This is a genomic window from Nitrosomonas sp. Nm58 (assembly GCF_900107335.1).
In the GTDB taxonomy this organism is placed as follows: Bacteria; Pseudomonadota; Gammaproteobacteria; order Burkholderiales; family Nitrosomonadaceae; genus Nitrosomonas.
In genome coordinates, this window is sequence record NZ_FNPQ01000017.1 from 1 (window position 1) to 57671 (window position 57671).

The 57671-nt window shown below is 46.9% G+C and carries 57 protein-coding genes and 4 pseudogenes (1 of these 61 running past the window's edge); 27 read left to right on the forward strand and 34 right to left on the reverse strand.

What is annotated here, in order from left to right; all coding sequences use genetic code 11:
• From BLW34_RS08055 to cpaB, 13 genes and pseudogenes are all read right to left on the reverse strand, one after another.
• Positions 1-216: pseudogene (locus BLW34_RS08055) on the reverse strand (IS110 family transposase); the annotation flags it as partial.
• Positions 217-653: 437 nt separating this feature from the next.
• Positions 654-1742 (reverse strand): LytR C-terminal domain-containing protein, encoded by a 1089-nt coding sequence (locus tag BLW34_RS08060; protein ID WP_090578027.1) that lies wholly within the window; start codon positions 1740-1742, stop codon positions 654-656.
• Positions 1743-1745: 3 nt separating this feature from the next.
• On the reverse strand, positions 1746-2246 hold the full coding sequence (locus tag BLW34_RS08065) for a tetratricopeptide repeat protein (RefSeq protein WP_090578031.1): 501 nt from the start codon (positions 2244-2246) through the stop codon (positions 1746-1748).
• 13 nt (positions 2247-2259) lie between these two features.
• Complete coding sequence (locus BLW34_RS08070) at positions 2260-3210, reverse strand: type II secretion system F family protein (RefSeq protein ID WP_090578034.1); 951 nt, start codon at positions 3208-3210, stop codon at positions 2260-2262.
• A gap of 93 nt (positions 3211-3303) precedes the next feature.
• Positions 3304-4278, reverse strand: coding sequence for a type II secretion system F family protein (locus BLW34_RS08075; protein ID WP_090578037.1), 975 nt, complete (start codon positions 4276-4278; stop codon positions 3304-3306).
• Positions 4279-4287: 9 nt separating this feature from the next.
• A complete protein-coding gene (locus BLW34_RS08080) occupies positions 4288-5664 on the reverse strand; it encodes a TadA family conjugal transfer-associated ATPase (protein WP_090578041.1) in 1377 nt (458 codons plus the stop codon).
• Between the two features lie 57 nt (positions 5665-5721).
• Complete coding sequence (locus BLW34_RS08085; RefSeq protein ID WP_090578044.1) at positions 5722-6888, reverse strand: CpaE/TadZ family protein; 1167 nt, start codon at positions 6886-6888, stop codon at positions 5722-5724.
• 31 nt (positions 6889-6919) lie between these two features.
• A complete protein-coding gene (locus BLW34_RS08090) occupies positions 6920-7399 on the reverse strand; it encodes a TadE/TadG family type IV pilus assembly protein (RefSeq protein WP_090578047.1) in 480 nt (159 codons plus the stop codon).
• Positions 7396-7881, reverse strand: coding sequence for a TadE/TadG family type IV pilus assembly protein (locus tag BLW34_RS08095; RefSeq protein WP_256203684.1), 486 nt, complete (start codon positions 7879-7881; stop codon positions 7396-7398). The genes BLW34_RS08090 and BLW34_RS08095 overlap by 4 nt, the downstream gene beginning before the upstream one ends.
• Before the next feature lie 5 nt (positions 7882-7886).
• Positions 7887-9302: a pilus assembly protein TadG-related protein gene (locus BLW34_RS08100; RefSeq protein WP_256203685.1), complete on the reverse strand. Its 1416-nt coding sequence runs from the start codon at positions 9300-9302 to the stop codon at positions 7887-7889.
• Positions 9238-9582: a tRNA dimethylallyltransferase gene (locus BLW34_RS08105; protein WP_090578057.1), complete on the reverse strand. Its 345-nt coding sequence runs from the start codon at positions 9580-9582 to the stop codon at positions 9238-9240. Before BLW34_RS08105 ends, BLW34_RS08100 begins: the two co-directional genes overlap by 65 nt.
• Positions 9583-9595: 13 nt before the next feature.
• Positions 9596-11191, reverse strand: coding sequence for a type II and III secretion system protein family protein (locus BLW34_RS08110; RefSeq protein WP_090578060.1), 1596 nt, complete (start codon positions 11189-11191; stop codon positions 9596-9598).
• 17 nt (positions 11192-11208) lie between these two features.
• Entirely contained in the window at positions 11209-11988 is a 780-nt protein-coding gene (gene cpaB, locus BLW34_RS08115; RefSeq protein WP_256203687.1) for a Flp pilus assembly protein CpaB, read from the reverse strand.
• Between the two features lie 126 nt (positions 11989-12114).
• On the opposite strand from cpaB, the gene BLW34_RS16095 reads away from it, so the two are divergent.
• On the forward strand, positions 12115-12276 hold the full coding sequence (locus tag BLW34_RS16095; protein WP_177165987.1) for a hypothetical protein: 162 nt from the start codon (positions 12115-12117) through the stop codon (positions 12274-12276).
• Between the two features lie 251 nt (positions 12277-12527).
• Here BLW34_RS16095 and BLW34_RS08120 read toward each other — a convergent pair whose 3' ends face one another.
• Both BLW34_RS08120 and BLW34_RS08125 read right to left on the reverse strand, forming a co-directional pair.
• Positions 12528-13058, reverse strand: coding sequence for an A24 family peptidase (locus BLW34_RS08120; protein ID WP_090578066.1), 531 nt, complete (start codon positions 13056-13058; stop codon positions 12528-12530).
• 82 nt (positions 13059-13140) lie between these two features.
• Positions 13141-13323 carry a Flp family type IVb pilin gene (locus BLW34_RS08125; RefSeq protein WP_090578069.1) on the reverse strand — a complete coding sequence of 61 codons (183 nt, stop codon included), beginning with the start codon at positions 13321-13323 and terminating at the stop codon, positions 13141-13143.
• 747 nt (positions 13324-14070) lie between these two features.
• Between BLW34_RS08125 and BLW34_RS08130 the strand changes: the two genes are divergently transcribed.
• The 4 genes from BLW34_RS08130 (at position 14071) to brnA (ending at position 15705) form a co-directional block, all read left to right on the forward strand.
• Positions 14071-14691: a methyltransferase family protein gene (locus BLW34_RS08130; protein WP_090578199.1), complete on the forward strand. Its 621-nt coding sequence runs from the start codon at positions 14071-14073 to the stop codon at positions 14689-14691.
• A gap of 231 nt (positions 14692-14922) precedes the next feature.
• A complete protein-coding gene (locus BLW34_RS08135) occupies positions 14923-15213 on the forward strand; it encodes a type II toxin-antitoxin system RelE/ParE family toxin (protein WP_090578072.1) in 291 nt (96 codons plus the stop codon).
• A 15-nt stretch (positions 15214-15228) separates the two neighbouring features.
• Positions 15229-15522: an addiction module antidote protein gene (locus BLW34_RS08140; protein ID WP_256203688.1), complete on the forward strand. Its 294-nt coding sequence runs from the start codon at positions 15229-15231 to the stop codon at positions 15520-15522.
• Positions 15523-15537: 15 nt separating this feature from the next.
• On the forward strand, positions 15538-15705 hold the full coding sequence (gene brnA / locus BLW34_RS08145) for a type II toxin-antitoxin system BrnA family antitoxin (protein WP_256203689.1): 168 nt from the start codon (positions 15538-15540) through the stop codon (positions 15703-15705).
• Positions 15706-16402: 697 nt separating this feature from the next.
• Here the strand turns inward: brnA and BLW34_RS16890 are convergent.
• From BLW34_RS16890 to leuS, 6 genes are all read right to left on the reverse strand, one after another.
• Complete coding sequence (locus BLW34_RS16890; protein WP_090541679.1) at positions 16403-17095, reverse strand: LuxR C-terminal-related transcriptional regulator; 693 nt, start codon at positions 17093-17095, stop codon at positions 16403-16405.
• Positions 17096-17309: 214 nt separating this feature from the next.
• Entirely contained in the window at positions 17310-18785 is a 1476-nt protein-coding gene (locus BLW34_RS08155; RefSeq protein ID WP_143037889.1) for a VCBS domain-containing protein, read from the reverse strand.
• Between the two features lie 334 nt (positions 18786-19119).
• Positions 19120-19536 carry an OsmC family protein gene (locus BLW34_RS08160; RefSeq protein ID WP_090578082.1) on the reverse strand — a complete coding sequence of 139 codons (417 nt, stop codon included), beginning with the start codon at positions 19534-19536 and terminating at the stop codon, positions 19120-19122.
• A 254-nt stretch (positions 19537-19790) separates the two neighbouring features.
• Positions 19791-20810 carry a DNA polymerase III subunit delta gene (gene holA / locus BLW34_RS08165; protein WP_090578085.1) on the reverse strand — a complete coding sequence of 340 codons (1020 nt, stop codon included), beginning with the start codon at positions 20808-20810 and terminating at the stop codon, positions 19791-19793.
• 40 nt (positions 20811-20850) lie between these two features.
• Entirely contained in the window at positions 20851-21423 is a 573-nt protein-coding gene (gene lptE / locus BLW34_RS08170; protein WP_256203690.1) for an LPS-assembly lipoprotein LptE, read from the reverse strand.
• 119 nt (positions 21424-21542) lie between these two features.
• Positions 21543-24143 carry a leucine--tRNA ligase gene (leuS, locus tag BLW34_RS08175; protein WP_090578088.1) on the reverse strand — a complete coding sequence of 867 codons (2601 nt, stop codon included), beginning with the start codon at positions 24141-24143 and terminating at the stop codon, positions 21543-21545.
• A 117-nt stretch (positions 24144-24260) separates the two neighbouring features.
• Between leuS and BLW34_RS08180 the strand changes: the two genes are divergently transcribed.
• The 3 genes from BLW34_RS08180 to BLW34_RS08195 all read left to right on the forward strand — a co-directional run bounded on the left by BLW34_RS08180 (position 24261) and on the right by BLW34_RS08195 (position 28974).
• Positions 24261-25058 (forward strand): M48 family metallopeptidase, encoded by a 798-nt coding sequence (locus BLW34_RS08180; protein ID WP_090578205.1) that lies wholly within the window; start codon positions 24261-24263, stop codon positions 25056-25058.
• 700 nt (positions 25059-25758) lie between these two features.
• Positions 25759-26628 carry a phosphoribulokinase gene (locus BLW34_RS08190; RefSeq protein ID WP_090578095.1) on the forward strand — a complete coding sequence of 290 codons (870 nt, stop codon included), beginning with the start codon at positions 25759-25761 and terminating at the stop codon, positions 26626-26628.
• 105 nt (positions 26629-26733) lie between these two features.
• Positions 26734-28974 (forward strand): UvrD-helicase domain-containing protein, encoded by a 2241-nt coding sequence (locus tag BLW34_RS08195; RefSeq protein WP_090578098.1) that lies wholly within the window; start codon positions 26734-26736, stop codon positions 28972-28974.
• A 3-nt stretch (positions 28975-28977) separates the two neighbouring features.
• Here the strand turns inward: BLW34_RS08195 and BLW34_RS08200 are convergent, their stop codons facing one another.
• The 4 genes from BLW34_RS08200 to BLW34_RS08215 form a co-directional block, all read right to left on the reverse strand.
• Positions 28978-29775: a BPSS1780 family membrane protein gene (locus BLW34_RS08200; RefSeq protein WP_090578101.1), complete on the reverse strand. Its 798-nt coding sequence runs from the start codon at positions 29773-29775 to the stop codon at positions 28978-28980.
• Between the two features lie 206 nt (positions 29776-29981).
• A complete protein-coding gene (locus BLW34_RS08205; RefSeq protein WP_090578104.1) occupies positions 29982-30935 on the reverse strand; it encodes a homoserine kinase in 954 nt (317 codons plus the stop codon).
• Positions 30936-31017: 82 nt separating this feature from the next.
• Positions 31018-31392 (reverse strand): DUF2782 domain-containing protein, encoded by a 375-nt coding sequence (locus BLW34_RS08210; RefSeq protein ID WP_090578107.1) that lies wholly within the window; start codon positions 31390-31392, stop codon positions 31018-31020.
• Positions 31393-31444: 52 nt separating this feature from the next.
• Positions 31445-32164 (reverse strand): LOG family protein, encoded by a 720-nt coding sequence (locus BLW34_RS08215; protein WP_090541660.1) that lies wholly within the window; start codon positions 32162-32164, stop codon positions 31445-31447.
• A gap of 16 nt (positions 32165-32180) precedes the next feature.
• Between BLW34_RS08215 and polA the strand changes: the two genes are divergently transcribed.
• The 3 genes from polA to BLW34_RS08230 all read left to right on the forward strand — a co-directional run bounded on the left by polA (position 32181) and on the right by BLW34_RS08230 (position 36624).
• A complete protein-coding gene (gene polA / locus BLW34_RS08220) occupies positions 32181-34916 on the forward strand; it encodes a DNA polymerase I (RefSeq protein WP_090578110.1) in 2736 nt (911 codons plus the stop codon).
• Positions 34917-34981: 65 nt separating this feature from the next.
• The gene (gene pepP, locus BLW34_RS08225; protein ID WP_090578113.1) at positions 34982-36289 is read left to right on the forward strand and encodes a Xaa-Pro aminopeptidase; all 1308 of its coding nucleotides are present in this window, start codon (positions 34982-34984) and stop codon (positions 36287-36289) included.
• The gene (locus BLW34_RS08230) at positions 36286-36624 is read left to right on the forward strand and encodes a hypothetical protein (protein ID WP_090578116.1); all 339 of its coding nucleotides are present in this window, start codon (positions 36286-36288) and stop codon (positions 36622-36624) included. The genes pepP and BLW34_RS08230 overlap by 4 nt, the downstream gene beginning before the upstream one ends.
• Before the next feature lie 238 nt (positions 36625-36862).
• Here BLW34_RS08230 and BLW34_RS08235 read toward each other — a convergent pair whose 3' ends face one another.
• The 6 genes and pseudogenes from BLW34_RS08235 to BLW34_RS16100 all read right to left on the reverse strand — a co-directional run bounded on the left by BLW34_RS08235 (position 36863) and on the right by BLW34_RS16100 (position 43266).
• Positions 36863-38374 carry a dynamin family protein gene (locus BLW34_RS08235; RefSeq protein ID WP_090578119.1) on the reverse strand — a complete coding sequence of 504 codons (1512 nt, stop codon included), beginning with the start codon at positions 38372-38374 and terminating at the stop codon, positions 36863-36865.
• A 135-nt stretch (positions 38375-38509) separates the two neighbouring features.
• Entirely contained in the window at positions 38510-39421 is a 912-nt protein-coding gene (locus tag BLW34_RS08240) for a fructosamine kinase family protein (protein ID WP_090578122.1), read from the reverse strand.
• Between the two features lie 3 nt (positions 39422-39424).
• Entirely contained in the window at positions 39425-40831 is a 1407-nt protein-coding gene (argH, locus tag BLW34_RS08245) for an argininosuccinate lyase (protein ID WP_090578125.1), read from the reverse strand.
• A gap of 351 nt (positions 40832-41182) precedes the next feature.
• Complete coding sequence (locus BLW34_RS08250; protein WP_143037890.1) at positions 41183-41533, reverse strand: hypothetical protein; 351 nt, start codon at positions 41531-41533, stop codon at positions 41183-41185.
• 340 nt (positions 41534-41873) lie between these two features.
• Positions 41874-42608, reverse strand: a pseudogene (locus BLW34_RS08255) (IS5 family transposase).
• A 493-nt stretch (positions 42609-43101) separates the two neighbouring features.
• Complete coding sequence (locus BLW34_RS16100; RefSeq protein WP_177165988.1) at positions 43102-43266, reverse strand: hypothetical protein; 165 nt, start codon at positions 43264-43266, stop codon at positions 43102-43104.
• Positions 43267-43437: 171 nt separating this feature from the next.
• On the opposite strand from BLW34_RS16100, the gene BLW34_RS16105 reads away from it, so the two are divergent.
• The 4 genes and pseudogenes from BLW34_RS16105 to BLW34_RS08270 form a co-directional block, all read left to right on the forward strand.
• Positions 43438-43578, forward strand: a complete 141-nt coding sequence (locus BLW34_RS16105) for a hypothetical protein (RefSeq protein ID WP_177165989.1) — start codon at positions 43438-43440, stop codon at positions 43576-43578.
• A 5-nt stretch (positions 43579-43583) separates the two neighbouring features.
• Positions 43584-43895 carry a transposase gene (locus BLW34_RS08260; RefSeq protein ID WP_090578131.1) on the forward strand — a complete coding sequence of 104 codons (312 nt, stop codon included), beginning with the start codon at positions 43584-43586 and terminating at the stop codon, positions 43893-43895.
• Positions 43896-44007: 112 nt separating this feature from the next.
• Positions 44008-44446: pseudogene (tnpA, locus tag BLW34_RS08265) on the forward strand (IS200/IS605 family transposase).
• Between the two features lie 328 nt (positions 44447-44774).
• Positions 44775-44933 (forward strand): annotated as a pseudogene (locus BLW34_RS08270) (IS5/IS1182 family transposase); the annotation flags it as partial.
• Between the two features lie 160 nt (positions 44934-45093).
• Here BLW34_RS08270 and BLW34_RS08275 read toward each other — a convergent pair.
• The 3 genes from BLW34_RS08275 to BLW34_RS08285 all read right to left on the reverse strand — a co-directional run bounded on the left by BLW34_RS08275 (position 45094) and on the right by BLW34_RS08285 (position 46172).
• Complete coding sequence (locus BLW34_RS08275; RefSeq protein ID WP_090578137.1) at positions 45094-45549, reverse strand: hypothetical protein; 456 nt, start codon at positions 45547-45549, stop codon at positions 45094-45096.
• Positions 45550-45672: 123 nt separating this feature from the next.
• The gene (locus BLW34_RS08280; RefSeq protein WP_090578140.1) at positions 45673-45909 is read right to left on the reverse strand and encodes a hypothetical protein; all 237 of its coding nucleotides are present in this window, start codon (positions 45907-45909) and stop codon (positions 45673-45675) included.
• Positions 45906-46172 (reverse strand): helix-turn-helix domain-containing protein, encoded by a 267-nt coding sequence (locus BLW34_RS08285; RefSeq protein ID WP_090578144.1) that lies wholly within the window; start codon positions 46170-46172, stop codon positions 45906-45908. Before BLW34_RS08285 ends, BLW34_RS08280 begins: the two co-directional genes overlap by 4 nt.
• Positions 46173-46749: 577 nt before the next feature.
• On the opposite strand from BLW34_RS08285, the gene BLW34_RS08295 reads away from it, so the two are divergent.
• The 12 genes from BLW34_RS08295 to BLW34_RS08350 all read left to right on the forward strand — a co-directional run.
• Positions 46750-47286 (forward strand): transposase, encoded by a 537-nt coding sequence (locus tag BLW34_RS08295; protein ID WP_090578147.1) that lies wholly within the window; start codon positions 46750-46752, stop codon positions 47284-47286.
• Positions 47287-47679: 393 nt separating this feature from the next.
• Positions 47680-48111, forward strand: a complete 432-nt coding sequence (gene rimP / locus BLW34_RS08300; protein WP_090541638.1) for a ribosome maturation factor RimP — start codon at positions 47680-47682, stop codon at positions 48109-48111.
• 31 nt (positions 48112-48142) lie between these two features.
• Positions 48143-49615: a transcription termination factor NusA gene (nusA, locus tag BLW34_RS08305; protein ID WP_090578149.1), complete on the forward strand. Its 1473-nt coding sequence runs from the start codon at positions 48143-48145 to the stop codon at positions 49613-49615.
• A gap of 123 nt (positions 49616-49738) precedes the next feature.
• On the forward strand, positions 49739-52357 hold the full coding sequence (infB, locus tag BLW34_RS08310) for a translation initiation factor IF-2 (protein ID WP_090578152.1): 2619 nt from the start codon (positions 49739-49741) through the stop codon (positions 52355-52357).
• Positions 52358-52374: 17 nt separating this feature from the next.
• The gene (gene rbfA, locus BLW34_RS08315; protein ID WP_090578155.1) at positions 52375-52731 is read left to right on the forward strand and encodes a 30S ribosome-binding factor RbfA; all 357 of its coding nucleotides are present in this window, start codon (positions 52375-52377) and stop codon (positions 52729-52731) included.
• Positions 52732-52873: 142 nt separating this feature from the next.
• The gene (truB, locus tag BLW34_RS08320) at positions 52874-53857 is read left to right on the forward strand and encodes a tRNA pseudouridine(55) synthase TruB (RefSeq protein WP_090578158.1); all 984 of its coding nucleotides are present in this window, start codon (positions 52874-52876) and stop codon (positions 53855-53857) included.
• A gap of 151 nt (positions 53858-54008) precedes the next feature.
• Positions 54009-54623 (forward strand): cytochrome c biogenesis heme-transporting ATPase CcmA, encoded by a 615-nt coding sequence (ccmA, locus tag BLW34_RS08325; RefSeq protein ID WP_090541626.1) that lies wholly within the window; start codon positions 54009-54011, stop codon positions 54621-54623.
• 1 nt (position 54624) lies between these two features.
• Complete coding sequence (gene ccmB, locus BLW34_RS08330) at positions 54625-55284, forward strand: heme exporter protein CcmB (RefSeq protein ID WP_090541624.1); 660 nt, start codon at positions 54625-54627, stop codon at positions 55282-55284.
• Between the two features lie 33 nt (positions 55285-55317).
• The gene (gene ccmC / locus BLW34_RS08335) at positions 55318-56058 is read left to right on the forward strand and encodes a heme ABC transporter permease CcmC (RefSeq protein ID WP_090578161.1); all 741 of its coding nucleotides are present in this window, start codon (positions 55318-55320) and stop codon (positions 56056-56058) included.
• Between the two features lie 29 nt (positions 56059-56087).
• Entirely contained in the window at positions 56088-56237 is a 150-nt protein-coding gene (ccmD, locus tag BLW34_RS08340; RefSeq protein ID WP_256203697.1) for a heme exporter protein CcmD, read from the forward strand.
• Positions 56234-56683 (forward strand): cytochrome c maturation protein CcmE, encoded by a 450-nt coding sequence (gene ccmE / locus BLW34_RS08345; RefSeq protein ID WP_090578163.1) that lies wholly within the window; start codon positions 56234-56236, stop codon positions 56681-56683. The genes ccmD and ccmE overlap by 4 nt, the downstream gene beginning before the upstream one ends.
• Positions 56684-56762: 79 nt before the next feature.
• Positions 56763-57671, forward strand: the beginning of a protein-coding gene (locus BLW34_RS08350) for a heme lyase CcmF/NrfE family subunit (RefSeq protein WP_090578168.1). 1134 nt of this gene lie beyond the right edge of the window; only the first 909 of its 2043 coding nucleotides appear in the window; its start codon is at positions 56763-56765; the stop codon falls past the right edge of the window.

Consider the following 57671-nt stretch of genomic DNA (forward strand, 5'->3'; position numbering starts at 1 on the left):
TCCAGCACGACTTAATGCAACCGCCAAATCAAAGTGGTGCACACCCGTCGCTTCCATGCAAACGATGCTTTCGCCAGGCAGTTTCTGAATCAGAGTAATCAGCCTGTTATGATCTTCCGGCGTATTTTCAAATAATTGGGCTTTCCGGTGTTTGCCATTGACACTCATTACCACACACAATTCTTTACTTGAAACATCAATTCCGATGTGATTCATGGCTATTTCCCTTAATATCATTTTTGTTATCATGCTTTCTGGTTCCCTGACCCTGGCACTTCATCTATCTTCCTTGCAAATTCAGGTTCAGAAGCAAAGCTTACAGACCTTGGATACTCCTCGATATGGATGACGAGGGCGGGGAGCCTATCTTCTTACAAGCTCAAGGCTTAAGGTCGGACCGGCTTCCCCAGAAATCAGCGCAAGTTTAAAACAATTTAGTCGTTGGTTTTAATATACAAGGTTGGATGAGGGATTATGAAAACCGAGTTTTGAGGTGCGATGACTATAGAATCAGCAAAGTTTCACAGGGATAGACTCTATCAGGTTGTTGAGAACTCTCTGTGTTGCCATATTTAGCAGGAAACGGCCACTCCTTTGCGAGGAGATGACTGTAAACAACGTCCTATTGAACCTTGATCAGGCCGTCTTGATTTTTATAAACGCTGATTCTGGGCAAGGAGCATATTCGCCTCCTGGGTGAAATAAGCAACCTCACTCGCAATATCTTTACCCAGCAGTATTTTCAGGTGAATCCCTTCGGCGAGCTTATTGTTTTCTACTATTTTGATCTGTGCTGGCATGATCTGGCTGATTTGCTCAGCGAGCATAGAGGCACTTGAGTGGTAATGTATTTCAGTTTGCGCTTGCTGGAATGTTGGGTGATTGGTCAGGCGCGCATTGTCAATCCCGAATCGTTTCAAAAAGAGGGCGATATTTTTGGCCATACCGGTTACGCCATTACCATTGGAGACTTCGATACGTTTATTTTGTACTACGGATACTGATTTTTCAGAGACCGGTTCTTCTGAATGATGGTGCGCGATAGGAGCCGGATGAATAGTCGGTGCAGTAAGGGGTGCCGCCGCTTTGGGTTGCTCCTGGTCGCTTTTGAATTCATAAATGTTAGATGCAACCTGCACGAGCTGCTGCTGATTGGCGCTGGGTTGTACCGGTTGTATTTGCGGGATGCTGGAGAGGTTTTCTTCGGGTTTCTTCGCCTCAGGTGAAGAAATCGCGACTGGCTCGTTCAATCCCATGCGTTTATGTGCGGCAGCCAGATTCCGGCGTGCTTTATGATTACGGGGATCAAAGTGAAGCGCTTCCTGGAATGCAGCCGCTGCCTCGCTGTTTTGTCCCTGCAGCAGATGGGCATAGCCGAGGTTGTTATGCAGATAGGTTGCCGTGGGAGTGAGTTCGATGGCTTTCTGGAAATGCTCCAAGGCTAATGGGTATTGTCCTTGCGAGGAATAGATCACGCCCAGGCCATTGTGGGCTTCTACATAAGCGGGATTGGCTGCCAGCGCTTTTTGATAAGCTGCGATGGCGTCTGCATAGCTGGCTTTCCTATGATGATACCGTCCGAGGTGATACAGATTTTGCGCGCGGGTGTCGGCATGCTGGACATGCATTACCGGCTTGATCTGCAGCGCAGCGTATTCCTTGCTGGAATAAAGGGATGAGCAGCCTGCCAAAACCGATAAGCAACCGATTGTCCAGGCGAGCTTTTGTTTGTTAGCGCGCATAATCTATTCTCCTGTGGTATTGGTCTTATTACGGATAGCGGCTAGATTGGCGCGTGCCTTGAAATTCTCAGGGTCCAGCCGTAATGCTTGCTCAAACGCCTTGATGGCTTCGGGCTCCTGCCCCAGCAGTAAGTAGGTATAGCCCAGATTATTATGTAAGTGAGACGCCAGCGGCGCCAATGCCACTGCTTTCTGGAGATGCTGCAGCGCGGGTTCGAATTTCCCCTGGATGGAATAAATGACGCCGAGTCCATTGTGGGCTTCAGCATAATTGGGGTCGATAGCCAGGATGTTCTCATAAGCCGTGATGGCTTCCGGGAATTGAGCCTCATCCTGATAGCTGCGGCCTAATTGATACATTTTTTCGAGATCACGGGCGATCTGCTGGCTATCCTTACCGGTATTGTCTGCCGATCCCAGCTTGTTTTTGCCGGGTTGAGCGGCGCATGCTGCTAACAGCAACAGGCAAGCCAGGATCCATAACGGTTGTTTGATATTGAACATGATATTCCTTCCTTTATTGAGCCGTACCTGCAAATGTAGGTAGCAAAATGCGATAGATGTTGATAAAAGCAGGCCCCATGAGCACCACCAGTAGCGAAGGAAAGATGAAGAAGATAAGCGGAAAAAGCAGTTTCAATGCGATTTTTGCGGCTGCTTCTTCTGCGCGCAGGCGGCGCTTGGTGCGCAGCGTATCGGAGTACACGCGCAAGGAGGCCGCAGTGCTGGTTCCAAAGCGGTCGGCCTGAACCAGCATGGCGACCAGCGCCTCGATTTCCTCGACGCCGGTTCGCAAGGCAAGATTACGCAGCGCTTTTTCCCTGGACGCGCCCGCGCGTAATTCCAGTCCGACCAGATAAATTTCTTCCGCCAGAATCTTGCTGCTCAGTTGGATTTCTTCGCCTACCTTGGCCAGCGCCGCATCCAAACCCAGTCCTGCCTCGACGCACACGGTCATCAGATCGATCGCATCGGGAAAACTCTCGAAGAGTTCAAGCTGGCGCGATGCAACCCTGCGTGCCAGAAATACATTGGGCAAATAATAGCCGATTGCTGCCAGGACCAGGAGCACCATGGCGGCTGCATTGGTACTTAACTCCAGTCGGCCAATACCGGCATACAGCAGGAAGATGCCCGGCAAGGCTAAGGCCAGCAATGTTTTGATGGCAAAATAAATCGTCGGCGCCGAGCTGGATCGATAGCCAGCATGCATGAAGCGGGCCCGTAGCGCGGATTTCTCCCAGTCCTCGTCGGGTAAGGCAAGTTTCGCCAATGGCTGCGATAGCTTGATAACCGCCTCTTTCCACTCTTCATCTACCCGGTGTCCATCCAGCATGCCATCCTTCGCGGCAATCTGTTTCAGGCGCGCTTTGGTCGCGCGCGGGGCAAATACGAGCATCACTGCATAAGCAATGCCGGCGACTGCCAGAAAAATCATGATCAAAAAAGCAGTTTGTGCAGAAATCATAATTTAGTTGCCTTTAGAACGAATCGAAATAGAAGGGTAACGGGTTCATAGCAGGTTCTTTTTAGTCGGTTTTATTGAGCGACACAACGCAATTTACACGCGAATCTTGATGATACGCGACATGACATAAATACCGACGATCATCATGGCCATAGCGGCGCCAACGAGCTTCAGACCTGCTGGATCCGTCCATAATATCTCCAGGAAACCGGGGTTAACGATATTAATGACCAGCGCCACTGCAAAGGGCAAACAGGAAAGGATCCAGGCGGATAGCCGTCCTTCCGCTGACAGCACGCGAATTTTGCCTAACAGCGTAAGCCTGGCGCGGATCAATCCGCTGATTTTGTCGAGCAATTCCGCCAGGTTGCCGCCGCTTTCGCGCTGAATCAGCACCGCAATGACAAAGTAGCGCAAATCGGTAATGGGCACCCGCGTTGCAAGATTCATCAGCGCATGCTGCATGGGAACGCCAAAATTGACTTCATCGAATACCAGGCGAAATTCACTGGCGGAAGGTTCAACGCCTTCAGTCGCCGCCATTTGTAATGCACCCGGGAAGGCATGTCCTGCTTTCAAGGCGCGCGACATCAGATCAATGGTTTCCGGCAATTGCTGCTCGATTGTTTTCAGACGCTCATTTTTTGCCCGGACTACAAAGAAATAGGGAATCAGGGCGCCTCCTGCCGCGCACAGCAACATGATCAGGAATGGCCAGCCCAGCAGCGCAGCCATTGCCATGGCGCCTATGCCGGTCATGGCGCTGTAGCTCAGGAATTGCGTGACCATCAGCGGCATGCCGGATTGCAGCAATAACTGGTCGAGACTGTGCATGCGCGGGAATTTCAGCAGCAGTTTTTGCAGGGGAGGGGAGTCGCTCAAGAGGCGTTGCTTGAGCAGGGGGGCATTGGCTGCATCCTTCCAGGCCACAGAAACCTGCTGCAGCCGTTTTTTGATGCGCTTTGCCCCCGCTCCGTGGCTGGAGCGCCAGGTCAGGTAACCTCCTTCCAGCAATAGCACGACCGCAAGAAAGGCAAACGCGATGAATAAATAATAAAGGTAATCCATGACTATTCCTTATTCATATCGCCGGGAAGGATCAAACAAATCTTCCCGGACAGGAACACCAAATATCCGTAAGCGTTCGGCAAACTTGGGACGGATACCCGTTGCGCGGAAATGCCCCTGTACGGATCCATCCGCCGCCACGCCCGTTTGCTCGAAGGTATAAATTTCCTGCATGGTGATGACATCGCCTTCCATGCCGGTAATTTCCTGAATGCTTAGAATCTTGCGTTTTCCATCGGGCAGACGCGAGACCTGAACGACGGCAACAATCGCCGAGCTGATCTGCTGGCGGATTGCCTTGGGTGGCAGATTGAGTCCCGCCATGCCGACCATGTTCTCGATCCGGCTCAGCGCATCGCGCGGGGTATTGGCATGGACCGTGGCCATGGAGCCTTCATGACCGGTATTCATGGCTTGCAGCATATCGACGGCTTCCGCGCCGCGCACCTCGCCGATGATGACCCGGTCAGGGCGCATCCGCAGGCTGTTGCGCACCAGCGAGCGCTGAGAGACTTCGCCTTTGCCTTCCACGTTGGGCGGGCGTGTTTCCAGACGGACCACATGCGGTTGCTGTAATTGCAGCTCGGCGGCATCTTCGATGGTGATGATCCGTTCGGAGGAGGGGATGAAGCTGGACATGATATTGAGCAAGGTCGTTTTACCGCTCCCCGTACCCCCTGAAATCAATATGCTGCATTTTGCCTTGACCAGTCCACTGATGATTTCGGCCACTTCCGGCGTCATCGATTTGTAGCGTATCAGATCCTCCACCCTGAGCGGGACCACGGCAAAACGCCGGATCGAAACCAGCGAGCCATCGAGGGCCAGCGGTGGAATAATCGCGTTGACACGCGAGCCATCGGGCAACCGCGCATCGACCATCGGGCTCGACTCATCCACGCGGCGCCCGACCCGCGAAACAATGCGGTCGATGATTTTTCTCAAGTGGCCTTCGTTAGCGAAATGAATATCGGTGATTTCCAGTTTTCCGCGCCGCTCGACATATACCTGACGATGGGTGTTGACCAGAATATCCGAAATCGTGGGATCAGCCAGCAACGGTTCGAGCGGGCCGAGCCCGAGTACTTCGTGCTGAATATCCTGAATGATGCGCTGGCGTTCAGTGTCATTGATCGGGGTGCGTTCCTCGATCAATAGCCGCTCCACCAGGCTCTTGATTTCCGACAACAGCCGTTCTTGCGGCAGGCTTTCCATGACGGCCAGATCCATCCGGTTGAGCAGCCCTTCGTGGATGCGAGACTTCAATTCATGATAGACCGCGTTATTCTGCAAAGCCGCATGGTTAGGTGCTGGTATAGCGGATGCGGATTGAGTGGCGGCAGCATTGGCCGCTCCTATACCCTGAAGGCGATCTCGTATTGACATGATGAGGATTCCATAAAAATAAATAAGTGATTTTTCATGGGATGCGTTGTTTCTGCGTTAAAAAGGAAACAGTTTTTTGAGCAGCCCGCCATGTGCATTATTACGCGTCAGCTCTTGCGTGATTTCCTGTAATGATTTGGCTATTGCACTGCGCCGCGCCAGCTTGGTGACCGGTATGCCCTGATTGACCGACTCGGCGACGATGCTATAGTCGTTAGGGATCGCCTTGAACACTTCCAGTTGCAAGGTGCTGGTCACGTCGTTCAGGGTAATGTCGTCTTTTTTGCCAAAGCGGTTTACGATCAAGCGGATTTTGTCAGCGGAATAGCCTAACGAGTCAAACGTGTTGATGACACGCTTCGCATCGCGGATGAAGGGCAAGGTCTGCTGTAATACCGGGAAGATCAAGTCAGCCTGATCCAGACACTGAATTGAAATGGCATCGAATGAGCGTCCGATATCCAGAATGACATAATCGTAATGTTTTTTGGCGACCTGGATCAACGACTTGATATGCTCCGGTTTTATTTCTGCCGCCTTATCGGGCTCATCCGGAGCGGGTAGCACATCGAAATTAGGCAGCACATGGATCGAACTGGAAGAGAGAAACGAGCCATCCAGCCGCTGAATCTGCCGGGTGACATCCGCAATGGAAGTGGTCGATACCCCTTCGTGAACGAACAGAGAGGCATCGCCAAACTGCAAATTGAAATCGAACAGGATCACCCGTTTGCTTTCCAGTGACGCCAGGGTATAGGCGATGTTGCTCGCCAGAAAGGTTGCGCCACTGCCACCCTTGCAGGGAATAAATGCCAGTATTTTGCCCTCCTGCATCGGCGTTCTGGCCATCGTCATTCTTTGCTGGAAACGCCCGACTGCATCGATCAGCCCATGCTGGCTGACAGGGGTCGGGACGATTTCGCGCACTCCCACGCGCATCGCCTCGAGCAGAAATTCCTGCGGTTGAGGCGGGCACAGCATAATGACTCCTAAATCAGGGAAACGCGAAGTCACCCGGCTGAGAATTTGCTGCTCCCCCGGGTTAAGTTGCACGCCCTCCAGCAACAGCAGATCCGGGTGTACCTGTTCGACCACCGCCGGGATTTGTTGCGCGCCGCCTGTTATGGCTACCGGCGGATGCGATGTCTGGGTATGCGCAAGGAACTTTTGAATATCATCCAGACATTGTTGATCTTGTGCAATCGTTGCGATTTTCAATTTCATACTCCTCTGTTTGCTGGCACAGCTATTTTGTTCATACTATTTCAAGCGCACAATCCGGATTGGCGCTATTCATGCTCTCGCGCGGTAGCGTCGTGGTAAAGGGCGGCATGGTGATGTTCAGCGGCACCAACGGAATCACGGTGGAAACCGTTAATCCAGTGATGCTCACGGTAACCGATCTGCAAGTGTCAATACCGCAACCACTGGGTAAATAATCGACAGTGATATTGCCATCTTTCAGCACGCCAAGCATTGCCTCCATTTTGCTCTTAATCGTAGTGACAGCATTCTGATCGCACACGACGGCTAACCGCGCGCCTAGCCGGGTCGCTTCCGTGGCCGTGTTCCAGTAGAACAGCACCCGGCTCATTTCCATGACGCCAAGCAGCAGTGTGAACAGCAGCGAAGCAATCAACGCGAATTCAACAGCCGCTACCCCACGTTGCTTTGCACGCTGACTGAAACGCTGAGCCGATGCGGGTTTTGGATTAAATTGTCGGGGAACTTTCATGATTGCCTCATCGTTGCGCGAATATCACCAAATGTGAGCGAACTCTCGCCGCCGCCCAGGAACGCACGCGGATCGAGTATAAAATTGAAGGTGTAACCGGTAATGCCTACCTCGACCAGGTTAATTGGCGGGCCAGGCACTAAACTTGTGCCAGTCGCAACATTTGCGTAATGCTTAATAGAAACTAAGCCGGTAGTTAGCCCCGGCGCGAGGGGCTGTCCGGTGCATCCGGTATTGCCGTGTACCGCGAGGCATTGGGCTTCGGTTTGTGCTTGGGAATAACCCGTTTCAGTTGGATTCCTTTGCGAAAGATGCCGTACCGCATCTCGCGTGGCCTTGACGAGTGTGTTGTACTGATATAGCGCACGGCCAAATTCGGCTGCACCGAGCGCAAGCATCAGCATGGGAATCAGCAGCAGCGCGAATTCCACCGCGACTGCGCCGCGCATTGATTTCGGTAATTTGTAGTGTTGTGGACGCATGATCATTACCTCACGAGAGCGGGCACCATCGGGCCTGCGGCAGTGGGGCCTGCTGGCACGCCATTGGTGGCGCAAGGGCTGTTAGCTTGATTCGACCGCCCCAGGTATTCCAGATACATTCGGTCTGAGCCAGTTCCGCTGCCTCCCTGGGAATTATTAATCGGATGCAGCATCAGCACGCAAGCCCACGCTTCCACAGCGGATGTAGTATTACCACCTGTTAGGCCGTTGCAATCCACTATAGCAGCAGTCGCTAAGCGGCGATCCGCACCATGTTCCTTGAGGTAAGTGGAATCTTTAATAGATCCCTTTATTTTTAATCCGGTACTATCATCTCCTTGATAGAATGCATTTTCTGCTCTTCTAGCTTGAAAATTTGCGAATGCATTGAATTTCGAGGGCCAACTTGTTACAGCATCAGTGTAGGCGTAACCACTGTAATCAGGCACCGGATCGGGTTTATTGTTGTTACTATTGTCGCTACCAGGTGGGTAAATACCAAAACGGCTGTTCCAATCATCGGCCAGCGAGGATTTGACTCCTGCTTCTCCTACTTTAGTACCCAATGCAGGAAGGTTGCACACGCCAGGGCCAGTCAGATGTCCAGCCAGTTCAGTTTTACCGCCGCCGGGCGGGGTGTAATCCACCCACATAAAATTTCCAGTCAGATTGCCCTCATCAGTTGTACTTCCTTGGGGTCCCAACACACTTCTCAACCATGTTCCGACCGGCGTGCTAGGTGGAACATCTTTACTACAGACCGCTACCGGAATCGCACAAGAGGTAATCTGCGAGGGCGCAAGGGTAGCTACTGCACTCGCAGCAACGGTCTGATCGCCAATGGCTGTGCCAGGCAGGAGATTCAGCACCTGGATGAACCAGTTGGCGATCCCGGCTTTGCTGGCTTCACAACGGGCAAAGCGCTTCTTGGTTGCTTCCAATCCGGTAAAAGCGGCAGCAGTATCATAACCTCCTGCCAGCGTTTCACTGAAGGTCACGCTGCTAATAACAATTTGTTCATCCTGGAACAGCACATCGTGGCGCTCGCCAGTAGCTTTTCCGGCTGCCTCAGCCAGCTCTAGCTGGTTGGTATTAGCACCGGTCAGTTCACGCGCCGCAGCCAATGCGCAGGCATCCGCACTATTTTGCAGCTCGGTTTTGGCGACAAAGAGCTTGCCCAGATCGAGTGCCAGACCGACAAAACCCACCAGCGCGACCAGCGACAGTGCGACAATGATGGCAACAGCGCCTGTTTCCTTCTGAACAGAATGAAAGTTTCGGCGAGCGGATAATCCAACCGGGGGGGGGGTCATAGGCGGTTCTCCTGTAACGGATATTTTGGAGTGATCATGGTGTTTAGTTCCCACCGCCACCGCCACCGCCACCGCCACCACCACCGCTGCTACCGCTCTTTCCAACATTGAGCACCCCTCCCGACATGGGCCGGGGCGGGTTTCTGAATGAATCTCGGTAATTATCAAAGATGGCATCGCCGGCCTGACCATTGATGCCTTTGACGGGTTCCGTATTGAGTGAGGCTTCAGGACTGATGGTTTGCTGGGCTTTGGCAATGCCGACGGCTTCACCAAATCGCGCATCCAGGCGCGGGGTGACCGGCGCGCATCCTGCTGCCAGGCTGGCTATGGCCAGCAGCAGGCATGAGAATGAGCCTGAGATATTTCCGGGGGGGGGTGTTTTCATGTCAATTTTCTCCTTATTTCATTTGAAAACCGCCGTGCTCACTCTGCGGTATCTCCGCCCTGGCAGGCCGTGTTGGTTCGGATGCGCTTTCCATTCTGCCCTGAAGCAGGAATTCACCGCGATCAGGCGTGACGAAGGCATCGGTCGGTAGGGGGTAGTCTGTCTGGAGCGGTTTTATCAGGCGGGGCGTGACCACGATCATGAGCTCCGTTTTATCCATTTGAAAGTCGCTGCTGCGAAACAGCGCGCCTAATACAGGCACTTCCCCAAGCATCGGGAAACGTTTGACCGCTTCCTTGAAGTTATCCTGCAATAGTCCCCCAATCGCCAGAGATTGACCATCGCTGAGCTGTACCGTGGTCGAAACGCGCCGGGTCTTGAAAGTAGGGACGGGTTGGGTCACGCCCAGCGTTCCAGACAAATTGTTATTGATGGAGACCAACTCTGAGACTTCCGGGCTGACTCGCAGGTGAATGCGGCCTTCTTCGAGGACAGTCGGGGTAAAGCGCACGCCTATGCCGAATTCTTTGGAATTGAGTGTCACCTGGCCTATGCCGCTTTGCACGGGAATTAAAATTTCACCGCCCACCAGAAAGCTCGCATCCTGCCCACTGATCGCCACGATGTTGGGTTCCGCCAGAATTTTGACCAGCTCGTCTCTTTTCTGGGCGTCCATGAGGAAAGAGGTACCCTCATCCATGGTGGCATTGTTGACTCGGGGCAAACCCAGCTCGACATCCGCCGTTAAATTCTTTCCTGTCAGAAAATTTGCGGCGCCTCCGCCAATCATTCCCGCCATGACCTGTGTCCAGGCGCTGCCGGCCTTTCTGGCGGCCCGGGCGAAGTCAAAGCCAAGTTTCTCGGCGATGGTGCGGTTGACCTCGGCGACCTTGACCTCCAGCATCACCTGCTGGTTGTCACGCACGCGCAGCAGATTGACGATCTTGGTGCTGCCCAGCCCTGCGCCCGCACCGGGTGAGTCCTCGTCGCTTTGCATGCCTTGCCGTAGCATCTGCGTTCCTTGACTTCCCTGTCCACCTTGTCCGCCACCTGCCTGACCGCCGCCTTGCATGCTCATCATCATGCCGAGTACGGAAGTGCGGATATAGGTATCCGCCAGGGTGACAGCGCGATCCACCTTAATGGTGTCGGAAACCGTGCCGGAAAGCACCAGTGAATCACCCGCAGCCCTGACTTTGATATCTCTTTCTTCCGGCATGATTTCCAGCAGTTTATTTTGCAGCGCGGCGGCATCCATCAGCACGGTTACATCGACCACCCGGGTTTGCCCGCTGCGTGACCATAGAATAATGTTGGTGGTGCCGATCATCTTGCCGAGGATGTACACTTCGCTCGGGTTGATCAGGGTGACGTCGGCCACGCCGGGGTTGCCGACCGATATGCGTGAAATCGGCGAGGGCAGTCTGAGCAGGGTGGATTTACCCAGCGTCACATCCATGCTGGAGGCCATCTCGGCCATATCGGCTGCTTTGAGATGGGGTGGAATGGCTGCGACAGTTTGCGCTAGCACCGTTGAAACACTGATTACCCACCCTATGATCATCCAGAATAACATCGTGGTGAAATCAGGCAGTTGTTGCGATTTCATTGAATTTCCCCTTTATTTTATCGCGCGTTGGTTTTCTCAAGCCCGCGGATGATCTCGACCGATGGCTTGGGTGTCCCCACAGATTTGTAAACAATTTTTTTGTCTTCTGGCTTGGCTTCAACCGTGGCCATTTTGGTGCCCAGCAAATCGTGCGTGCGTATGCCATCGGTTGAGCCGAAGCTCTTGTCAATCTGATTGCGCAATACCAGCGACAACGTGCCGACACTGCGCGCGAGGTCGAGCCGTTCTGCCTGCTCCGGCGTCACTTCGAGCGTAACGGCGTTGACCACTTTGGGCTTGGTTTCATCGCGACCGAGATCCTGCGCGACAGCCAGCACCAGAATCTGCTCCAGGACGATCTTGGAAACAGGGTTTTTATAGTCTTCCTTGATATTCACCAGAATGTCCACCAGATTGCCGGGGAGCGCAAATCCGGCGACGCCGACCACATCGTTGACACGCACGGTAATCGCGCGTTTGCCATCTGGAATGACGCCCGACAGTCCGCCAGCCGTGCCTTCCGGCGCGAGTTTGCCTTCCAGCAACGGTTCACCGCGCTGCAGATTGACCTTGACGACACGGCTATCGAGCAAGGTGAGATCGTTGAATGATCCAGTCGGAATGCTGCCGCTCGGCCAGTCGATGGTTTTCATCAGATCGGCTGTAAGTCGCGTGCCCACATTGATATCCTGCGCAGCCACCACGACCCGGGAGGCATCGATGCCTACCTGCTGGTTAATCCATTTTCCTGCCACGACCACCGCAGCCACACCTAACAACAGCGAGACCACGATCATTCCTAGCGCGCCTGTATTTCTCATTGAGCTACCTCTCATCCTTTAATCGGGTTATGAATTTTGGGCTGCATCGTTGCATGATCACCACACCATCAATAGGCTGACTATATTGAAAATGAGGCTGTCATGATGATCGAAACAGAACGGCAAAATAACCTTACTTCATGGTTATATACTCATCACCCTTCAAAATTCGGCAGCTATCTTCTCCCGCTGGGAGAAGGTTGGATGAGGGATGATAAAAACCGAATTTTGAAGGGTGATGAGTATATACAGTCGAAAATATGACACCCGGCTGTAGGCATTGGTTATGGCAGCTTGCCCAGGGAGTTGAAGTAGAATAAGGGGAGATTTCCGGATTTTTTAAGAAACCGCTGAACAGGTTCGATTTCGTCCTTCCTGCGAAAGCAGGAGGGTAGGGTGCAATAAGCCAAGCGCATTGCACCAGATAGCGGCGGGTGATTTAATCAATAAATGCAACAGAATGCATGGCGCAATGCCCGTTGGTGATGATGCCTTATATATTTACTTTCTTTGCGCTATCCCCAATGAATCTTTGCCAGATACACCAGCGTTCCGGCAGCAATCGCCACGCCGTAGGGTAATTTTCCGGCGGATTCAGGAAGCATTCCGGTAGCGGGAAGGCTTGCGATTGACGATCCGGCCAGACGCATGAGCAGCATGATCTTGAGATTATCTATGAGCCTGGCTAACTTGCCTTTCCATAAGACGACCCCGATTGCCAATGCACCGCCTGCCAGCAGGATATATAAGGTGACGTTTAACATGCTGGCTGGCCCGACAAATGCGCCAATCATGGCCATGAGTTTGATATCGCCTGCACCCATGGCACGCAGCAGATAGAGCGGCAACAGCACGGCCAAGCCCACACCCAATCCTGCCAACGCGTTCAAGATACCGAGCCCACTCAGCTCCTGTGGGAGTAGGGTATGCAGTAATACGCCAGTGATAGCGCCCGGAAAAACCACTGCATTGGGAATGCGGTAATGGCGGATATCCTGTAAAGCTGCAAGCAATAGCAATATTAACAACGTTCCAGTGATCAACATATCTATTCAATTTCTCTTTTTAACTACCATGTAGTTAAACAACTACATGGTAGGTTAGATTGGAGAATGTAGATTAATTTAATTAGGCGGAAGTTTTTAGTTGTGTACTAATGAATGTAAACATGTCATCTAATTTCCCTCCAAGAGCTGTTGCTCCAGCGATAATTGCAAGCGCAATTAAAGAAGCGAGTAAACCATATTCAATAGCGGTGACACCTTCTTCGTTGCTCATGAATTGTTTAGCGGATTGGATCAGTTTGTTCATGGTATTTCTCCTATCAAGGTTAAAAAGTTCTCTTTTAAAAAGTGACTTTGTTTTGTTACGCCACGGGTGTCATTGTGGCAAATCACATGCCCTGCGCCTATCGTACTGTGGTACATCGTACTTTGGTACAACCTGCGGGCAGCACAAGGTGACTGGCGAACTATATTAAATAGGACGCTGCCGTGATGGCTGAAACAAAGCAACAAAAAGTCTTTATTTTGCTGTTAACCCGGTAGGGTGGATAAGCAACGCGCCATCCACCCAAAAACCAAACAACCACTGGCTAAAACGGGTGGGTTTGGGTTGCAAGCTAAAAACCTGGATACACGCTGATTAAGCCATGCACCTTATTCCGATTCCAGCTTTTAAATCATCATTTGGATTGGACTCAAATACGGTGGATGATGCGTTGCTTATCCACTCTACTCCTGCCGATAGCCAGTTGATCATAGTTTATCGACTCATTTCATTCTGCCCCTGAAATCTCCTGGATTAGAGCCGTCGTCTTTATAAACACGAAATACGAGAGGTTTAGCGGTTTGTTCTATAACGCTTGATACGCTATTTTTCAACATAATGAAAAGGGTGGATAGGCGGGCAGAGGTAGGGCGGATAAGCAAAGCGTCATCCGCCAGAATATTTACACTCCGACTATTTGGCACGGGTAAATTTCAATCAAACGGTGGATGGCGCAAGCTTATCCACCCTTCTGCACTCCTCCTTTTTTATATTTATTATGGGGAAAAAATGAATTCATTAGCAAAGATAATCGAATCCAAGAGATTCAATGTGTATAGCGGGGCGCTATTGGCGGCATTTTTTGGAACCTTTGCTTACGCACATTTCAGTAAATTCCTAGAAACATATCAGTGGTCATTATTGCTGGTCGTTATTTCCGAGACCTTGACTGCGGGATTCTTTGTCTTCCGTAGTCATCCGGAAACTGTTTCATCAACGCCATCCGATTGGTTAGTGGCGATGATTGGTTCCTTTGCACCGTTGTTTTTCCGCCCGGCAGAGTGGGGGGTTCTTCCCATGGCCAGTACCCTGATAGCAGCGGGTACCCTATTGCAGATCATCAGCCTGGTGTCCCTCAATCGTAGTTTCGCACTTGTCGCCGCCAAGCGTGAAATCAAAACCGGATGGATGTACCGTATTGTGCGGCATCCGCTCTATGCGAGTTATTCCCTGTTATTTGGCGGCTATGTGCTGGTGCATACGACGCTCTTGAATCTGCTGGTTTATACCGTGATGGTAATATTTCTCTGCATCCGTATCATCCGGGAGGAAAGGCATCTCGCTCAGGATCCGGCCTATCGCACTTACATGGTTGATGTGCGCTACCGGTTGATCCCGTTTGTGTATTGATGTGGCACGGGTGGATGGCGCGCTGCTTATCCACCCTACCACGCTATCGAAGGCTAATATTCACATAGCACCGTAGGATGTGCTGAACGCAGTGAAGCGCATCGTTCGCGATTGATGCGCCTCGTGCCTCGGCACATTGGACTTGAACTGCATATGGCATAAAAGAATGTGGCATTAGGTTGAAGCGCTTTATCGCTTGCATATTTGTAAACTATGGTATACGGTCGTCCTATGAGAACAATCTACACTACAGATGTTTTCGATGAGTGGTTTTCCAGTCTACGCGACAAGCGTGGCAAGGCGCGTATCGAAGCCCGGTTACGGCGAGTCGAGCAGGGGAATCTTGGTGACGCTAAGCCGATTGGTAAGGGGGTTTCTGAATTGCGTATCGATTGCGGTCCTGGCTATCGGGTGTATCTGGCGCAACGGGGTATTGAAGTTGTTGTGCTGCTTGCGGGGGGCGATAAGAGTACGCAGGAGCATGATATCAAAACCGCGCTTGAATTGGCGCGGAAACTGTAAGGGACAGTCATGAATATGATGAAACTTAAAAAATGGGATGTAATCGACCACCTCAAGACCGAGGAAGATATGGCGCTCTATTTTGACGCTTGCATTGAGGAAGATCCGGGTGACGGCAGCTTGATTCGCGCTGCTTTGGGTGATATTGCGCGTGCTCACGGGATGACCCAGCTTGCGCGTGATACCGGATTGGCTCGAGAAGGGCTTTATAAAGCCTTGTCTGCTGATGGGAACCCCGAGTTTTCCACGATCCTGAAAGTCATCAAAGCACTCGGGTTACGATTGCATGTCGAGGTTGCTCGTCATTGAATGATTATGTTTTATATGAAAGCTAAGCAATTTGACGCCGACTTTAATGGCGGCAAGGATATCACTGCAGTCCTGGATCTTTCACAGGCGCGTAGACCTTTGCAAAAACAGAGAAGAATCAATGTGGATTTTCCAGATTGGATGATTGAATCCTCGATAGGGAAGCCAGTCGGCTCGGTGTGACGCGCCAGTCCATCATCAAGATTTGGCTTGCTGAACGGCTTGAGCAAGTAGCCTCTGGCAAGTAGATCTGTTCAGTGCCGCAGGAGGCGCTGAACGTAATGAAGTACATCGTTCGCGATTGATGCGCCTCGTGCCTCGGCACATCCTACAGCGTTATCCAAGACATGTATATCTCGAAAATCAGCGCAGTAGGGTAGCACCGTAGGATGTGCTGAACGCAGTGAAGCGCATCGTTCGTGATCGATGTGCCTAGTACTCGCGCACCCTACCACGTTATGTGTGCTGAACCAAGATTTCTGATTATTGGCCGTATAAAGGATAAGCGTTGATCGGCAATCATCACTCATACGGTGAATAAGCTTGCGTCATCCACCCACAACGCTTTACTCATGTCTTTCACCTGTGCCCAATTAACCCGAATATTTCATAAATTGGCACGTGCCCTCACTTATCTTTTGATTAATGAGAAAGATTTTGCTCAGTCGGTGTATGAATCACTACACCCCTCCTTCTCAAAACTTCCCTATTAATCAAAATCCTGCGTGATCATCACGCGAATTTATGAAATATTCGGGTTAACCGTGAAGAAGTAGGTTCCGCCTGGGATGCGATTGCGCCGGTAGTTCGGCATTAACCAAGTAGCATGCGGTGGATGACGCGCTGCTTATCCACCCTACTATGCTGGTTGAATTTTGTATTAGACAGAAATGGTGGGGTAGTCGCTGTCATGATCGATGTCTGTCTGATTCGATGTGGCGGCGGTATCCTTGACGAGCAGGGCCAGCTTGATTCGATCTGAAATGGCCAGTTTGCGGAATATCTCGGTCAGGTGTGCCTTGACGGTTCGTTCGGTGATATCCAGTTGTCTGGCAATTTGCTTGTTGCTTTCACCGCGTCCTACCAGGATGGCGATTTCATATTCACGCCGGGTTAAATTTTCAAGCAGGCTATTTACTGCGCGTTCAATTTGTTTTTTTTCCTGCAAGGTTATGGCCAGCTCATTTTGCATGTGCTGGACCAGCTTACGCCGGATCCATAGTTCGCCTTGCCAGACAGCCTTGACGGCGCGTTTGATTTGTTCAGGCTCGATGGTGTCCAAGCAAAATCCCCTGACTCCCGATTTAAATAACGCCCACTCCATTTCATCGGAAAGGCCGTGGATAGATAATATGATCCGGGTTTTAGGGCTCAGCACCAGCAGGCTTTCAATGATCTGCAGGCTGTCTATACCGAGTAAGTCATGATCAAGCAGAAGGATGGGAGGGGATCTTCTGATCAGTTCATGTGAGAGAGAATCCAGATCGGTCAGGCAGATCAGGGTAGAAATATCCGATAATCCTTGCTTCCAATGAGCAAGTTTTTCTTCGCAGGAACTGGCAAGCAGAATCAAGATCGTTTCTCCTGTTCAACTGGATTAAGGTTGTCATTTATTAACATAACGACTTATTTTTTCCCGGTCTTGAAACATTAAACGAGGCACATGCGACGCTATGCCCGCTGGTGGTTACTGTCTGGCGCATTGAATACTGAAATTCAAGGGCGGCAGGTGAAAGGGTGATGGATCGCTTCATCACCCCGACCTGAGCACGTTAGCGCATCTTCATCTAATGGACAGGCACTGCTCTAAGCAGATTCAGCGTATTACTCTCGGGCTGATAGAGCATTTCAACTGAATACACGGCACCGGATTGAGTATCGAGCACTTGAGGAAATTTAACGATCTGGTTAACCGGATTATAGGTTGGCAGATAAGGATCTGCCGTTAACGGCTCGCTGAGTGATTGGATCGACCGGATGCCGAACGTGGTTAAGGTATTGGCATCTGTCGGCGTATTCAACTGCTCCAGTTCAGCAGTAAATAACTGATTATTTACCCGTATTCTGGCGACATGGGCTTTCCGGCCGACTGCATCGAACGCTACGCTATCGGGAGAGAGGACAGCGAAGGGATCAGCGCCGGTACGCGTGACTCTCAGGGTATATTGATCGTCGGAGAAGGGGAATGGAGTGATGAACTGTTCAATGATCCTAGTTCCACCAGGAAGAGTAGCTTTCACTCTTTCTAGTACTACATCCCCAGCGCCGCATCCTTCCACATCATTGTTTATTTGAGGATCAAGACTACTACTCCTGAATAAGGGTGAGGTGATCAGCACCAGATAATTTTTGGGTTGTTGACCTACCCCAATATCCAGGGTGCGCCGGTCACCGAAACAGGGATCAATGATGCCAATCAGGCTATTATTGAAGAAGCCTTTGTCGTAAAGTAAATAGAAATGATTTGCTTGAGTGGTAGATAGCGTTTCATTGGTGCGGTCTATATAAGTCCTGAGAGTTACAGTTTTGTCTTCATTGCCTTCACTTTGAAATTTATCGGCATCGAGAACGTACATTACCCAGCCTTTTTCATCCTTGCACTGTGAGCCTTCCGGGCAGAGCTCCAGATTGATGATTTCGTTACCGAGGCTGTTGACTATGAACCAGTCCCGGTCATCAGGACTCGTCAACTGACCGCGCATATACTGCCCCATCTGGGAAGCGTTTCCCGCATGAATCGGGCTTGCTTCATTGGAGTTATTGTTGAACTCAATTTCGACATTATCAAAAGATACTGAGGGATTACCAAGAATATAAACAGTCAGCTTGGCATCAATGGTGTTGTCATTGGCAGTAATAATCTGATAAAGAAAAGTTTCTTGTGCGACATCGTTGAGGCCCAAAGCCTGAACCTGCGGCAGATCGTTCTTCATAACATAACGAAAACCGCCCGCTGCAGAAATATCCAGGAAACCATAATTTCCGATCGGACTATTCAGTAACCTGAGGGATAGGCCATCTAATTCACCAAACAGACTTCCCGAGACCTCCGGCTTTTCATTCTTTATCACGGTTACGACAAGCTCTAGATGATCAATCTGATTCGTGTCGGTGCTACTGCCTGACGATCCTCCCGATGAAGTGCCTCCACCGGGTGATGTCGTGTCTCCGGGTGGCCGTATTATCGCCGCAGAGACTACGCAGGAAAATATCAGCATCATAACCAGCATCATGGCATTACTTATTGCAGTCCATTTATTCATAATCGTTCGCAATTGAGTGTGTTGATCAAGAGTGTTCAGACGATAGCGGAATAGCAGAACAGCCAGGCAATGATTCACTTTGTCCCGAAAGATGAATCAGAGTCTGGCGGCAAGCGCTACGTAAAACCTTATGCTTGCGATTATGTGGAAGTTTGTTGTGCCGTGAGGGAAGGAACAGCCCGATAAAAAGCGGTTATTTCAGATTTATTAAATGAGTCTGAGGGGAGGTTTTCTGGGTTGACCCCGTTTGTGTATTGATCAGTTGCGCGGAAGAACTGAATAGGCGTTTTCAGAACCAGACAAGAATCGACTCATCCGGTTCTATTTTGCAGAACTATCCTTCAACGATTTCAAAATCATGGGTGATATTGACTGTGCTCTTTAGCATGATAGAGGCTGAGCAATATTTTTCTGCGGAGAGATTGATCGCGCGTTCTACCTGTTGGGCCTTCAGGTTTTTTCCGGTTACGATGAAGTGCAGGTGAATATCGGTAAATACCTTGGGATCTTCAGTAGCCCGGGCGGCATCGATTTCCACGACGCAGTCGGTGATTTCCTGACGGCTTTTCTGCAGAATCAGAATGACATCGATTGAGGAGCAGCCGCCGAGTCCCAGCAAGATTAGTTCCATCGGGCGTGGTCCCAGATTTTTTCCACCGATATCCGGTGCGCCATCTATCTGGACTGCATGGCCGCTTTCTGTTTCGCCGGTGAAATGAATGCCGTCCTGCCATTTGATACGTGATTTCATCAGTCTTTTTCCTGTGTTTTTATTAGAGAGCTTAACCCGAATATTTCATAAATTGGCGCGTGCCCTCACTTGCCTTTTGATTAATAAGAAAGATTTTGCTCAGTCGGGTGTATGAATCACTACACCCCTCCTTCTCAAAACTTCCCTATTAATCAAAATTCTGCGTGATCATCACGCGAATTTATGAAATATTCGGGTTAAGTAAATTCGTCTATTCAATTTCATCGTTCCCGCGGGCGGAAACCCGGGAAATATCAGTGCGCAAAAGATTGACGGGTCGTGAGGCGCAATCCAAGTTGCAGTAATTCATTTCCAATATCACCCTTGGCGACGCCTTTGATCATTCTGTCTATGCTTGCGGCGTGTAAAAGCGCCTGTAAAAGTAATCGAGGGGGCAAGCGTTTTACGGCAGTTGTCATGGTTTTCTGCTGCTGACTCCAGACACGCGCGTCTTTTAACGCTTGCGCGAGCGGCTTACCTGTACCCACTGCCTGGTGAATTTGCAGCAGCGTGCGAATGGGCTCAGTCAGCGCACTCAGAATCAGGGGAGGGGGCGTGCCTTCACCTTGCAATCCTTCCAGGATACGGGTGTAGCGCACGGTATCCGCCGTCAGCATGGCTTCAGACAGGCTGAATACATCGTAGCGCGCAACATCGAGCACCGCATTCTTGACGTGCTCAAAAGAAAGCATGCCAGGCGGATAGAGTAAAGCAAGTTTCTTGATTTCCTGCTGGGCCGCCAGAAGATTGCCTTCCACCTTGTCTGCGAGAAATTGCAGGGCATCCGGCGCAATATGCTGTTCTTGTAGCGCGAGGCGTTGCTCAATCCAGTTTGCCAGCCGGGAGTGTGCTATCGGATCGGCGGCGATCATTACGCTTGAATGCTCGAGCGCTTTAAACCATTTGCTGGTCTGGGTCTGTTTATCAATTTTGGGCAGCGTTATGAGCGTTATGGTATCAGGAGACTGGCTCTGACAGAGTGCTTCGATAGCGAGACCGCCTTCTTTTCCAGGCTTGCCTGAAGGAATACGGATATCGAGCAACCGCCGTTCTTCAAATAATGATGATTGGCAGCGCCATCGTTGCAGATTCGACCAGTCGAAACGGTGGTCTACCGTAAAAATATCCCGCTCGGCGTAGCCGTGTTGCCGGGCATGAGCGCGAATCGTGTCCGCTGCTTCCATTGCGAGCAGTTGCTCGTCACCTACGATGGCATAAAGCGGTGCGAGCTGTTTTTGCAAGTGACGGGAAAGCTGATCGGGGTTGATGCTCATAAATGAGTTTGATTGGCGTTATGCAAGACTTAACATTTTCTCAAAATGACGGGTGAGGCTTGATTGCGGCGATACGCCGGATGATCTGCTGCACAGCGTCTGATTGCATGTCCTTGTAAAGCATTTCCTCTTCTGCTGCTTTGGCGAGAACCTGTTCATCCAGGAAAGGGAGCACCCGTGTCACGTTGATCTCCTCAACTGGTGCGATTTCAGCACCCTGGGAGTCGATCAGGCGCGCGGAAATACGATAGCCTAACTGAAATTCCCTGACGCGCCCGCCAATTGAAAGAGACAGAATTTTCTTTTCATTAACCGCGCTCAGGATCTGCAGGATGGCCTGAGCTTTTTCCGGTTTTTTGACAACTTTTGCATTGGTGCTGACACGAATAGCTCGCTCGACATCTATTCTGATGGAATGGCCTGGCGGCGCGGTGACATGAATGGAATCAAATGGCAGGGCGGTGATTTGTCCGCGCAAATGGAAGCCGCAGGCGGTGAGTGCGAGCATAAGAGTGATCGCAAGGAATGCACGGATGGGTTTCATAATATCGATAACACTTATTTCCAGTTTATACGCATCACCCTTCAAAATTCGGTTTTTATCATCCCTCATCCGGCCTTCTCCCAGCGGGAGAAGGTCTAGCTGCCGGATTTCGAAGTGCGATGAGTATAAATCCAGTATTTGAGTATCTTTGTTTATTAGCCCGAATAATTCAAGGCAACGCATTATTCTTAAACGACAATATTGATCAATCTTCCGGGGACGACGATTACTTTTTTCACTGACTGCCCTGCAATGGTTTTCTGAATATGCTCATGATCCAGGGCGATGCGTTCGATTGTTGCGCGATCCGCGTCTTTGGCGACCCGTATTTGAGCGCGTAATTTACCATTGACCTGGACAACGAGCTCGATGTCATCCTGGAGCAGCGCCTGAGGATCGGCCTTGGGCCATGCTTGATCGAGCAGTTCCGTACCCGGCTTGAGTGCCTGCCAGAGCGCGTGGCAAATATGCGGAACGATCGGTGACAGCAGCAGAACAATGCTTTCCAGCGCTTCTTGCATGAGCTGACGCGCTGTTAAATCGGTCGCTTGCAGTTTGGCCAGCTCGTTCATCAATTCCATCACAGCAGCAATTGCAGTATTGAAAGTGTGGCGGCGGTCCAGATCGTCGGTCACTTTGGCGATCGTCTGGTGAAGCTGGCACCGCAACGATTTGAGTTCAGGCGGGAGCGTGTCGGCGTGAAGCTGCCCGGCAGGGATGCCGCCTTGTTGCAAGTGGCTATAAGCGAGCCTCCACAAACGTTTGAGAAAACGGAAAGATCCTTCCACGCCCGTATCGGACCATTCCAGTGTCTGGGTAGGCGGGCTGGCAAACATCATGAACAATCGTGCGGTATCGGCACCATATGATTCCACTAACTCCTGGGGATCCACTCCATTATTTTTTGATTTTGACATGGTGCCGATACCGCCCGATTCGACGGGTTGATTATCAGCATGCAATACAGCGCCAAACCGCTTACCCGCTTCATCAAAATGAATGTCAACCTCAGCTGGATTGAAATAGGCGATACGGCCGGTATCCATTTTACGGAAGAAGATTTCATTCAATACCATACCCTGGGTCAGCAGATTGGTGAAAGGCTCGTCGAGGGAAATCAATCCGAGATCACGCATGACTTTGCTCCAGAATCGCGAATAAAGCAAATGCAAAATGGCATGTTCAATCCCGCCGATATACTGGTCTACCGGTAGCCAGTAATTCACTCGTGAATCTGCCATGGCGGAACCCTGATCCGGGCAGGTATAACGGATGTAATACCAGGATGAGTCGACGAACGTGTCCATGGTGTCGGTTTCACGGCGTGCGGATTGGCCGCACCGGGGGCAGGCGCATTCATAAAATGACGGCGATTTTGCCAGAGGATTACCCGATCCGTCTGGCACTATATCTTCCGGTAGCCTGACGGGGAGTTGATCATCCGGCACGGGAACGACTCCGCAATGATCGCAATGAATCAATGGAATAGGACATCCCCAGTAGCGCTGGCGTGAGATGCCCCAATCGCGCAGACGATAACGCATCCGCTTTTCCCCTAGTTCCTTGTGTTTCAGCGCGGTTGCAATGGCCTCTACCGCAGCTTGAAATTCTAACCCTGAAAATTCTCCTGAGTTGAAGGTGATGCCGTACTCGACATAGGCTTGAGTCAGTGCCGTGTCTGCATCGCCGTCTTTGGGTTTGATGACAGCTTTAATCGGCAAGGCATATTGGGTAGCAAATTCAAAATCACGTTCGTCATGCGCCGGGACAGCCATGACAGCGCCTTCGCCGTAACTCATGAGAACATAATTGGCGATCCATACTGGTAGGCTTTCTCCGGTAAGCGGGTGAATTACGAATAAACCGGTATCCATGCCTTTCTTTTGCTGGGTGGCCAGTTCCGCTTCCATGGTGGCGCCGTGTTTGCATTCTTCAATGAATTCAGCAAGTTTTGGATTATCTTTTGCTGCATGGAGTGCGAGTGGGTGCTCGGCGGCTACCGCTACATAAGTCGCGCCCATCAGGGTGTCCGCGCGCGTGGTGAACACTTTGAGATCCTGAGGGGTGCCAGATTTTTTATCAGCAGGAAAAATGATATCGACGCCATAACTTTTACCAATCCAGTTAGCCTGCATGGTTTTGACGCGGTCGGGCCACCCTGGCAGCTTGTCCAGATCGTTGAGCAGCTCATCGGCGTACTGGGTGATGGCCAGGTAGTAGCCGGGAATCTCGCGTTTTTCTACCAGCGCACCGGTACGCCAGCCGCACCCATCGATGACTTGTTCATTAGCTAATACGGTTTGATCAATGGGATCCCAGTTCACGACCTGGGTTTTCTTGTAGGCGATGCCTTTTTCAAGCATGCGCAGGAATAGCCATTGATTCCAGCGGTAATAGTGTGGATCACAGGTTGCGATTTCACGATTCCAGTCAATACCCAGCCCTAGGCTTTGCAATTGCTTACGCATGTAGGCAATATTGTCATATGTCCATTGGGCTGGAGGAACGCCATGCTGCATGGCTGCATTTTCAGCTGGTAATCCAAATGCATCCCAGCCCATGGGTTGCAGTACGTTATAGCCTTGCATACGGTGGTAACGGGACAATACATCGCCTATCGTGTAATTACGTACATGTCCCATGTGCAGTTTGCCGGATGGATAGGGAAACATCGACAGACAGTAATATTTAGGCATGCCAGGGTTTTCAGTCACATTGAATGCGGCAGTCTCTTCCCAGTGTTGTTGTGCGACTTGTTCGATTTCCTGAGGGTGATATTTTTCTTGCATGTAACGAATTTCCTGGCAGTAAAGAAAGATCTGATTATACCGTGAACAAATGCGCTTGATACGTTCCAACCGCTCATGATAGCCTCAATTAACGAATATTTATCGAAGGGTTTTGAAATGATCATTAATCAACACTTAAAGCCGTTTTGCACCTTGCTATTTATCTTCTTTCTGACTGCGTGCGCCACGTCGCCAACGGGTAGAACGCAATTGGCTTTTATGCCAGATGCTGAACTGGATAGCATGGGGCTTCAGGCTTTTGAAAATTTGAAAAAGGAAAAACCCATTAGCCATAACAACAAAAACAACCAATTTGTAAGCTGTATTGCCAATGCGATCACGCGTGAAATTGGAGGGGAATGGGAAGTGGTCGTGTTTGACGATCCATCGCTGAATGCGTTTGCACTGCCAGGTAGAAAAATTGGGGTACATACCGGCCTGATAGATCTGGTTGATAATCAGGATCAATTAGCTGCAGTCATCGGTCATGAAGTAGGTCATGTCTTGGCCAGACACAGTAATGAACGCATGTCGCAGCAATTAGGCGCGCAAGCAGGAATAGCCCTGATTCAAGCGGTAGCAGCGCCGCAAACAGCAATGGGCCAGACTGCGATCAGTTTACTGGGGATCGGCGCGGAGTATGGGGTTATCATGCCTTTTAGCAGATTACATGAGAGTGAAGCCGATACGATTGGGCTGGATCTCATGGCGAAAGCGGGCTTTAATCCTGCAGAAAGCGTCATCCTATGGCAAAAAATGGCGCAAGCTAGCCACGGCAGCCAACCTGTCGAGTTTCTCTCAACGCATCCTTCCCATGCTACGCGTATTCAGGATCTGCAGGCACGGGTACCTCAGGCGCAGCGGTTACAACAACAAGCCAGGGCCGCAGGCAAGAGCCCTCGTTGTGTTAAGTGATCGTCAATCTCCTAGAGATGGATGGAAGACGTGAAAGACGTGAAAGACGTGAACAAAGTGTTGTGATGCTGGGTGGATGACGGCTGCTTATTCACCCTGCCACGCTAGTTGCTATGGAACGTGCCGGGGCACGAGAGGCGCATCAACCGTGAACGATGCGCTTCACTACATTCGTTTTATTGAAGCTTATTACGATACTTAGCCCGAATATTTCATAAATTGGCACGTGCCCTCACTTGTCTTTTGATTAATAAGAAAGATTTTGCTCAATCGGGTGTATGAATCACTACACCACTCCTTCTCAAAACCTCCCTATTAATCAAAATCCTGCGTGATCATCACGCGAATTTATGAAATATTCGGGTTAGCGCACTTCAAAATTTGGCAACTATACCTTTTCCCGCTGGGAGAAGGCCGGATGAAGGATGATAAAAACCGAATTTTGAAGTGTGACGAGTATATGTTCGTTTTATCGAAACTCGCTACGTTCGTTTTCTCGCTTCCTGTGCTCCATTTGCCTTTACTTCATCCTGTCGGACGATTTATTCAGGGCTTTCCGGATTGTTTCCAATTTATATTTTCAGGTGATTACCTGTCAAAATAGTGTGGAAAGGAGGTATCATACAAGGTTATTGCCAGTGGCGTAGAGATCATCGGTAAATTTAGCATTGTTTTTTATATTTAAGGAGATAGTAGCAAAATGTCGCAAAAACATCCCGTTATTGCCGTGACCGGATCATCCGGTGCTGGCACATCCACGGTTAAGAATAGTTTCGAGCATATCTTTCGTCGGGAAAAATTGAATGTTGCTATCGTGGAAGGAGATAGTTTCCACCGCTACGACCGGGACGCCATGAGAAATGCAGTAGCAGAATCAGAGAAAAGCGGCGGGCGCCCTATCAGTCATTTTGGGCCAGAAGCCAATGAATTTGAGAAACTGGAAGTCCTGTTCAAGGAATATGGTCAAACAGGCTCGGGTATGACCCGCCTATACCTTCATAATGAAGAAGAGGCTGCCCCTTACAATCAGAAACCTGGCACCTTTACCCCTTGGAAACCGATTGGGCCCGGTACCGATCTTTTGTTTTATGAAGGTCTGCACGGCGGTGTAAAAAGCGATACCGCGGATGTGGCAAAATATGTGGATCTTCTCGTGGGCGTGGTTCCCATCGTCAATCTGGAATGGATACAGAAAATTCACCGTGATACCAGTGCTCGCGGTTATTCAGCAGAGGCCGTGACACAGACTATTCTGCGCCGTATGCACGACTATGTGCACTATATTACTCCGCAGTTTTCACACACACATATCAATTTTCAGCGTGTTCCAACGGTCGATACCTCCAATCCTTTTATTGCTCGTGAGATTCCGACGCTGGATGAAAGCATGGTGGTGATCCGTTTTCGCGATTACAAATCTGTGGATTTTCCTTTCCTGTTGAATATGATTCATGATTCATTCATGTCACGTCCCAATACCATTGTTGTGCCGGGCGGCAAAATGGGCATGGCGATTGAATTGGTTTTGACGCCATTGATCCTGGATCTGACCGCAAAAAGTAAACAATAGTTTTACAAAGCCTACCTGGGAAGAGAGTGAGCGTTATGATAGCTCCTCATTATTCGCTCTCAGGTAGGTACAAGCTGAGTACACTGCAACACTTCCTTCTGAGTTATGACTTCCTTACTTTCTGGATTGAATCCACAGCAACTTGAAGCTGTCACTTTACCTCATCAGTCGGCATTGATACTGGCTGGAGCAGGGAGTGGCAAAACACGGGTGCTGACAACACGTATTGCCTATCTGATTCAATCAGGACAAGTTAGCCCAAACGGTATTCTTGCGGTCACGTTTACCAATAAAGCAGCTAGAGAAATGATCGTGCGCATTGCTGCGATGCTGCCCATCAATACGCAAGGAATGTGGATCGGGACTTTCCATGGGTTATGCCATCGCATGTTGCGCGCACATTATCAGGACGCGGGATTGCCAAAAACTTTTCAGATTCTCGATATGGGCGATCAGCAGGCGGTAATCAAGCGACTTCTGAAAAATCTTGCCGTTGATGAAAAGGCATTTCCTCCCCGCCAGGTTCAATGGTTTATTAATCACGCAAAAGAAGAGGGGCGGCGTGCTGCTCAGGTTGAAGTGTATGACAGTTTTACACGCAATATGCTCGAATTTTATCGTGCCTACGAAGTATCGTGTATGCGGGAAGGAATCGTTGATTTTGCCGAGCTGCTGTTGCGCTGTTACGAGTTACTGACGGATAACGAGCTTCTGCGAAATCATTATCGTGATCGTTTCAGCCATATACTGGTAGATGAGTTCCAAGATACCAACCGGTTACAATATCAATGGCTCAAACTGCTGGCAGGTGTGGGATCGCCAAAACAGGCTGCCGTATTTGCTGTCGGGGATGATGATCAAAGTATCTATGCTTTCCGCGGTGCTCATAGTGGAAATATGCAGGATCTCGAGCGTGATTTTGCCGTTTCGGGCATTATCAAGCTGGAACAAAACTACCGTTCCCACGGCAATATTCTGGAAGCAGCCAATGCACTGATAGAAAACAATCGCGGGCGTCTTGGCAAGAATTTGTGGACTGCTGAAGGACAAGGCGAGCCCGTGCGGGTGTATAACGCTGTGACGGATTTTGATGAAGCGGCCTTTATCGTGGATGAGATCAAGGCGCTGCATTCAGAAGGGGTGGCGCTCTCCGATATCGCTTTGCTTTATCGATCCAATGCGCAGTCACGCGTCCTGGAACATAGCTTGTTTAATGCCTCGTTGTCTTATCGAGTTTATGGCGGTATGCGCTTTTTTGAACGCCAGGAGATCAAGCATGCGATTGCTTATTTGCGATTGATCGCGCATCCTGATGATGATCATGCGTTGTTACGGGTGATCAATTTCCCGCCTCGGGGCATTGGGGTACGCAGCCTGGAGCAATTGCAGGATGAAGCGAAATTGCATCAAATAAGCTTATGGGCCGCAGCGCTCAAGAAATGCAGTGGCGAGACAGCCGTTAGCCCTGATGAGAGCAAAGCAAGAAAAGGACTTCCGAATTTTGTGTCGCTGGTCATGGCGATGCAGCACGCGTGCGCTGATTTGCCCTTGCCTGAGATAATCCGCTATATGCTGACTCATAGCGGATTATTGAATCATTATAGCTCGGAACGTGAAGGAGCAGAGCGGCTGGAAAATCTCAATGAATTGATCAATGCAGCGACCAGTTTCGTTCATGAAGCTGAAGATGATAGTCTTGTAGCATTTCTTTCCCATGCCTCACTCGAAGGGGGAGAACATCAGGCAGATAATCACCAGGATGCATTGCAACTCATGACCGTGCATGCAGCTAAAGGGCTGGAATTTCACACTGTATTTCTGAGTGGATTGGAAGAAGGGTTATTTCCGCATGACAATAGCCGCAATGAGGCGAATGGCGTGGAAGAAGAGCGGCGTCTGATGTATGTGGCTACGACGCGTGCGCGGCGGCGATTATATTTAAGTTTTTCGCAAAGCCGGATGCTGCATGGCCAGACGCATTACAATATTCCTTCGCGATTTATCGATGAAATCCCTGAGCATTTGCTGAAATGGTTGCAGCCTCTATCAAAGGCTAACATGGGTTCTTACCGATCTTCTAATGAGCAGGCTAGATTTTCCTCTAGCAGAAGTTCATGGGGGCAGTCTCCTGCCGGAGGCGGGGTGACGGAAAAGTTGTCTCGGGATTCAGCAGAACAGCTATCCGGCTGGCGCATAGGACAGAATGTTTCACACGCAAAATTCGGAGCCGGTGTCATCATTAACTATGAGGGCCAGGGCCCTGATAGGCGAGTTCAGGTTCAATTCAATCGTGCAGGAACCAAATGGCTCCTGCTGGAATATGCCAAATTGACACCGTTGCAGTGAGGGTCAGTCGCGGGGCGACTGGTTGCTTTCGGTATTTTCTTTATTCTGTATTTCTTCTTTTTCCTCTGTAGCCTCTTTACCGGTAGACATGGACCCAGAATGAAAAATATCCTGGTAGCTAACATAGATTGAGGCAAATACAGTGGGGATCCATAGGGGGAGTCCTAACCCGTAAGGCATGATGGCAAGGAAAAGCAGTATGATGAGGGCGATGGTATAGATCTGAAAGGGGATGATATTTTTCAGGCAGGCAAAAAAGCTTTTCCGGATGGCAATCATGGGAGGCATATTCTCGAACATGACCAGCAACGGAGCAAACCAGATCGCCATCATGAGCGGAACTGTCAGCAGCAATCCAGCCAATGAAGCAGACAGGGCATTATCCATTACTTCCATCAGTTCCTGTTCATCAAATCTTTTTCCATAAAGTAACATATCGACCAGCGCGCTTCCTCCTATCAGCATGAATATGCCGATTATCAGCACTTGGCCTATCAGATAAAATCCGCCTACCGTAATCAGCGGCACGGTATTCTTTTTGAAACCAAGAAATAAATGACCCAGCTCTAATTGATCACCTTGCTCCAGACTTCTGCAGCCTGTCATGATTCCCGCCATAAAAACGGGAGAAATGAGCGTGAAAATGAATTTCCCCAGCACGGGCAGAAATTCCAGTGTCATGGCAATTAGTAGGAAGGTGAGGCACAGTAATATCCATACAAAAGGGGATAGGCGGAACAAATAAAAGCCACTCAGTATCCATTGCAATCCTTGCCTACCGCGAACTTGTCGAGCTTCCATCAATTTTGTTTTCTCCAATGAATTTTGTAACGGGTTATTTGATTTTAAAATCTATTCATTTTCCAGAAGTACTTACAGATTTCCTGGGACTGTGGATATCAAGCAAATGATTCTGTTGAATCAAATTTAGGGGAATATTTCCATTATTCCCCTTTCCTTTCTGGTAAAGCCTGGAGATCAAGGCAGTACATAGATTTTTTAGTCGATTAGCTAATCCAGATTTGCATCAATCTGGAATGATTAGCCAGGTGATATTTCAGAATTTCTCTGAAATATCCAGGATCTTTCTGGTGAGTGAGCTCTCCTTCCCGAGGCAGATAATAATCATATAAACGCGATATCCAGAAACGCAATGCGCCAGCGCGCAGCATTTGTGGCCATGCCTTGTGCTCCTCGCTGACGAGGGGGCGTATACGGTGATATGCCGACAAAAGTGCCCGTGTGCGCATTTCATCCAGTGCGATATCTTCAGATACGCACCAATCATTGATTGTAATAGCAAGATCGTACAAGAACGTATCATTACACGCAAAATAGAAATCGATGATGCCGCCGATCGAGGTATCAATAAATAACACATTATCGCGAAATAGATCGGCATGAATCACTCCCCGCGGCAGAGTTTCTGTTCGATGTAATGATTGGAATTGCAGCTCTTCACTAAGTAATGTTTGTTCTTCTCTGGTGAGAAACGGCATCACTTCTTTTGCTGCAGCATTCCACCATATTAAGCCGCGCGGATTGGCCATCTTTACAGGGTAAGATAAGCCAGATAAATGCATTCTGGCTAACATTCCGCCAATTTCGGCGCATTGCCCAAGAGTGGGATGTGTCAGTGATTTACCTGGTAAAAAGGTAACGATGCTGGCTGGCTTGCCATTCAATTCACCCAGCAGTTTCTGTTCGCGCGTGGCAATTGGATTGGGACACGGAATACCTCGATTTGATAAATGGGCCATCAGATTGAGGTAGAAGGGGAGTTCTGAAACGGTCAGTTTTTCAAATAGTGTCAGAATGTATTTGCCAAGCGTTGTGGTAACGAGATAATTGGTATTTTCAATACCAGACGAGATACCTTGAAGATTGATCAGGGTACCGAGTGGATAATCTTGAAGCCAGACTGAGAGTTGTTCCTGGGTAACCGGAGTAAAGACAGACATGAATAAACAGGTAGAAAAAGCGTCAATAGGTAGATTTAAGCCTCACGTAGCGATTATTTTCTTATGCTGATTTTATTTGGCCTCAAAATCTGTAAAGCTCCCACATCGGTACGTTCACACCATAACCTTCAAGATCACCTCGATGGGGCTCGCCTACGGGACTACGTTTATTTAAAAGGTAAAAGGGTTTACCAATACGAGGGATAACTTTAATCATATATAACTGACCATTGACCCGATATTCCTCCACAGTTTCTTCTTTACCCTTGATAATTGTCACTTGCGGTTCCAGTGATGAGTCGGTCCCCAGGTCAGGCAGCGGGGATTCCTCACGTGGCGCTAAATCAGGCAGTTCGGGAAGGGGTTGTAAATCTTTTGGTTGCTCATTGGATTGTGCGGATACTGACCACGTATACCAAATAGCACACAAAAATAGAATAGTCTTTATGGATTGCATGCTGATTCCTAGCGGCTGGTAGCGTTCATTCTATCTGAAATAAAGTAGATTGTTATAAATTGAGTTGAATTTCTCTTTCGGCGGGAGTGGGTTCAAAGCCAGAGGTTTCATAATGTTGAAAAATGGCATCGACAATTTGCGCGGGCTCGTCGATAATCTGAATCAGATTCATATCTTCCGGAGAAATATAACCTTCATTAATGAGCACTTGCTGAAACCAGTCAAGCAAGCCTCGCCAGAAATCTGAGCACACTAAAATAATGGGCATTTTCCTCGTTTTACCTGTTTGCACCAGTGTCAATGCTTCCATCAATTCATCCACGGTACCAAATCCACCGGGCATGACGATATAAGCTGTCGCAAATTTGACGAACATGTATTTTCTGGCAAAGAAATGGCGAAATGATTGGCTGACATCCTGATAAACATTGCGGTGCTGCTCATGAGGCAACTGGATGTTCAGCCCTACACTGGGTGATTTGCCAAAATAGGCGCCTTTGTTTGCTGCTTCCATAATGCCTGGGCCGCCGCCGGAAATAACTGAGAAGCCTGCATCCGACAATTGCCGTGCGATGGCCTCAGTTAATTTATAATAAGGGTGATCCGGCTCAGTGCGCGCACTCCCGAATATACTGACTGCCGGTTGAATATATTCAAGACGTTCTGTGCCTTCAACAAACTCTGACATAATACCAAAGACACGCCATGATTCCCTTATTGACCAGGGTTTCTCAAGAGACATGATGCCGCTTAGTTTTTCTTGCAAACTCATAGAGGTCCTTTATTAGATGAAAACGCTTTTGCTAGTTGATGGCTCATCTTATTTATATCGTGCATTTCATGCACTACCCGATTTACGCAACCGCCAAAATGAGCCAACTGGCGCAATTTACGGTGTGCTCAGCATGTTACGACGCTTGTACAAGGAATATCATGCAGATTATAGCGCGTGCGTGTTTGATGCAAAAGGCAAAACTTTTCGTGACGATATTTACCCGCACTATAAAGCACATCGTCCTCCCATGCCTGCGGATTTATCTCAACAAATTGCGCCATTGCATGAATGCATCGATGCGATGGGTTGGCCTATGCTGATAATAGAAGGCGTTGAAGCGGATGATGTGATCGGGACACTCGCTAAAAAGGCGAATCAGTCAGGCATGCAATGCATTATTTCAACAGGTGATAAAGATATCGCCCAATTGGTCAATCCTGGTATTAAACTCATTAATACCATGAACAATGAAATCCTGGATGAAGCGGGTGTGCAGAATAAATTTGGTGTCATCCCTGCACAGATACTCGATTACCTGGCACTGGTAGGCGACAGTGCAGATAACATTCCAGGGGTTGAGAAAGTGGGTCCTAAAACAGCAGTGAAGTGGCTGACACAATACGACACCTTGGATAATATCATCGCGCATGCCAGTGAAATAAGCGGGGTCGTCGGAGAAAATCTGCGCAAGGCATTACCTTGGCTGCAGATATCACGTACATTACTGACGATTAAGTGCGATGTGATGCTGCCGATTGATTTACATGATTTGATCATTAAGTCGCAAGATACTCAGAAACTGGCAGCGCTCTTCGAACATCTGGACTTTAAAACCTGGCTACGAGAGCTGCAGCAAAATGTGCAGCCGGACTCTGCTCATTCAGATCCCATTTCGGTGGCAAATCTACAACGTCAAGCAGAGCACTTGCCTGGAGGAGAGATTTCGCCTGTTTATGAAACCATTCTTACGGAAGCGCAGTTGAGTCAATGGTTGGCACGCTGTGAGGCAGCGCCACTGGTTTCACTCGATACCGAGACGACTAGCTTAAATCCAATGCAGGCCCAACTCGTAGGAATCTCCTTATGTATTGACGCAGGTGAAGCGGCCTATCTGCCGCTCACTCATCGCTTTCCTGGTGCGCCGCAACAATTGGATATTGATTTTGTATTGAACAAAATGAAACCTTGGCTTGAGAATCCGGCAAAATTGAAAGTCGGGCAGAACCTGAAATACGACAAGCATGTTTTTGCCAATCATGGTATCAGTCTGAATGGTATTGTCCATGACACGCTACTGCAGTCTTATGTGCTGGAGTCCCATCAATCGCATAATATGGATAGCCTGGCATTGCGTCATTTGGGTATAAAAACGATTACCTATGATGAAATCACGGGTAAGGGCGCGAGCCGGATCGGATTTGATCAGGTGATGATTGAGCAGGCCACTCGCTACGCAGCAGAAGATGCTGATATTACACTGCGATTGCATCAGTGTTTATGCCCTGAAATTGAAAGTCAGGCGCAACTTGACTATGTTTATCGCCATCTTGAGATGCCACTGCTAGTTGTATTATTTCAGATTGAGCGTAATGGCGTGCTGCTGGATGTGGATCTTTTACAAGCACAAAGCCGTGAACTGGAAACGCAATTACTGGCGCTGGAACAGCAGGCTTGTTCGATTGCCGGCCAAGTATTCAATTTGAACTCAACCAAACAAATCCAGGAAATTTTGTTTAACCAACTCAAATTGCCGGTTATCAAGAAAACACCCAAAGGCTCCCCATCAACCGATGAAGACGTATTGCAGCAACTCGCGCTAGATTATCCGTTACCCAAGATTCTGCTCGATTATCGCGGTCTGGCTAAACTCAAATCGACTTATACGGATAAATTACCGTTAATGGTGGATAGCAGCACCGGGCGGGTACATACCAATTATGCGCAAGCAGTGGCCGTAACCGGGCGGTTGGCTAGCAACGATCCAAATTTACAGAATATTCCGGTACGCAGGCAGGAAGGCCGGCGTATCCGCGAAGCATTCATAGCGCCTGCTGGTTGTCGTATTATTTCAGCAGATTATTCCCAGATTGAATTGCGCATCATGGCCCATATTTCCCAGGATGAAGGATTGCTCAAGGCATTTGCGGCAGACGAAGATATTCACCGTGCCACTGCTGCTGAAGTGTTTGGCGTGCCGATCGATCAAGTTGATCAGGAACAACGCCGCTACGCCAAGGTGATCAATTTTGGGCTCATCTATGGGATGTCGGATTTTGGCCTGGCAACCCAGTTAGGGATTGATCGCAGCGCCGCACGCGCTTATATCGATCGTTATTTCGCACGCTATCCCGGGGTGGCTGATTACATGCAGAGAACCCGGGTACAGGCCAGGGAAAAAGGATATGTCGAGACCGTATTCGGTCGCCGGTTATGGCTGCCGGAAATCAACAGCTCCAATCACAATCGTAGACAGGGAGCGGAACGTGCCGCGATTAATGCGCCCATGCAAGGAACTGCAGCAGATATCATTAAGCTTGCCATGATTGCCGTGCATGAATGGCTGATAAAGGAAAAAATGCACAGTAAACTCATTATGCAGGTTCATGACGAATTAGTGCTGGAAGTGACGGATGAAGAAGTCGATATTGTAAAAAACGCATTGCCGGATTTAATGGAAAGTGTCGGCAAACTTAACGTACCCCTTCGAGTCGAAGTAGGTGTAGGTAATAATTGGGAGCAAGCTCATTAATCTTTGTGAAAGTGGCTATTTTGTGTTGCTTTCCCTTGATATTCCTGTAAAAAGAATAAGACAATATGAATCAAATCAAAACCTTTAACGATAGGCGCTTGCGCTTATTGTCGCAGATGCAGAAAGGGGTTGCCATCATTGCAACTTCTCCTTTAAGACTCAGAAATCGGGATGCTTTTTATCCCTATCGCTTTGATAGTTATTTTTATTACCTAACGGGATTTCATGAACCTGAAGCCGTATTGGTCATCATTGCCGGGAATGGTCAGGGAAATGCTGAACAGATACTGTTTTGCCGGGAAAAAGATAAGGAACGTGAAATCTGGGATGGCTTCCGTTACGGACCCGATGCGGCGCGTGAAGCATATGGTTTTGATGCTGCTTATCCTATTGCTAAATTGGATGAGTGGATACCCAAATTATTGGAGAATCAACCCATTGTTTATTCCATGTTCGGGCAGGATGCGGCATGGGATGCGCGCCTCATCAACTGGATCAATCGAGTAAGAGAACAGGTGCGTAGCGGCATATCCGCCCCCAGTGAAATACGCGATATCCGCCACATTCTGGATGAAATGCGCTTATTCAAAAGCGAGGAGGAGCTTTCACTCATGCGTCATGCAGCAAAGATTTCTGCTGGAGCACATTGCCGAGCAATGCAGAAAACTAGGCCAGGTATGTATGAATATGAGATTGAAGCCGAGTTATTGCATGAGTTTCGCCGACTGGGTGCGCAAGCTCCAGCCTATTCACCCATCGTGGCAGGGGGGGCCAATGCGTGTGTATTGCATTACATCGAGAATAATGCACCGCTCCATTCCGGTGACTTGCTGCTGATCGATGCTGGCTGCGAATTCGACGGCTATGCAGCGGATATTACACGCACCTTTCCGGTAGATAGAAAATTTACCTCGGTACAAAAAGACGTTTATCAGCTTGTGCTCTCTGCCCAAATGGCGGCGATTGCGGCAGTGCAGCCCGGGAATACCTGGGATATGCCCCATCAAGCTGCTTTGCAGGTGCTTGCTCAGGGATTTATCGATCTGGGTCTTTGTCAAGGTAGCGTGGACGCGGTGATTCAGTCAGAAGATTACAAACGTTTTTACATGCACCGTACGGGACATTGGCTCGGATTGGATGTGCATGATGCGGGAGAATATAAGTTGAAGGGTCAATGGCGTTGTTTGTCACCCGGGATGACCTTAACGGTAGAACCAGGGTGTTATATTCGTCCAGCAGATAATGTTCCGCAGCATTTTTGGAATATAGGCGTGCGTATCGAGGATGATGTGGCAGTGACATCTGCTGGTCATGAAGTGCTGACTGTCGCTGCCCCTAAAACAGTAGCAGAAATAGAGGAGTTGACACAATGAATGATGATCATAGAAAAATAATCATCAGCAGAATAATTGATTATAAGCAGACAGAGTCGCCGCAGAACGGATCTGCTCCTGGCTCCCCTTTCCAGCGCTGGCTATTTTACTTAGCGCTTATTCCAATATTCATTGGAATACTGTTTATGGGTATGTTCTTTTTCTCGATTTTTCTTGCTTTATTTGTGATCGTGGCTGCTGGTATTGGAATTAGGTTCTGGTGGTTACGTCGTAAACTGCAAAAGTCCGGCAGGTTTGATGGGGAAGAGAAGTATGTTGAAATTGAAGATGCTGAAATTATTGAAACTAAGACTAACAAGCCTGGGGGCAAGTAAAACTCTCTTGGTATAAAGGCACGGGCTAGACCTCAAAGCGGATGCTTACGATGTTAGCCAAAGCAACCCCCGGCATTACCGGGGTATTTGGCTACGGACTTTCATTTGGGTAAGGCTGATTTTTTCAACATAGCAGACTGCTTTGTATGAGGGCGCCTCTGAATAAGTCGTTTTATACCCGCTAAAGCGGGTATCCAGTTCGAATTGGATTTATTCAGAGTCTCCTTAGTGCCTTTTCTTAAGATTGCTCGGCTTTGGTTTCAACCTCAGTTACGGTTTCTACCGTGGGTTCTTCTTCAACTTCAGCTTTGCGGCCAGATGGGTTAGTAAATAGATCATTCAATGACTGAATATAATCATTGGCTTCATTCTTGACCTGACCGAGTATCTGTTGATTGGCCGTATTCCAGCCAGCTGGTTTTTGTAGAAACATGGGTCGGTAGGCCGCTGTACTCTTAATGAATGCCTGCGTGTACTGCTTACAGGTAGTATGATCATGACCAAATTCCACAGGAAGTTTCTTGATGATACTGTTAGCTGCCTTGCTGCGGACAGTAAAATGAATATAGCCAATAAAGCCTAGTAACGAGGCAAGCATGATGAGTGAAGGGGTTTCATTGGCCATGACATTTCCACAGAATGTTTTCAACAGATCCCAGCTGTTTGTCTGATATAAAACCACGCCGCTTAGAAGCAGCAATGTACTGAATAGAATGCCATCAAAGAGGATGACTCTTTTTTTCCAGCTATGAAGCATGCTGGTAAGCTTGTGGATAACCTGGTTCTCAATGGTTTCTGCCGTTTGCTCAAGCATACCGGCTATACGATAAGATCGTTCGATTTCGATTTGCTGCATGCGAGTATTGATCTCCGCCATATCTTCTTCACGTTTCTTCTCATAACGTTCTTTGATTTGTGAGTCATCAATCGGTGATGCTGCATCAGGATTGTAAATCCGGTAAAACTTGCCAGCCAGTAAGCCTGCCTGGGCAAGGGAACGCTGCCAGGCAGAGACAACTTCTTCAGGATTATCTTCTTTAGCCGTTACATCCATCTGGTTGAGGATATAAAGGAATTTATTTGAGTCAGCGCGATTAATTGTGCCTGCTACCAAATATTCCAGAGTATCTTTCATGGCGCCTGGTTCTGGATGGCGTGCATCAAAGAATACAAGCACAAGATCGGATAAATCGATAATGTGTTGTGTCAGGCGTAAAGTAGAGTTACGCTGACTGTCTGCATCAAATCCGGGAGAGTCAATCATAATCTTGCCGCGGATCTTTTCGGAAGGGCATGTTTTTAGCTGAATATAAGCATCGATACGCTGTGGTCCAGCTTCTGAAATTTCTGTGATACTCCGGCTGATTTGGAAAAAAGGAAAACGCGGATCAGCATCCAATGCTACACCGGGTAACGTCTTGACTTCATGGTCGCTACCGTAGCAAATAACCGTAAATTTATCGTCGACTGCCTGATTGCCCGTACGTTGCAAATGCAGGCCCAGGTAAGAATTGATAAAAGTTGATTTACCCGCCGAGAATGTTCCCAGCACCGCAATCATCGGCCACCAGGTCACATAGGTTGCGTAAGATTCATTTCTATCCAGCAACCCGATATCCTGAGCGACGCGATCTAATTTACGGAAACTATGAACGGCCTTAGCCAATACCGGATTATCAGGATGTTCTTCAGCAAGATGCTTTTCGAGACTTTGAAGACGCTTATAAATATTTGTTGAGCTTTGTGGCATAGCAGTCCTTATTCAATTTCAATTCGTTAAATAACAAAGAGCCTAATCAATTTAGTGGCTCTAGCGTTCAATCTTACCCAAATCTTATTCTATTACAATCAGACACAAAAAATTGTGAAGCCTTGCACCCATACTTTATTTTATTTCAGCAAGCAATCTATCCAGGATCTGCTCTGCCTGACGCAGATATCCCCCTCCAAACAGGTTCAGATGATTCAAAACATGGTAGAGATTGTAAAGTGTTTTGCGAGTACGATAGCCTGCATCGAGAGGGTAGGCGTCTTGATAACTCGCATAGAATTGTGCCGGAAATCCTCCGAAAAGCTCGGTCATCGCGAGATCGGCCTCGCGATCTCCATAATATACCGCAGGATCGAACAACACGGGTTGTCCTGCCGAATCAAATGAATAATTGCCACTCCACAGATCACCGTGCAATAAAGAGGCGTTGATGCGTGATCCAGTGAAGAATAATTCCAAGTCTGCCATAAGCCGCTCACCCTGGGTTTGCAGTTTGCCTTGATAGCCGTTTATTTTCGCAAGCTGGAGCTGATATTCCAAACGATTATGACGCCAGAAATGAATCCAATCCGAAGAGCGATCGTTTTTCTGTAAGGTTGAACCAATGGTGTTGTCACGTATCCATCCGAACTGCGCCGAGAAAGTACGGTGCATACCGGCCAGCCCAGAACCCAGTGCTTCGGCGTGCTGCTTGGCGGTATCTGTTAACTCCAGGTATTCCAGCACTAACCAAGCATGGATATCATTATGACCCGAGCACTTTGGGTCAGGAACGCGCAAGGCATGAGAATTTTGTATTTCTTTAAGCCCCATCGCTTCTGCCTCAAACATGGGTAGACTGCTTGCTTTGTTTAGTTTGACAAAATAGTGCTGATCGTTACCTTGAATATGGTAAGTCTCGTTGATACATCCGCCGCCAATAGCGCTGATCTTTTCCAGAACAAAATGAGTATCCAAAGAAGAAATCTGTGCTGCAATCTCTTGCCAGGGAGATTGTAAGGATAAATGACTGGATAATCGAGTCATGACTTACTGATTGGCTAAATCCTGCCTTGCCTGCTTGATCGCTTTACGGACTTGCGCTGGCGCTGTTCCGCCCGGATGGTTGCGGCTTTTCATTGAGCCTTCAAGAGTCAGAATAGAAAAAATATCTTCTTCGATGATGGAGGAAAACTGCTTCAATTCAGACAGCAAAAGTTCGCTCAAATCACAGTTTTTATTTTCAGCAAAACGAACCGCTTTAGCGACGATTTCATGTGCATCACGGAAGGGTAGCCCCTTTTTGACCAGATAATCTGCCAGATCAGTTGCAGTGGCATAGCCACGCATTGCAGCATGGCGCATGATGTCCTGTTTTACGGTTATACCGGGAAGCATGTCCGTATAAATCCGGAGGGTATCGATCAATGTGTCGACAGTATCAAATAGTGGCTCTTTGTCTTCCTGATTATCCTTGTTGTAGGCAAGCGGCTGGGATTTCATGAGCGTCAGCAGTGCCACCAGATGGCCATTGACGCGCCCCGTTTTCCCGCGAACCAGTTCAGGCACATCAGGATTTCTCTTTTGCGGCATAATGGATGAGCCGGTACAAAAACGATCCGCAAGTTGAATGAAACTGAACGCAGGACTCATCCATATAATCAGTTCTTCAGAAAAGCGCGACAGGTGCGTCATGATCAGTGCTGCACCGGCGCAAAACTCCACTGCGAAATCACGATCTGATACGGCATCCAGTGAGTTTAGGCAGATTCCGTCAAAACCAAGCGCTTGTGCGACCCTTTCACGATCAATGGGATAACTGGTGCCAGCCAGCGCGGCTGCTCCCAGCGGTAATTTATTGACACGCTTGCGACAGTCCAGCAGCCTTTCTGTGTCTCTGCATAGCATCTCATAATAAGCCATGAGATGATGGCCGAATGAAACAGGCTGAGCTACTTGCAAATGGGTAAAACCCGGCATGACCGTCTCAGTATGCTGTTCAGCCAAATCCAATATAGCCTGCTGCATTATTTTGATGAGATTGACGATCTCATCTATCGAAGCCCGCAGATAAAGCCGTATATCGGTAGCAACCTGATCATTGCGGGAGCGTGCAGTATGTAATCTTTTTCCGGCATCACCAATCAGCACGGTCAGCCGTTTCTCGATATTAAGGTGAACATCTTCTAACTCAATTTGCCAGTCAAAGGCATTATTCCGAATTTCTTCAAGAATTTGACCGAGGCCTTGTTCGATGGCAGTCAGGTCAGCCGAGCTTATTACACCTACTGATGAAAGCATTTGTGCATGAGCCAGCGACCCTTGTATATCATATTCAGCTAATCGTTTATCAAAATTAACTGAGGCGGTGTATCGCTGCACCAATTGAGAAACAGGTTCATTGAATCGTCCTGACCAAGTTTTGGAATGATTTTCCACTGCTGCTTTCTTCTCCATTTAGATTATCCGGTTGCTATCGCTATATAGTTTAATTCCATTTCCAACTCGAAAATGAGACGGGGCAGGCCGCAACAGTATAAACAATGCGGTAAGGAAAGACCGGCAAACAAAGTCAGATTTGATTTGAAATTAAAATAAAGAAGTCAATATTTTAACAGGCCGTTGAAAAACTCGGCATTTTGATTCTGAAATTTCTCTTTTAAAAGAATGCAAGCACTTTGGTTGTTTTTGCAGATCTATTTTCATCAAAGATGCTCATTTTTTGATCGGTTTCTGTCCGAATTTCCTGTAAGTCCTGCTTTTTTGTTCTTATCCGTCTGTTTTAGGCGGATTTTGGACGTACCGTCCCTATGTGTACGAAGCCGTCCACCCGCCGGTCAGACTTCCGATGCGCACCAGATCGTAAATCGCGGCAACAAACCGGAACTGTCCGCTGATTTTCTTGCGCCCGACCAACTTCAGCTTACGCATCCTGCCTACCGTTTTCATCCAGCCCAATACTTCCTTGATCCGTTTGCGAATTTTCAGACTGATCGTATAGCCTTCGCTCTGGAAAATATCATCCGGCATGATGCTGCCTTTGCGTTTGGCCGCCACATGCGAGATCATGCCCAGCGACCGCACTGCCTTGATGTGCTCATCCACACCGTAGCCGCGATCTTTCCCCACTGGGCTCCCGGGTTGACAAATATTCGTCACTGCTCAGTTCCGCCCACTCCGTCAGATGCTTGACACCCGTGAAAAAAATACCCAGCCCAGCACACCAGCGGTACCATAGGTTGTATTCGATGTGCGCGACCAGTTACCGTTCGGAACGAATGGTAAACAACACCTGAAGCAGCGCATGATTCAGTATAGTAAAAGGGTTTTGCAAAATTTTACCGGAGCAAGCCTGCTTTTCAACGACCTGTTAGCGAGGATTCCAGCAAGCGCTGCGCCCACTACGACTCAAACTCCTGGCGTTTCATTATAAGGAATTCCGATTCCTTACAGCTTTTCTTACGTCGAGCTCACGTTAAATAAAAACTAGATGGCGCCATCACAAGACATTAATCCAAAGAGCAATGCATCGAATCTGATTAGCTGCGGAAGGATGCTGAAGTTCTAGCATAGCGTGTAGCTATACCATCGTTTAAGATGTAAAAGCACATTCTCTATAATCTGACGTAAACGATAGCGCTCTGGATTGCAATTTCTTGGTATTTTCCGGTTTTTTTAAGATGAAATTACAGGCTTCATGCCTTGAATTTTAGCCTGCTCCACAACAATATCGCTGTCGTAGCCACGATCCACAAGCAAATATTTGATGTAATACCCTCAGTCAGGCGAGAAGCTTGTGTACAATCCGCTGGGATGTATCTTGCATAATAATCCTGACCGGCATACCAAATGCATCTACGGTTAGATGCAATTTTGCGTTGAGTCTCCTTTTGTGCGGCTCATATCCTGATTTCCACCTTTTGCACTAGCAGCATATGGATGAACCTTGATGTGACTGGCATTTATCATTAACTAATCATCATCTGGATTATCAATCAACTGTTCCAATAAAAATTCCCAAATGCCGTGGTCACGCCAGCGGCAAAAGCAACGGTGTGTGTTCTTCCAATCGCCATAGGAGGGTAGCAAATCACGCTACGGAGCGGCCTGCCCTTAAAATTCAAAATAACCGCATTGATAAGCTGACGGTTACTCGTGCTTTGCCGCCCCATGCGCCCTCTCATCCAGGTAAATGTGGCTCTAGTGATACCGTCACAAGGCAAGAGAATGGCATAATTGGCGAATTACCAATTTCTTAATGAGAAGGTTTGCCATGAGTTCAGCGCATCGCAGGCACGATATTTCAGATGAAGTCTGGGTGTCTGGAAAGTTAAAGCAGATTTAAGCGTAATAATATGTGTTTGAACTGAGGGCAGATATCATGCCGCACATTCGCACAACTTGCAGAGAAGAAAGGTGTATTATGTGGGAAAGTTCAATATACATCTACGACGCAACATCCCGTGGTGTTAAATCACTGCAAAGACTCATCTCACCAAGTTCACCCAATTACGGCCTTGATATTTCACTAATAGCAATTACTTACTGGGAGATAATCAGTAATCTAAAGAATTAATGATCTATATAATTCAGCTAGAAGCAATAGCTTAAAGCTACCAGCTTCTAGCCTTCATAACATTTACATAAATCACTCTTGACACTTACCTTGATTAACAAATATGCCAAGAGGGAAGCAGGGAAACATGGTATCTACAGAAATAAATGAATTAGTATTTACCGCCCATCCCCGTCATAAATACGATTGCCCCTGCAATAATAATACCAATCGTTGCGATCGCGACTACTTTGAACAAACCTGCTTCATCAGTTCTTCTATTCTCTTCCATTTCTACTATCTCCTTTTGAAAATTTACTTTTTCACTCTTAGACACAACCCTCATTCATTCTTAGGAAGCTCACAAACATGGTAGGGTTTACGAAGATTCTACGCATATTTACTTAGAATGGCAATATTTGAGAAATAGAAATTTTGTGACAATCCAGTTAAGAAAACTCTGAACAAGTTCCAGTTACTCCGGATTTTCCATTAGGGAAATTTTCTAATGGAAGCCAGTCTTTGGCTGCGTCCAGGCAACATCCATAGTGCCAATAATGCGCTGGCCTTTCTGGACGATTTAGACCAATGTGGTATTCATTATCTGATTGTCTTGCGTCTCAACCAGCCGTTGCAAAGAGCTTTGTAGAAGAGATGGGCTGGTGGGCACTGGATGATGGTATAGAGCTGGTTGGTCATGCCTATCAGGCGGCAAGCTGGGAGAAACCGCGTCGGGTGGTAGGTATTCGACAAAAGATCGATGAGCGTCCTGATGCTAAGGACAAGACATTGTCTTTATTTGCAGATGATCTGGTTTTTGCTTGCTACCGCTATAGTGCGCTGGTCACGGATATGAATTTACCTGCGGCAGAACTTTGGCGTTTATATCGTGGCCGTGCTGATTGTGAGAACCGCATCAAAGAACTGAAATATGATGATTTTGGCGGGGAGAGCTTTAACCCATGACGGGAAATCCCCCGGCTATGCCGGGGTGACAGTAGTAGTTTGACATATATGGGAGTCCATCAGCGAAACTCGGATCTTGAGCCGCCAAGCACACGATAGAAGGAGAATCGAGATGGACGAGAATGAAAGCCTAAGCCATAGCAAATGGGAGTGCAAATACCACATCATATTTATACCGAAATGTCGGAGGAAGACGCTGTATAAGCAATTGAGGCTGCGCCTTGGGGAAGTTTTCAAGAGACTGGCCGAATATAACGACAGCCGGATAGAAGAAGAGCATCTGATGTTGGCTCATGTACTTATGTACATATGCTGATATCGATCCCGCCGAAGCATGCGGTGTCCCGGATAGTCGGATACATCAAAGGCAAGAGCGCGATTCATTTGGCGCGGGTGTGTGGAGAGTGCAAACGCAACTTTGTAGGGCAGCATTTCTGGGCAGAGGGTACTTCGTGTCAACGGTAGGGTGAGATGAACAAATGATACGGGAATACATACGCCACCAAGAGGAAGAAGACAAGCGTCTGGATCAGATAAGTCTGTGGCGATAACCGGCTGGCTACCTTCAGGTAGCTAAAAAGGTTGGGGCCACGTAAGCGACCCCATTTTGCCGCTTTGGGCGGTTCACAAAATTAAAGACTCCGGCTTTTCCTGGGGATACTTACTTGATTTTAATGGAAAATATCGGATTATTGCTTTGGGTTGCAAGCTCATGCAGGGGGGTAATTCCGGTTTGGTGCATAGCCTGGAAATTACTGCTGCAAAGATTGCCGATACTGAGTGAACCAGTTTGGGGTGTGCCATTCAAACGCAAGAATGGTGAGAATTTATCAACAGAACACACCATGCTCAATCGCATGTTGGCTTTACTGCGCGCAAAAAGCGGAACACCCGTTTTGGATTGTCAAACGACAATTTGGTTATACCAAAACCCGTTACCGAGGATTATTCAAGAATGCACAACAGCTTTGTCTGCGGTTTGCCTTAGCTAATCTATATCATGTCCATAAGGCACTTATGCCAGTTCTTACAAGATAATTCCGCCCACCAGACCCGAAAAACTCTATTAGAGGGCGGGAATAATGTGTTGCTATAAACTACAATTACAGCCGTTAAAAAACTTAAAAATTACAATAGTGACTTCTTTATTGTTAACTTTGCCACAGAAACCGAAATAACTGACTTAATCAAAGCTTCCTTAACTACTACTAGGCAAAGCAATCATGACAGACAATTCGTTTCCACATTCATCGCATGTAAAAAGCACATTTCTAACACCCAAATCCTCAAATATGTGGCTATGTCGGCTGCGTATTAGTTTCAGTTTAGTTGATCCGCAATGCTCGCAAGTATGTTCATGAGGGTTGGAATTATGAAAATCCTCTATTCTCTCGCGCAACTTGCGGTTCTCAAACTTAATATTATGAGAACTCTCTATTCTCTCGCGCAATTTGCGGTTCTCAAATTTAATATTTTCGTTCTCCATCTTAAGACTTGATATTTCTTCCATAAGTGCCGTCGTCTGATTTCTGCATATGGAAAGCCGCGCATAGAGAGCAGCGAACTGCTCCTTAAGAAGAAGGACGGGTTCTTTCAATATGGCAGCAGATTCATTTTCGTTAATTAGCTTATCGATTCCATCAAAAATGTTCATAAGAATACTCCGAAAAATATCAAGGAGAAAAAAACATGAGAATAAACGTAACGAGGAGATATAAGCAATGACATCGAAAAACGAAACATTTGATGTTGACGCATGGGGCTATTGCGATCATTGTTACCTAATGCCAGCAGCGTGCAGTCCGGTTGCTCCGGAGGCGAGATCGGTGAGCATTTGTCCATCCATTGGATTAATTGTCCCATTTGCGGCAGCAAACTCAAGCGCGGAACAGATATCCCCGAGGTCGGCTTTGCTGCTAGCGGCGAGAGTTGGCAGCATGCTGTGGAGAACTTCCTGGACGATGCTAAGAGCCTCAATGTCTGCTCTTTCATGATTAATAATCCTTTTGGTCATAGCTCATACGCCAACTGCTCCAGGATGATGCCCATAGCTGCCGCAGCCTTTTCCAGCGTTGCCTTGCGAGGGCGCTTGGCGGCCTCGATTTGCGCGTAACCGGCATGCGTAATGCCCATGCGTTTGCCAGCCACATCATTCGCGATCATGCCGGGTCGCACTACGCAGGGCAGTTTGACAAAATCGGCATAGGGAACAACTACAAAGGTGGGTTTACCATTGCTGTCCAAAATGGTCTGGTAGCTAGCAAGTGTGCTTGTCACGTTTTTTCGCCTCTTCAATATCAATAATACGCATAGCCGCCATCGAACTCAAAAAATACTCGACAATCTCCTGCTCGCAGACGGTAGCTGTAACCTGTAGTTAATAAGTTTTTTAACTACCTGACAACTTGGAAAATATGCCGGTGCCGGCACCTGATTTCGGCAAAGATTCTCTGGCGCATGGCGATTATCTTCATTTCTTCAACTTACTTAAGGACTCTGGGTTTCCAACTAATCTTGTTCATATATTCAACTATAAGCACTATATAAGATATTTCAATAAGGGTATAAGAATTGACAATCAACCTATACAAACTTGCTCTTCTCATCAGAGACTAAATAGCGTGGGTTCGACGTAAGAAAAGCTGTAAAAGGAATCGGAATTCCTCACGATGAAACGATTTTGGGAAAGAGCTTCATCACTAGAGGAGTCAAATTCCGCTGGATACTATAGCGATTTTTTGTGCGATTGACGACTTTTGCCAGGAGTTTGAGTCGTGGTCTTGCTGGGATCCTCGCTAAAGCCTCGTCGGCGACGAGGGGAGCTGTATCTTAGTAAAGTCATGACGATCGTGTGGTGGGGTTTCATCTGTCGGTTTACCGGACGTTTAAGCACTATTATCTGAATCAGGTATTGAGGAATGAGTGGCCTTATTTTCCAGGTTTGGGGAGTTACAATCGCTTTGGGCGCTGCAGTGGAATGAACTTCATTGATTCGACCAAGATCAGTGCATCTCACAATCGCCGCATCGGGTCACATAAAGTGATGGCGGCGTTTGCTGCCAGGGGAAAGATCAGCGTGGATTGGTTTTATGGATTCAAGCTGCACTTAATCATTAATGACCAGGAGGAATTACTGAGCGTGAAAATAACGGCAGGTAATGTCGATGATCGTGACCCGGCGCCAGAGCTGGCACGCTCCTTATTTGGGAGACTCTTTGGTGACCGGGGCTACATCTCCCAGCCGCTCTTGTTATTTACGCTTCTATTGAGAATTAGAATTAGGTGTTTCGCGGTCAATCTTTTTCCGGAGTTTCAGTCACTTACTGTAATGGTGTCACGGTTGGTGCTGGGCGATTACCTTGCCACTGAAGAGCAGGGTGATCCAAGTTGAGTCCGATCCGGCACTTGCATTTCACTGTTCTCATCACTGCACCAAGGCCTGCCCGAGCGGCAGAGATTATTGCCCAATGCTCTTATGAGACTGATTGTATCTACTGCTGCGATAACGTGCCAAATCAAGAGTCATGATTATCAAAACATTCCCTGCTGGTAAATTGCTAGTTTTTAATAACTCTACTGCTTATGAAATATTCTCAGCCTCATTTTATATATTCGGCTGTAAACAGCCCCGTTAATTCTTGCAAAGAAAGTATAGTAAATTAACAGTAACATATTGGAATTATTATCATAAAACAAAATTCTGTTTTGTTAGCAATTGATTATTGTTATAATAAGCACAATTTAGGTGGGCTTATTTGGACCATTTTTTATTTGTGGCGAAGCTATGGCGTTGTATGAATTACTGGATTTGATGTTAGCGGGAATAGGTTATGAGCTGATAGAGGTGGAACAATCAGCTCCTGGAAAATTATTAAGAGTATTTGTGGATAAAAAGGATGGTGGTATTACTATTGACGATTGTGTCGCTATTAGTAACCATCTCAATAGATTATTAACGGTAGAAGGTATAGATTATAGCCGACTCGAGATATCTTCTCCGGGCTTGGATAGGCCTCTGAAAAAAGAAAGTGATTTTATTCGCTTTGCGGGAAAATCAGTAAAAATTAAGTTACGTATAGCACTGCAAGGTCAAAAGAACTTTATTGGAATCATACGAGAAATTAATGATGGAATGTTAGAGCTAGAGGTAGAAGGGAGGATCCTGCATATTAAATTAGATAATTTAGAAAAAGCTCGGTTGGTTCCAGAAATATAACTATAGGTGCATAAAAATTGGCTGGAGGAATATGAGTCGCGAGATTTTGCTATTAGTAGATGCCTTGGCACACGAAAAAAATGTTGATAAAGCGATCGTTTTTACTGCCTTGGAAATGGCGCTTGCGTCTGCTACAAAAAAACATTTTCATGAAGATATTGATGTGCAGGTTGTAATTGAGCGGGAGACTGGGAGCTATCGATGTTTTCGTAACAGATTAGTAGTTGCTGATGATGCTGTGGAGAATCCTGCGCGGCAAATTTCTTTGAGTGAGGCGTTACAGTACGATGCTGATATCAAATTGGGTGAGCATATAGAAGAGCCTCTGGAGGTAATAGAGTTTGATCGCATTGGCGCTCAAGCGGCCAAGCAAATAATCTTTCAAAGAATTCGTGATGCAGAACGTGAACAGAATCTGAATGATTTCCTTGAGCGTAAAGAATATTTAGTTGCTGGTACTATAAAACGCATAGAGCGCGGTAATGCTACTGTGGAGGCGGGCAGGATTGAGGCAATTCTACCTCGTGATCAGATGATCCCAAAAGAAAATCTGAGGGTTGGAGATCGTGTTCGCGCTTATTTATTCAAAGTTGATCGCTCAGTAAGGGGGGCTCAATTAGTACTTTCACGTACTTCTCCAGAATTTTTGATCAAATTGTTTCAATTAGAGGTGCCTGAAATTGAAGAAGGGTTGCTCGAAATTAAGGTTGCCGCAAGAGATCCAGGTTCACGCGCTAAAATAGCTGTTAAATCAACTGATCAGCGTATTGATCCAATTGGTACCTGTGTAGGCATGCGTGGTTCTAGAGTGCAGGCTGTTATAAGTGAACTAGCGGGAGAACGGATTGATATTATATTGTGGTCGGAAGATCCTGCTACTTTTGTCGTTAATGCACTAGCGCCAGCCGAGATCAGTAGTATTATGGTCGATGAAGATAAACATAGTATGGATATTGTTGTCAATGAAGAAAATCTCGCGCAAGCAATTGGTCGTGGTGGGCAAAATGTTCGGCTTGCCTCAGAATTAACTGGCTGGGATCTCAATATCATGACTGTAGAGGAGTCACAGAAAAAGAACGAAGAAGAAACCTCTATGATTTGTAAGATCTTCACGGAAAAACTCGATGTGGATGAAGAAGTGGCCAATATTTTGGTAGAGGAGGGTTTCTCTACGTTAGAAGAGATCGCTTACGTACCACTCAATGAAATGCTGGAAATAGAAGCGCTTGATGAAGAGACAATCAATGAATTACGTAATCGGGCACGTAACGTTCTTCTAACCGATGCAATTGCTACTGAGGAAAAGCTTGAACATACATCAGAAGGACTACTTTCTCTGGAAGGTATGGATACTCAGCTAGTTCGTGAGCTAGCGGCTAATGGTATTAAAACACAAGAAGAGCTTGCTGATCTGGCTGCAGATGATTTAGTTGAAATGACGGGTATTGATATTGAACGTGCTAATAAGCTTATTATAAAGGCACGAGAGCCATGGTTTATTTAAAATATGTTTATCATTTTGCTTTGAACTTGAAATTTTAATTATCAACACCAATAGAATAAAAGTAAGAGCCAAAATTAATGCTCTTGTTTTTGAAATGAATTTAAGGTAAACAAAGGGTTGCTGATGACTCAAATGACTGTAGAAAAATTTGCCAATGAGCTGGATATGTTGCCAGAAGCGTTACTTGAGCAGCTTCTGGCTGCGGGCGTCAAGAAGCAGTCGATAGGGGATATTTTGACGGAAATAGATAAAGCGCAGCTGCTTGATTATCTTCGTAAAACGCATGGATCGATTGAATCAAAGAAGAAAATCACATTGACTCGTCGGCAAACTACTGAGATACGGCAATCGGATGGAGCTGGAAAAGCTCGAACTATTGAAGTCAAAGTCCGAAAAAAGCGTGTGCTCACTAACCCCTCTGAGCAAGATACTGAAAGAGAGACAGTGCTGGAAGCAACAACCACATCAGCTCCTGCTATTTCCTCAACATCAGCTCGAAAACCAATAATTGATGCTGCACAGCAGGCATTACGTGAGCAGGAAGCATTAAAACAAGCTGAATTAATTGCTCGTCAAGCAGCGGAGCTCAAAGAGAAGCAGGAAAAAAGAAAAAATATAATTGTTGAAGAAAAGAAAAAATTAAAAGAAGAAGAGCTAATCCCAAAAAAAGAAGAGCCAACCCCATCTACTCCTGGGGAAATACCATCGGTACCACAAGTAACAGTATCTCAACCAAAACAAGTGTCAGCTGAAAGTACTCTCAGCAAGCCTGCCGTTAAACCAGAAGATAAAACTGAAAAGAAAAAGAAACAAACTAAACAAGAAGATTTATGGAAGGATGGGGTTGCTAAAAAGCGTGAAGCTAAAATACGCGGTGATTTGTCAGGAAATCAAGGCTGGCGCGTTCGCAAAGATAAACAGCATCATGGCAAATCAAATTTAGCTGAGGTGCAAACACAGCACGGTTTTTCTGCTCCAACCGAGCCAGTTGTGCATGAAGTTCTTGTGCCTGAAACTATCTCGGTTGCTGCACTCGCACAAAAAATGTCGGTAAAAGCTGCTGAGGTTATCAAAGTGCTGATGAAAATGGGTAGCATGGTGACGATCAATCAAATGATAGATCAAGATACTGCCATGATAGTAGTTGAAGAAATGGGTCATATTGCAAAATATGCTGCACTCGATAGTCCTGAATCTTTTCTTGAAGAAATTAAGACACCAGTTTCAGAGCTAGAGATGCAGCATCGTGCGCCGGTAGTGACTGTTATGGGACATGTTGATCATGGAAAAACATCTCTGTTGGATTATATCCGTAGAACACGTGTAGCAGGCGGCGAAGCTGGGGGAATTACACAGCACATTGGCGCTTATCATGTTGAAACTGCTCATGGAATGATTACCTTTCTTGATACGCCGGGTCATGAAGCATTCACTGCCATGCGTGCGCGTGGTGCAAAAATTACTGATCTTGTTGTTCTGGTTGTAGCAGCCGATGACGGCGTAATGCCTCAAACCATAGAAGCTATTCATCATGCCAAGGCGGCAAATATCCCAATTGTGGTAGCCGTTAATAAAATGGATAAACCTGAAGCAAATTTTGAGCGTATTAAGCAAGAACTTACAAATCATGGCGTTGTATCAGAGGATTGGGGGGGGGATACTATATTTGTAGGTGTTTCAGCTAAAACTGGTCAAGGTATTGATGAGCTTCTTGAAAGTATTTTATTGCAGGCAGAGGTTTTAGAGCTTAAAGCAGTTAAAAATGCGCCTGCTAAAGGAGTGGTAATTGAATCACGCTTAGATAAAGGACGCGGCCCAGTTGCAACCATATTAGTACAGTCTGGCACTTTAAAACGTGGTGATGTTTTATTGACTGGTGCTGTATTTGGAAGAGTAAGGGCGATGTTAGATGAAAAAGGTAATTCAGTTGAAGAGGCGGGGACATCTATACCAGTAGAAATTCAAGGGTTATCTGAAGTGGCAGTTGCAGGTGAAACGATTATAGCCCTGGATGATGAGCGTAAAGCCCGTGAAATTGCATTGTTTCGTCAGGGCAAATTCCGGGATGTGAAGCTTGATAAACGACAAGCTGCAAAGATGGAGGATATTTTTGGCCAGAAAGAAGATATCAAAATACTCAATCTTATTATTAAAGCAGATGTTCAGGGCTCATGTGATGCGCTGTCATATGCTTTGCAGAAACTTGCTACTGATGAAGTGAAAATCAATATTATTCATAGTGGTGTGGGTGCGATTATTGAATCTGATATTAATCTGGCTCTCGCATCCAAAGCTGTTGTGATTGGCTTTAACACACGTGCTGATGCCAGTGCCCGCAAGTTGATTGCTACAGCGGAAGTTGATGTTCGCTATTACAATATAATTTATGATGCGGTTGATGAGATTAAGAAAGCGCTGTCTGGGATGATGGTGCCAGAGCGAAAAGAAAGTATTCTTGGTTTGGTCGATATTCGTGAGATATACCGAATTTCAAAAATAGGCACTGTAGCTGGTTGCTATGTTCTTGATGGGTTGGTGAGGCGTGATTCTCTTGTGCGAGTGCTGCGCGATGGTGTAGTAATACATAGTTGTGGTCTTGATTCCTTGAAGCGGTTCAAAGAGGATGTGAAGGAAGTAAAGGCAGGGTTTGAATGTGGACTTTCACTTAAGAACTTCAATGATATTCAAGTTGGTGATCAACTGGAGGTATATGAAATTGTTGAAACTGCGCGTGTGCTATAACGCTAAAAGTAGATGTAATGTCTAAAGATTTCTCTCGAACGCAGCGTGTTGCTGATCAAATACAGCGTGAGTTGGCTGATATGATTAAAACCGAGGTCAAAGATCCGCGGGTAGGAATGATTACTATCACTGGTGTAGAGGTGACGCGTGATTATGCTCATGCCAAGATTTTTTATACATCGATCAATAGTAATAAAGAGAATAACATTACTATTGAAGAGGGTTTAAAACATGCAAGTGGATTTCTGCGTAGTCAATTATCAAGCAGAATGAGATTACGGGTAATTCCACAACTTCATTTTATTTATGATGAATCAGTTGAGCGTGGATTATATCTTTCGCGGTTAATCGATGAAGCAATTGGAAAAAACTAACAAATATTTTTATATAAGCAATAATTGCTTTTTAATATACTTTTCTAGTGGACCTGAATTCCAGGAATGTAGAAATTTAATTTTAAAATATTAAATCTAATAAAAAATACATAATCTAGATAAGGTTATTAGTATAAATTATTTGTCTTATACAAGCCTACTTTCAAGACTTAGTAAAATTAAACTTATTAAACGCAATATTAGTGGTGTTTTGTTGCTCAACAAGCCATCTGGCTTAACTTCTAATTATTCCCTGCAAATTACTAAGCGTTTTTTCGGCGCTACTAAGGCGGGTCATACTGGCACTCTTGATCCAATGGCTACTGGATTGCTGCCAATCTGTTTCGGAGAAGCCACAAAATTCTCGGCCATGTTATTGAGTGCAGATAAAACCTATCATGCCACATTGAAACTTGGTTATATCAGCACGACGGGCGATGTGGAAGGAGAGATAACTGCAGCAACACGCACGGTGTCAAGTGACAATAAATTAAGCGCCTTACGAATAAAAAATATTCTTCAAACTTTTATAGGGCGAATCAAGCAAACTCCTCCCATGTTTAGTGCTCTGAAATTTAATGGAAAACCCTTATATAAATATGCTCGGAGGGGTGAGGAAGTTGAAAGAAAACCTCGTGAGATTATTATTTATGATTTATGTTTAAACTCGTGGATCGGAAATGAAATATCGATCATGGTTCGTTGTGGAGCAGGAACTTATATACGTACATTAGCTGAAGATATAGGCAAAGCATTGGGTTTTGGTGGTGCATATCTTACAAGTTTATGTCGAAGCCAGATTGGTGAGTTTAGCTTGCAGCAAGCACATCAATTAGATCAATTTCAAGGAGTTTTTTCTTCTGAGCATGATGCATATTTATATCCTATCGATAGCTTGCTTTACAATTTTCCTTCCATCGCATTCAGTGAAGCAGAAACTTTGGCTTTATTACAAGGACAACTGATAAATAATAAAAATAAATATGGCTTGCCTCTGGGAACTAAAATCAGGCTGTATAGCAGTAGCGGGTTATTTCTAGGATTGGGAGAAATAACAGAAATCGGAACAATAGCCCCCAAAAGATTAATATCTTCCAAAGGTATGATAAATCATATTACTGAATAATATGGCTTTTATACTTAAAGTGAAATAAATACTATTAGTAGAAATAAAATAGACAATGATTCATTCATTTTTAAATCATTTTTTCTATAACGACAAAGTGTCAAAGATATTTCAGTACGTTATAATGCTTAGTTTTAATTAATTGCTAACTATGTTGCAAGGCAACAATCTAGAATGTATGCGTGGTGACCGCGTATTATTCAGTGGCATCAATTTTTCTATAAAGCCGGGTGAATTGATGCAGGTACGTGGGCCTAATGGTAGTGGCAAGACTAGTTTATTAAGAATGTTATGTGGCTTAGCGGTTCCAAACTCAGGGGAGGTTAGCTGGAATGGCTCCGATATCCGATCTCTAGGCGAAGATTATTATAGTGTAATAACTTATTTAGGGCATTTAAGTGGTGTAAAAGATGACTTGACCACCATTGAAAATCTGTGTATCACAAGCGCTCTTGCTGGTGTAGAAATTGATAAAAAGACAGCCTGCGAAATCTTACAGAAAATGGGTTTAGAGAAGCGTGAGGCATTGCTGGCTAAAGTACTATCGCAAGGTCAGAAGCGGCGAGTTGCATTGGCGCGCTTGTTGCTAGTACAGACTAAACTATGGATATTAGATGAACCTCTGACTGCATTGGATGTTTCAGCAATTGAATTGATTAAAAATATAATAGAACGATATTTGGCTCAAGGTGGTATGGTAATACTGACGACGCACCAGGAAATTAATATTACAGCTACGGTAACGCATCAACTATACCTTTCTTGATATGTTGATTTGGATAATTCGGCGTGATCTATTATTGGCAATGCGCCGGCAGGCTGATGTATTAACGACATTATTTTTCTTTATTATCGTAGTGAGCCTATTTCCACTAGGTGTGGGGCCAGAAATGAATATACTTCGGATCATGGCTCCAGGAATTGTATGGGTTGCCGCATTACTAGCGTCAATGCTCTCGCTTGGACGTATGTTTTCCAATGATTATTTGGACGGAACCTTGGAGCAAATATTACTCTCACCAACATCCCTGCCTTTATTAGTACTAGGAAAGATGTTTTCACATTGGTTGGTTACGGGAGTTCCCTTAGTATTGATGGCTCCTGTATTAGGTATTCAATATGATTTACCTTTTAGTGCGCTTATAGTGTTGACATTATCATTATTGTTAGGTACTCCTATCTTGAGTCTAATTGGCGCAATAGGCGCTGCCCTAACTTTAGGATTAAGAGGGGGAGGGGTGCTAGTATCATTACTAGTGTTGCCGTTATATATCCCAGTACTTATTTTTGGGGCGGGTGCGGTAGAAGCAAGTACTGCAGGCTTAGGGTTTGACGCACATTTCTCATTGCTTGGTGCTTTCTTGCTTGTATCATTAGTTTGTGCACCTTGGGCAACAGCAGCCTCTCTTAGGATCTCAATCGAATAAAATTCAACTAAAACTTACAAGCAAAAATTTGATATGTCGATAAATTGGTACAAATATGCTTCACCTGCAAGTTTTTATTTTCTGGCAGGAAGAATGATTCCATATTTTTCTATTGCAGCCATAGTATTGCTCATTATTGGTCTTTATATTGGCTTTTTTGTAGCACCGACTGATTTTCAGCAAGGAGAAGCATATCGCATTATTTTCATTCACGTACCAGCTGCGTGGATGTCCATGTTCCTATATTTGGTTATGGCATTTTGGGCAGGGATTGGCCTTGCTTTTAATACCCGTCTTTCATCAATGGTAGCTACGGCTATTGCACCAACGGGAGCAATGTTCACTTTCATTGCATTATGGACAGGAGCTTGGTGGGGCAAGCCAATGTGGGGAGCATGGTGGGTGTGGGATGCACGACTTACTTCCGAGTTAATTTTATTATTCCTTTATATTGGATTTATGTCACTTCAGGCCGCTATTGATGATCCGCGACGGGCAGATAAAGCTGGTGCGGTTATCGCATTAGTGGGCGTAGTTAATATCCCTATTATTTATTTCTCTGTTCAATGGTGGAATACTTTACACCAAGGTGCATCGGTCAGTGTTACTCAATCACCCAAGATGGCTGCAAGTATGCTTATTGGAATGTTGATCATGTCACTTGCCGCATGGATGTATTCCATTGCCATGATATTAATGCGAACACGGGTTATTATATTGGAGCGTGAACGTCATACGGCATGGGTGGCAGAATTAAAGGGGGCTGCACGATGATCTGGAATAATTGGTCAGAATTTTTTTCAATGGGTGGATATGGACTCTATGTCTGGGGTTCATATCTAGTATCATTTGCTTGCATAGCTGGTGAAATTTGGCTGATATTAAATCGTCGTAGAACTTTGCAAAAGTATCTTGGTCTCAGAGACGAATCAACTATAAGAGAGAAAAAATGAAACCACGTCATAAAAAAATAGCGATTATTGCCTCAAGTGTTACAGCATTAACAGTTGCAGCTATTTTGGTACTGAATGTTTTCCAGAGCAATCTAGTTTTTTTCTTTAGCCCTAGCCAAATTGCAGCCAATGAGGCACCGATTGGTAAGAGTTTTAGAATTGGTGGAATTGTAGAAGAGGGTAGTTTAACTCGCCAAGGCAGCAGCACGACTGTTAGCTTTGCAGTAACCGATACTGCAGAAGCAATACAAGTGGTATACACTGGGATACTCCCTGATTTATTCAAAGAAGGTAAGGGTGTGGTAGCGCAAGGGAAAATAGCAGATGATGGTATTTTCTATGCGGATGAAGTTCTTGCCAAGCATGATGAAAATTACATGCCACCAGAGGCTGCGAGCGCACTAGAACAAGCGGCCAAAGCTCAGAAAACATCATTAACCCAATAAGAAAAAAGCTTTCACAGAATACAGAGGGTTAGGATTTCTTAATCTCAGATAATTATTTTTTAGGGATAGCATTTCAATCATGATTCCAGAACTTGGTAATTTTGCTCTAATTCTTGCTATGTTATTAGCTTTAATTCAAGGCACCTTGCCCATTATTGGCGCAGCTCGCGGCATCCCTTCATGGATTGCCCTGGCTCGCCCAGCTGTGCAAGGTCAATTCGTGTTTATTGCTATCTCTTTTGGTTGCTTAGCCTATTCCTTTGTTAGCAATGATTTTTCAGTACATAATGTAGCTTCTCACTCTAATTCTGAATTGCCGCTTCATTTTCGGTTTGCTGCTACTTGGGGGTCGCATGAAGGATCGTTGCTTTTATGGGTACTGTTATTAGCAGGATGGTCAGTTGCTGTTAGTGTATTTAGCCGTCAACTGCCAGACGATATGGTAGCCAGGGTTTTAGGCGTGCTAGGTCTAGTTAGTGTGGGTTTTTTATTATTTTTGTTATTTACTTCCAACCCCTTTGATCGTCTTTTGCCAGCAGCTCTTGACGGTAATGATTTGAATCCTTTACTGCAGGATCCCGGAATGGTATTGCACCCACCTATGCTTTATATGGGGTATGTTGGCTTCTCGGTGGCGTTTGCTTTCGCTATTGCGGCCCTCCTAAGTGGTCAGCTAGATGCTGCCTGGGCACGTTGGTCGCGTCCCTGGACAACTGCTGCGTGGGTATTTCTGACTACCGGTATTATGATTGGTAGCTGGTGGGCTTATTATGAATTGGGTTGGGGCGGCTGGTGGTTTTGGGATGCAGTTGAAAATGCTTCCTTTATGCCTTGGCTAGTTGGCACCGCTCTTATTCATTCTCTAGCAGTTACGGAAAAGCGTGGTAGCTTCAAAAGCTGGACTGTGCTGCTTGCAATAGTCGCATTCTCATTGAGCTTACTCGGTACATTCTTAGTTCGTTCTGGTGTGCTTACATCAGTTCATGCA

Excerpts from the sequence above, each read along its gene's own strand:
- BLW34_RS08200 (WP_090578101.1), bottom strand. The coding sequence starts at position 29,775 with ATGGAAGCTCGACAAGTTCGCGGTAGGCAAGGATTGCAATGGATACTG.
- nusA (WP_090578149.1), top strand. The coding sequence starts at position 48,143 with ATGAGTCGCGAGATTTTGCTATTAGTAGATGCCTTGGCACACGAAAAA.
- rimP (WP_090541638.1), top strand. The coding sequence starts at position 47,680 with ATGGCGTTGTATGAATTACTGGATTTGATGTTAGCGGGAATAGGTTAT.
- BLW34_RS08215 (WP_090541660.1), bottom strand. The coding sequence starts at position 32,164 with ATGAGTTTGCAAGAAAAACTAAGCGGCATCATGTCTCTTGAGAAACCC.
- lptE (WP_256203690.1), bottom strand. The coding sequence starts at position 21,423 with ATGAGGGATGATAAAAACCGAATTTTGAAGGGTGATGCGTATAAACTG.
- ccmD (WP_256203697.1), top strand. The coding sequence starts at position 56,088 with ATGGGTGGATATGGACTCTATGTCTGGGGTTCATATCTAGTATCATTT.
- BLW34_RS08195 (WP_090578098.1), top strand. The coding sequence starts at position 26,734 with ATGACTTCCTTACTTTCTGGATTGAATCCACAGCAACTTGAAGCTGTC.
- leuS (WP_090578088.1), bottom strand. The coding sequence starts at position 24,143 with ATGCAAGAAAAATATCACCCTCAGGAAATCGAACAAGTCGCACAACAA.
- BLW34_RS08065 (WP_090578031.1), bottom strand. The coding sequence starts at position 2,246 with ATGTTCAATATCAAACAACCGTTATGGATCCTGGCTTGCCTGTTGCTG.
- BLW34_RS08080 (WP_090578041.1), bottom strand. The coding sequence starts at position 5,664 with ATGTCAATACGAGATCGCCTTCAGGGTATAGGAGCGGCCAATGCTGCC.
- pepP (WP_090578113.1), top strand. The coding sequence starts at position 34,982 with ATGAATCAAATCAAAACCTTTAACGATAGGCGCTTGCGCTTATTGTCG.
- BLW34_RS08060 (WP_090578027.1), bottom strand. The coding sequence starts at position 1,742 with ATGCGCGCTAACAAACAAAAGCTCGCCTGGACAATCGGTTGCTTATCG.
- BLW34_RS08190 (WP_090578095.1), top strand. The coding sequence starts at position 25,759 with ATGTCGCAAAAACATCCCGTTATTGCCGTGACCGGATCATCCGGTGCT.
- BLW34_RS08095 (WP_256203684.1), bottom strand. The coding sequence starts at position 7,881 with ATGCGTCCACAACACTACAAATTACCGAAATCAATGCGCGGCGCAGTC.
- BLW34_RS16095 (WP_177165987.1), top strand. The coding sequence starts at position 12,115 with ATGATGATCGAAACAGAACGGCAAAATAACCTTACTTCATGGTTATAT.
- BLW34_RS08100 (WP_256203685.1), bottom strand. The coding sequence starts at position 9,302 with ATGTTGGAAAGAGCGGTAGCAGCGGTGGTGGTGGCGGTGGCGGTGGCG.
- BLW34_RS08280 (WP_090578140.1), bottom strand. The coding sequence starts at position 45,909 with ATGACCAAAAGGATTATTAATCATGAAAGAGCAGACATTGAGGCTCTT.
- BLW34_RS08135 (WP_090578072.1), top strand. The coding sequence starts at position 14,923 with ATGAGAACAATCTACACTACAGATGTTTTCGATGAGTGGTTTTCCAGT.
- BLW34_RS08240 (WP_090578122.1), bottom strand. The coding sequence starts at position 39,421 with ATGACTCGATTATCCAGTCATTTATCCTTACAATCTCCCTGGCAAGAG.
- BLW34_RS08160 (WP_090578082.1), bottom strand. The coding sequence starts at position 19,536 with ATGAAATCACGTATCAAATGGCAGGACGGCATTCATTTCACCGGCGAA.
- brnA (WP_256203689.1), top strand. The coding sequence starts at position 15,538 with ATGAAAGCTAAGCAATTTGACGCCGACTTTAATGGCGGCAAGGATATC.
- BLW34_RS08180 (WP_090578205.1), top strand. The coding sequence starts at position 24,261 with ATGATCATTAATCAACACTTAAAGCCGTTTTGCACCTTGCTATTTATC.
- BLW34_RS08140 (WP_256203688.1), top strand. The coding sequence starts at position 15,229 with ATGATGAAACTTAAAAAATGGGATGTAATCGACCACCTCAAGACCGAG.
- cpaB (WP_256203687.1), bottom strand. The coding sequence starts at position 11,988 with ATGATCGTGGTCTCGCTGTTGTTAGGTGTGGCTGCGGTGGTCGTGGCA.
- BLW34_RS08120 (WP_090578066.1), bottom strand. The coding sequence starts at position 13,058 with ATGTTGATCACTGGAACGTTGTTAATATTGCTATTGCTTGCAGCTTTA.
- polA (WP_090578110.1), top strand. The coding sequence starts at position 32,181 with ATGAAAACGCTTTTGCTAGTTGATGGCTCATCTTATTTATATCGTGCA.
- BLW34_RS08090 (WP_090578047.1), bottom strand. The coding sequence starts at position 7,399 with ATGAAAGTTCCCCGACAATTTAATCCAAAACCCGCATCGGCTCAGCGT.
- holA (WP_090578085.1), bottom strand. The coding sequence starts at position 20,810 with ATGAGCATCAACCCCGATCAGCTTTCCCGTCACTTGCAAAAACAGCTC.
- BLW34_RS08105 (WP_090578057.1), bottom strand. The coding sequence starts at position 9,582 with ATGAAAACACCCCCCCCCGGAAATATCTCAGGCTCATTCTCATGCCTG.
- argH (WP_090578125.1), bottom strand. The coding sequence starts at position 40,831 with ATGGAGAAGAAAGCAGCAGTGGAAAATCATTCCAAAACTTGGTCAGGA.
- ccmC (WP_090578161.1), top strand. The coding sequence starts at position 55,318 with ATGTCGATAAATTGGTACAAATATGCTTCACCTGCAAGTTTTTATTTT.
- BLW34_RS08075 (WP_090578037.1), bottom strand. The coding sequence starts at position 4,278 with ATGGATTACCTTTATTATTTATTCATCGCGTTTGCCTTTCTTGCGGTC.
- BLW34_RS08125 (WP_090578069.1), bottom strand. The coding sequence starts at position 13,323 with ATGAACAAACTGATCCAATCCGCTAAACAATTCATGAGCAACGAAGAA.
- ccmE (WP_090578163.1), top strand. The coding sequence starts at position 56,234 with ATGAAACCACGTCATAAAAAAATAGCGATTATTGCCTCAAGTGTTACA.
- BLW34_RS08210 (WP_090578107.1), bottom strand. The coding sequence starts at position 31,392 with ATGCAATCCATAAAGACTATTCTATTTTTGTGTGCTATTTGGTATACG.
- BLW34_RS16105 (WP_177165989.1), top strand. The coding sequence starts at position 43,438 with ATGGAAGCCAGTCTTTGGCTGCGTCCAGGCAACATCCATAGTGCCAAT.
- BLW34_RS08070 (WP_090578034.1), bottom strand. The coding sequence starts at position 3,210 with ATGATTTCTGCACAAACTGCTTTTTTGATCATGATTTTTCTGGCAGTC.
- ccmB (WP_090541624.1), top strand. The coding sequence starts at position 54,625 with ATGTTGATTTGGATAATTCGGCGTGATCTATTATTGGCAATGCGCCGG.
- BLW34_RS08155 (WP_143037889.1), bottom strand. The coding sequence starts at position 18,785 with ATGAATAAATGGACTGCAATAAGTAATGCCATGATGCTGGTTATGATG.
- BLW34_RS08130 (WP_090578199.1), top strand. The coding sequence starts at position 14,071 with ATGAATTCATTAGCAAAGATAATCGAATCCAAGAGATTCAATGTGTAT.
- BLW34_RS08260 (WP_090578131.1), top strand. The coding sequence starts at position 43,584 with ATGGGCTGGTGGGCACTGGATGATGGTATAGAGCTGGTTGGTCATGCC.
- BLW34_RS08235 (WP_090578119.1), bottom strand. The coding sequence starts at position 38,374 with ATGCCACAAAGCTCAACAAATATTTATAAGCGTCTTCAAAGTCTCGAA.
- BLW34_RS08110 (WP_090578060.1), bottom strand. The coding sequence starts at position 11,191 with ATGAAATCGCAACAACTGCCTGATTTCACCACGATGTTATTCTGGATG.
- rbfA (WP_090578155.1), top strand. The coding sequence starts at position 52,375 with ATGTCTAAAGATTTCTCTCGAACGCAGCGTGTTGCTGATCAAATACAG.
- ccmA (WP_090541626.1), top strand. The coding sequence starts at position 54,009 with ATGTTGCAAGGCAACAATCTAGAATGTATGCGTGGTGACCGCGTATTA.
- BLW34_RS08230 (WP_090578116.1), top strand. The coding sequence starts at position 36,286 with ATGAATGATGATCATAGAAAAATAATCATCAGCAGAATAATTGATTAT.
- BLW34_RS08275 (WP_090578137.1), bottom strand. The coding sequence starts at position 45,549 with ATGAACATTTTTGATGGAATCGATAAGCTAATTAACGAAAATGAATCT.
- infB (WP_090578152.1), top strand. The coding sequence starts at position 49,739 with ATGACTCAAATGACTGTAGAAAAATTTGCCAATGAGCTGGATATGTTG.
- BLW34_RS08205 (WP_090578104.1), bottom strand. The coding sequence starts at position 30,935 with ATGTCTGTCTTTACTCCGGTTACCCAGGAACAACTCTCAGTCTGGCTT.
- BLW34_RS08085 (WP_090578044.1), bottom strand. The coding sequence starts at position 6,888 with ATGAAATTGAAAATCGCAACGATTGCACAAGATCAACAATGTCTGGAT.